Origin of the sequence: Brucella tritici, assembly GCF_008932285.1 — a bacterium.
Taxonomy (GTDB): domain Bacteria; phylum Pseudomonadota; class Alphaproteobacteria; order Rhizobiales; family Rhizobiaceae; genus Brucella; species Brucella tritici.
Genome location: NZ_WBVY01000002.1, coordinates 226,094 through 283,764 on the forward strand (window position 1 = coordinate 226,094; position 57,671 = coordinate 283,764).

Sequence of the window (57,671 nt, forward strand, 5' to 3'; positions counted from 1 at the left end):
ATTGCGCAGGTTCTCAAGCCGGCCCGTCGAAAAGTTATCGACGCAGATGACGAAGTTTCCTTCGTTCAAAAGACGTTCGCAAAGATGAGAGCCAAGAAATCCGGCGCCGCCTGCTACCAGAATGCGCCGTGTTGACATGCGCTCTGCAGATATACCCGATGATCTGAAGTTTATACTCACGAGAATCTCCAACGCTACTATTTCGCTTGCGTCATCTGGTAAAAAATCAAAGAAATTCCTTCAACGCGCTCGAATAGAGGCGCGCCGGACGGTATTTTCCGATTGCTTTACTAGATGATTGAAGATAGCCGGGCTGAAGTCATGAGTCGTTAGCGTAGAATCCGGAAACTTATCCTTGCGTCCATTTTTGAAGCCTGGACGGTTTCTTTTATCCGGAGCTTTTGCGCTGTCGTGAATGCACCGTTTCGCGCCATGTTCCAAAGCATAATCCGACCGGAGTGAAACGAAGATCGATAGATCATGCCTGAAATAGAAGAGTTAGAGCGCAGATCTGATTCAATCAGATCGAAACGCGCTCTAACGCAGAATATCCGAAAGACGCTTCTGTTCTTTTTCGACGCGCTCGAGATTGAGACCCGCCAGAAGGTCGAGAATATGGGTCTTCATCAAGGCTGCGGCATCGTCGCTTCTGTGCTGTTCGATGGCATCGACCAGCGCGTGATGCGCGTCGCTCTGGCAGGTCGTCTCGCGCCGCTCCCAATAGAGCGAAATGATGAGCGAGGAACGCGGCAGCAGATCGCCGACGAAACCCGCCAGGATCGAGTGTCCCGAAATCTCGGCCAGATGCGTGTGAAAAAGCGCTGACAGCATGATCGCCTCGCTGTCGCGCCCGGCATGAAGGGCCTCATGCTCGTCGTGGAGATGCTGCCGCAACTGTTTGACCTGCTGGGGCTCGATGACCTTTGCTGCGAGAGCCGCCACCTGCGGCTCGATCAGCAAGCGTGCCTCGAACACTTCGCGCGCTTCCTCGCGTGACGGCTCGGCCACGAAGGCACCGCGATTGGGTTCCAGCCGCACGAGCCTGTCATGGGCCAGCGCCTGCAGGGCAGAGCGCACGAAGGCGCGGCTGACGGAATAGATTGTCGCCAGCTCGTCCTCCGGCAGCTTGGTGCCCGGAAGCAGACGATGGCTTACAACCGCTTCGCGCAAGCCGTTATAGACCGGAAGCCAGCGCGCATTTCCGCCGTTTTGGTCTGTCGTGTTGGTCGCAGCCAGGTTCATCGTCATCCAATAGAAGCTGTTCAAAGGGTGAATGCGATCAGGCGATACAGCATCCGCAAATCCGCTATTTATTCTCTTACATATCGAACACAGGTCCGGCGAGTGTCAACAATGTCGCGAGTTCTGATACACAAACCCGATTGAAATCACCCGGACATCAGTTTTCCCGCCCAATTCCTGCGTGAATAGTCAGTTTCGGGGCGAAAAAGGTTCAAAAATACCTTGAAAGCCCTTCATTCGCGGTGACTGATAGCCTCCCAGTTTGGATGTCCGTAAGCCGAGCCCCACAAGGCTTTCGCACAGCTTCACCGCACAGGTTACGCCGTCGATGACCGGCAATCCGTGCTCCCTTGAAAGGGAAGCGGCAAGGTCGGCCATGCCCGCGCAACCAAGCACGATGGCTTCGGCATGGTCTTCCCGGATGGCTTTTGCGATCTCGCTTGACACCTTGTTGTGTGCATCCGATCCCGGAATTTCGAGGTCGAGCACGGCCACGTCGCTGGCCCGCACACGGGCGCAGCGCGATATGAGACCATAGCGCGAAAGATTGTGTTCGATGGCAGGCACCGAACGCGACAATGTGGTGACGACGCTGAATTTTCCGGCAATCAGGCTTGCCATGTGAAAGGCCGCCTCACCGATACCGATCACCGGCATGGTTCCGGCGCAGCGTGCAGCATCAAGGCCGGTATCGTCGAAACAGGCGATGACGCAGGCATCGGCGGTCGGGCGCTTCTGCATTTCCCCGATCATGCCGGGAATGGCAAAGACCTCATCGAAATAGCCTTCGATGCTTGGCGGTCCGTCAAGCGGATTGGTCGCGATGATTGTCGTACCGGCACCAGCCACGCTGCGCGCGGCTTCACCGATCTTATGCGTCATCGATGCAGTCGTATTGGGGTTGATGACAAGTATTTCCATTTTCCTCGAACCATCGAAATATTTGTTTTCGTTCTGGATGGTCCAGAGCGTCTTTTCAAACGCTCTGCCTAATCATTCACAAGACACTGGTGTCAAATCTCCCCGCCCAGATAGAGTTTCTTGACCCGATCGTCTGTCGCCAGTTCTTCCGAATTGCCGGACAGGACGATCTTGCCGGTTGTCAGTGCATAGGCGCGCTGCGAAATGCGGAGCGCCATGCGGGAATTCTGCTCGACCAGAAGAACACTTACCTTTTCATCGCGATTGATCGCGACGATGGAGCGGGCGATATCCTGCACCAGCTTTGGCGCGACCCCGAGAGAGGGTTCGTCCAGCAGCAGAAGCTTCGGCTTGGCCATGAGCGCGCGCCCAATGACCAGCATCTGCTGCTCGCCGCCGCTCATCGTGCCTGCGGCCTGCGAATAGCGCTCCTTCAGGCGCGGAAACCGCCCCAGAACCATCTCCAGCGTATTGGCGATATCCGCTTTGCTGGAGCGGGTGAACGCTCCCATCATCAAATTGTCGCGCACGCTCATATAGGGAAAGACACGGCGGCCTTCCGGCACCATTGCAATCCCCATCTTGACGATCTCATCCGACCGCGTGCCGTCGATGCGGCGACCCTCATAATGGATTTCACCCTTGCGGATTTTTTTCAGCCCCGTGATCGCTCGCAGGATCGAGGATTTGCCCGCACCATTGGCACCGATCAGCGCGACCGTTTCCCCCTCCTGAACGCTCAGCGAAACGCCTTTCAGCGCATAGACGTGATCGTAATAGAGTTCGGCATCGGAAACTTTGAGAAGCTCTGCCATGGTCAATATCCAATCGTTTCGTCTTCTGCACCGAGATAGGCTTCAATCACCTTCTCGTTTTCCTGGATCTGCTTTGGCGTGCCTTCGGCAATCTTCTGCCCGAAATTGATGACGACGATCCGATCGGAAATATTCATAACCGCCGGCATGTCGTGTTCCACCAACAGCACCGTGACACCCCGGTCGCGGACCGCACGCACCATTTCCACCGCCTTGACGGTTTCGTCATGGTTCATCCCGGCAAAAGGTTCGTCCAGAAGCAGGATCTTCGGTTCCGTGGCGAGACCGATGGCAATGCCGAGCGCACGCAGATGGCCATGCGGCAGGTTCTGTGCAACTTCATCCCGCTGCTTCCACAGGCCCAGAAACTGCAGGATTTCATCGGCGGAACGCCCGAATTCCTCCTGATCCCGACGGGCAAGGCTTGAACCCACATAGCAACCAAGGAAACTTGCCTTGGCGCGCAGGTGGTGACCGACAATCACATTGTCGCGCACTGTCATGCCCTTGAAGATGGTGGTTTCCTGAAAGGTACGCACCACACCCTTTCGTGCCACGATATGCGGCGCCAGCCCCGATATGCGTTCGCCCTTGAACCGGACCTCGCCGGTCGTAGGATTGAGGAATGAGGCGATCAGCTTGAACAGCGTGGACTTGCCCGCGCCGTTCGGCCCGATAACCGACAGGATTTCCTTTTCGCGCACTGAAAAAGAGACATCGTTGACCGCAACAAGACCACCGAAGCGTTTGGTCAGGTTCTTGACTTCCAGAAGATCGCTCATGATCCAGCTCCCTTCTTTCCGGTCAGTCTGAGGCTGAGAAGTCCGTTCGGCAGAAACAGCATCAGGATAATGAGAACGCTCGAGAAGATGAGAAGCTGGAACTTGCCGGTCTGGAACAGGAAGTCCCAGCCGAAATAGAGCACGAAGGTTCCGACGATCGGGCCGAAGACATAGCCAAGCCCGCCCAGGAAACAGTTGAGCATGAAATTGACCGAGTCCGTGACCGTGAAGCTCGACGGATAGATCGACTGCGAGATCGCAATGAACATCGCACCGCCAAGCCCGCCGAGAAATGACGAGATCGCATAGGCCAGCACACGCAGATTGGTGATGTTGACACCAATTGACGAAGCAAGTTCCTCATTTTGCTGCAGCGACTGGCAAAGACCGCCGATGCGCGAATTGATAAGACGGTAGAGCCCGGCAAAGCACAGCACCATCAGCACGATGGACACGAAATAGAAGGCCGCGCGCGGGTTCTGCAATGTTGCGAAATCCGGCAGGATGGTCAGGCCGAACAGCGATATGCCGCCCGGCATCGGAATGCTGACCATGCCCTTGGCGCCATTGGTGATGGGCAGCGCCATTGCCAGAAGGCGGGCAACTTCGGTCAGAACCAGCGTGACCATGGCGAAATAAACGCCGCGAAGCCGCAGGATCGGAATGCCGATCAGGATACTGGCAAAGGCGCAGAACAGCCCGGCAATAGGCAGCGTCAGCCAGAAGGAGACGCCATATTTCACCATCAGAATTGCCGAGACATATCCACCCATGAGGGCATAGGCGCCCTGACCGATATTGATGCGACCGATATAGAAGGTGAGCCACACGCCGCCGCTGACGATGGAGAGAAGCGCCACAGAAGTCAGCGTGTAATAGAGGTCGTGCCGTCCGGTGGTTTCGATCAGGACCGGAATACCGATGAAGATCAGGGCCAGAAAGGCAGCGACGCCGATAAGCTTTGTTGTCTTTGTCATGATTGCCCCCTCAACCCCACGGCTTACCCATGAGCCCGTTCGGACGGATGCTCAGGAACACCATCAATGCAGCGAAGATGACGAGATAAGTGATGTCGCCATAGGAGCGCAGCACCGTCAGGCCGACGGATTCCATCATGCCGAGGATGAAGCCACCGGCAATGGCGCCGCTGACGACGCCTGCACCGCCGATCATCACCATCATGAAAGCCTTGATGGATATGGCACCGCCGATACCGGAATTGACACCGGTAATGGCGACCAGCAATCCACCGACCAGCCCAGCAAGCATTGCCCCCAGCGCGAAGCCTATCATGGAATAACGGTCGACATTCACGCCCATCAACTGCGCGGCCACGCGGTCCTGGGCGAGCGCGCGCATCGCGCGACCGGGTTTTGTGTACTGCATAAAAAGAACAAAGGCTGCGATGAAAACCACGGCGAGCACGCCGATCAGGATGCGGTCATATGGCATTATCAACCAGTCGGACACGAAGACCCCATTGACGATCTTCGGCACGCCGCGCTGCTTTTCACCGAACAGAAGCAGGATCACCGCATCAAGGAAAAAAGCGACTGCGGCAGCAAGAAGCATTGTGCTTTCGTCGCGCAGACTTCGCTTGATGACGGGTCTGAAGAGAAATTTTTCGATCAGCGCACCGACGATCATCAATGTGACGGCGGAGGCCAGAAGAGCAACAACAAACGGCAGGCCGAGCTGCCCGTAAACCGTATAGGTGACGAAACCGCCCAGCACATACATCTGGCCGTGCGCAAAGTTGAGGACGTTCATGAGCGCGAAGATCAGCGTCAGTCCCAACGCGATCAGTGCATATTGCGCACCCAGATATAGCCCATTGGCTATCACTTGTTCCATGAAAGCAGACTCCCTCGTGCGAAGCACCGGGCATGCTGCAAGGCAGGCCCAGGACTTCGTGACATTCCTGACAATTGGGAGGCCCGAAGCAGAAGTCCCCCTCCTCCGCTTCGGGCTGATTAATGGTCTGGAAATTAATCGACCTGGCCGACGAAAAGCGTTTCAAACTTGCCGTCTTTATATTCCGTCACAACCATCGGAATGCCGATCTGCCGCTTCTGCGTGAAGGACGAGGTGCCAACGTAGGTCAGCTTGGAACCGTCGCCGTCACCCTTGACGAAAGGATTGGGCGCAGAGAACGTGTCCATCGTCTTCTTGAATTCCTCGACATTATCGACCGCCGCCGGATTGGCCTTCAGCGTTTCCACGATATATTCCAGTGCATAGACCTTGGTGTTGGACTCGTCGTTATATTCGCCGTAAGCCTTGGTATAGCGATCGACGAATTCCTTCATCACGTCGGATGCAATTTCCGGCGTGGATGCACCGCCCACCGAGATGAAGCCGTTGGCGAGTTCGCCCGCACCTTCTTCCAGAACCTTGGCGTCCTGTGCAGTTTCAGTGGAAATGAAGCCCTGATAGCCAAGCTCGCGCGCGGCGCGGATCAAAAGCGGCGCATTGCCCGGTGCAACGCCCGAGAGAACCAGCAAGTCCGGCTTCTGCATGACGATCGGCGTCAGGACCGGCGTGAAGTCACGCGTGTCGTTCTGATAGGCATCGTTGGTCGATACGACTTCAAGACCGAGCGCCTTGGCAGCCTCAATACCGCTATCGCGCTGGCTGAGCGGATCGGATTCATTGGCCGCCACGAAGGCAACTGTCTTGATCCCCTTGTTTTCTTTCAGATATTTATAGATCGCTGGGCCGGACTGGTAATTGGCGATCATGCCAAGAACAGCGTTGGATGCTGGCGGCGTATAAAGTTCTTTCGGGAAGGAATAAGGAAAATAGATGATGCCCTTGGCTTCCGCGACCGGGCGGACGGCGGCGGCACCGTCATCGACATTCGGGCCGACCACGTAATGGACGCCTTCCTGGGCCATCTTTTCCATGCCAGCGATGGCGCGCTTCGGGTCTTTCTGGTCGTCGAAGGTGACGACTTTGATCTTGTAGGTATCGTCGCCGATCTTTACGCCGCCCTGCTCGTTGAGCCAATCGGCACGAACCTGCATCGAACGAACATTGGATGTGCCCCAGGATGCAGCAGGGCCGCTGGTGACACCGACGAAACCGATCTTCAGCTCCTTGTCCGCAGCCTGGGAGGCCGATGCAGACATGAGCGCAAATATAGAAACGGCGCCTAGCGCCGCAGTCTTAACAACTGCGCGTCTATTGATCATTTTAGTTCCCCTTACTTAGCTTTACCTTTCCCTCATTTGGCGGGGAAAGAATATATTAAGCTAAACACGCAACTGAAATATTGTCAACAATCTGAATATTTTTAATAAACGATCTTGAAACGATGCGTCATCAATTCCGAGGCACTTCTGAATAGAAAAAAGCGCGCCGGAAACCGACGCGCCTTTTGAGCTGACAAACTGAGAACAGGCTAGTTTCGCGCCTGCAATTGCGCAAAATGGGCGAGCATCCGGTCCGGATCAGCCTTGATACCACTGAAGAGTTCGAACGCGCCGACCGCCTGAAACACGGCCATACCGCCCCCGTCAAGCACGCGACAGCCGCGTTCCCCGGCAAGCCGTACGAGCGCCGTCTGCAAGGGAAAATAGACGATATCCGAAACCCAGAGATGCGGCTGAACCAGTTGAGGCGCAAGCGGCAGACCCGGATGCGCATCCATTCCCGTCGGCGTTGCGTGGACCAGCCCGGACGCGCCTGCCAGTGTTTCCGCCAGATCAACCCCGGCAATGAAACTGCATTGCGGCTGCACCGAGACAAGCTTGCCGATTACCGCATCGACCTTTGCGGCATCGAGGTCGAAGATATGGACCTCTCGCGCGCCCATTTCCGCCAGCGCATAGGCGACGGCCACACCTGCCCCGCCTGCACCGAGCAGCACGACACGTTCTAATGATACTCCCGGCAAGCCGCGGCGAAATCCTTCCGCATAGCCCCACCAGTCGGTGTTGTGACCAATGCGTCTTCCATCGGAGAACACCACCGTGTTGATCGATTGCAGGGCCAAGGCATGGGGCGAAAGTTCATCGACCAGCGCCACCGCAGCCTGCTTGCATGGGTGCGTGATATTGAGCCCCGCAAATCCTTCAGCTTCGGCCTCTGCGACAAGAGCCGGCAGATCGCTGGCTGAACGCCCGTTCTCGGCAATGTCGATAATGTCGTAGCGATAGGCGAGCCCTGCGGCTTCGCCTTCCCGCATATGCATAGCAGGCGAGAGTGAACGCTGAATATTTGCGCCGATCAGACCCACATGCACACGACGTTTGGTCACTTCACTTATCAATTCTCATCTCCGCAAGATCGGACGACACGCCGGTCCTCGTTATTCCGGGCTTTTCAAAAGGGCTATGATCGTGTCGCTGATCAGGCGGCGATGCCGCGCCTTCACGTCGGATGCCATCAGGTCGGTGCCGAAGATCGCGCCGAACGTATGTCTGTTGGACACACGAAAAAAGCACTGCGCGCTAATCAGCATATGGAGGTCCAGCGCGGAAATGCGCCGTTGAAAGATGCCCTGCTCGCGCCCGCGCTCCAGAATTTTCTCAATCGTCTCCAGAATGGTTACATTCTGGCGCGACAGAACATCGGAGCGCTCCATATGTTCGGCGCGGTGAATATTTTCCACAGCGACGAGCCGCACGAAATCCGGATTGGCATCGTCATGGTCGAAAGTGCTTTCCACCAGACTGCGCATGGCGGATTCCGGGTCCTGATCGTCAAGAGACAGCGAGCTTTCAAGCGTGCGTATCTTGCCGTAGGCCCGTTCCAGCACGGCAAGATAAAGCCCGTCCTTGCTGCCGAAATAGTAGTAGATCATGCGCTTGGACGTGCGGGTCTGCGCCGCGATTTCATCCACGCGCGCGCCGGAAAACCCCGATGCCACGAACTCCCGCGCCGCAATGTCGAGAATGTTCTCGCGCGTTGCGTCAGGATCGTTCTTGCGCGACTGCGCCTTGGCGAGTGCCTTTGCCATAGTCCTCCCCCTTCAGCGTTCAGAGTGCTGCGGCACTTTTTGGCATGCCCGCCGGACGCATGTAGCGTCGCAGCGCCGCAATGCGGAAGATCGCATTGGCTGCCCCATATCCCTTGTAGCCTCGCCTCTGCACGACTTCGAAAAAGAAGCCCTGATCGTCGGTCGGGCTGTAGAGCTGGAAATATTCTCCGCTCTCGTCGCGATCATAAAGCACGTTCGCGGCCTTGAGCCGGTCGGTGAATTCCGGATCGAGACCAAGTCGCGCTTCCAGATCGTCATAATAATTCGGCGAGATTTCCAGCGTGTGGAACCCGTTGTCGCGCAAGGCCGCAGCCGTCGCAAAGATATCGTCCGTCGCAAAAGCCAGATGCTGGATGCCCGACCCGAAGGTTTCAGCAATGAAGCGACCCGCCAGCGTCCGGCGATTTTCCGCTCCGTTGAGCGTGATGCGCAGCGTTCCCTCGTCGTTTTCCACCACCTGACTGCGCACGACGCCGCCCGGATCGACGATATCGACCATGGGCGATTTCCGCGATTCCGTGAGCGAGGTATAGAAGAGCAGCCAGGTCAGAAGCTCATCGAACTTCATCGTCTGGGCAACATGATCGATATGGGTGAGGCCGACACTGGCACCGGTTTCATTGCCTGCAACCGGCTCGAACTCGATATCAAAGATACGGCCGAGATCGGTCTTCTCATCGAGGAAATAGACCAGCCCGCCGCCGACACCACGAATGGCAGGCATACCGATTTCGCCCGGATCGAGCGGTTGCTCAAAACTTTCCGCGCCCATGGCAAGCGCGCGGGCATGGGCTTCAGCCGCATCGTCCACGACAAGCCCCATGGCATAGGCAGCAGTGCCATGAACGGCATAGGCCGAGCTGGCAAAGCCACGCGTATCCGTATTGATGACGAGGTTGATGTCGCCCTGCCGGTAGAGCGCCACGTCTTTCGTGCGATGCCTGCCAGCGAGCTTGAAGCCCAGCGCGCCGACAGCGGAAACCAGCCGTTCGGCATCATCGGCATGGGTGGCGAACTCGACAAAGCCCACACGATGCGCCTTTGCGCGGGGCGGCATGGCAGCAACCGTCAGCTTGTTGTCCGGCTCGACCCGGCGAACCTGATCGCCAAGATAGACCAGCGAACGGCGTCCGTCGGCAGCGATGGTGGCTGGTGATCCGCCACGGAACTGATCGTTGAAGATTTCGAGCGAGAAATAGCCGTCATAACCGGTCGCAGCCACCGCACGCATGAAATCCAGCACCGGCAGGTCGCCCTCGCCCGGCATGTTGCGATAATGGCGGCTCCAGTAAAGCAGATCCATGTCGATCAGCGGCGCATCGGCCATCTGGATGATGAAAAGCTTGTCCTTCGGAATGGAACGGATCGAATTCACGTCGATCTTGCGCGCCAGCGTATGAAAACTGTCGAGGATAAGGCCCACATTGGGATGATCGGCGCGGCGCACGATCTCCCATGCATCGCGGTGGTCGCTGATATGGCGACCCCAGGCGAGCGCCTCATAACCAACACGCAGATTGCGCCGCGCCGCCCTTTCGCCAAGCTCGCGGAAATCATCCGCCGCGCGGTCGATGCCGCCAATGGCGGCTGGCGACACGTTGGAGCAGACCAGAACGAGATCGGTGCCCAGTTCCTGCATCAGGTCGAACTTGCGTTCCGCCCGGTCGAAAGTGCGGCTGCGCAACGGTTCCGGCATGCCTTCAAAATCACGGAATGGCTGGAAAAGCGTGATCTCCAGACCAAGGTCGCGCGCCATCTGGCCCACCTGACGCGGGCTTTCGTCAAAGGTGAGAAAATCGTTTTCGAAAATCTCCACCCCGTCGAAACCGGCTTTGGCGATGGCCCCCAGTTTCTGCTGGAGATCGCCGCTGATGGAGACGGTTGCTATCGAAGTCTTCATGTCACGCTCCTTCCTCCGGCCGGGCCGGAGTTTTCCGCTCAGAACCGGGCAGACCTGCCCGGAACCATCTTCTTTGGTCTCGGCCCGGATATAGAGCCATACCGGCTTAATTCCCGCCGCGCACCTTCTTCAATTCGGCAAAGAGTTCATCAACCGTTTCCGCACCGATTTCGGCGGTAAACTTTTCGATGATCGGCTTTACCGCATCGCGCAGGCGCGCGGTTTCTTCCGGCGTCAGTTCGGTAACCTGCATTCCGGTCTTCTTGATCTCGTCGAGCGCCGTCGCGTCCTGCTCACGCGAAACCTTGCGCTGATAGTCCCGCGCCTCGACCGCTGCCTGTTCGATCACCGCCTTTTCCTCATCGTTGAGGCGGTCCCAGAACTTCTTGCTGATCATGACGATCTGCGGATTGTACTGGTGGCGGGTCAGCGTCAGATATTTCTGCACTTCATAGAATTTGGCATTGATAATGTTGGCGTTGGGATTTTCCTGCCCGTCGACCGTGCCGGTTTCAAGCGCCGTATAAAGTTCGGTATAGGGCAGCGGCACCGCATTGGCGCCGAGCGCATTGAACAGGGCAACGGGAACCGGCGATTGCAGGGTGCGGATCTTCAGTCCGGCAATATCCTCCAGTTTCGCAACCGGATGGCGATTATTGGTCAGGTTGCGGAAACCCAGCTCCCAATAGGCAAGCCCGACCAGCCCCGTATCGGGCAGGCGCTTCATCAGATTGGTGCCGAAGGGGCCATCCATGACCTTGTCGGCTTCCTCGCCGCTATTGAACAGGAATGGCAGATCGACCGCTTCGAATGCCTTGACGGTGCTGGACAGGATGCCCGCATTCATCACCGTCATTTCCACGACGCCACCCTGCAAGCCGGAAAGCGTCTGCGGATCACTGCCCAGAACACCACCGGGGAACAGTTTCACATTGATCTGCCCGCCGCTCTTTTCCTTCACCAGCTCGGCAAATTTCTCCATGCCCGTGACCTGCGGATGGCCCTTGCTGTTGGCGGCCGCAAACTTGATCGTCTGCGAACGGATTTCAGCCATGGCCGTGGTGGTCATCAGGGCCAGCGGCAGCACCATTCCCAGCGCCATCGTCTTCAATAATTTCTTCATGTCTTCCTCCCACTCAAAAATTCTGTCTTTGTTTTACGCATGTCTCGATCCCGAAACCGGTTTCCACTTTCGGGAGACATGCTCCAATTTAATAGAACCAGTTCATCGGCACCGTCACCAGTTGCGGGAACAGTACCATCAGGAAAAGCACCACCAGCTGCGCGATCAGGAACGGCATCACGCCCGTCATCACTTTTTCGAACGGCAGGCGCGCGACGCCGCACACCACATTCAGCACCGTGCCGACAGGCGGGGTGATGAGGCCGATGGAATTATTGATGATGAACAGCACGCCGAAATAGACCGGATCAATACCCGCTTCCTTGATGATCGGCATCAGCACCGGCGTCAGGATCAGGATCGTCGGGGTCATGTCCATGGCCATGCCGACGAGCACAACCATGAGCATGATGGCAAGCAGCAACAGCGTCTGGTTGTCCATCAAAGGCCGCACCAGTTCAGCCAGTTCACCCGGCACATCGGCAACCGTAATCATCCAGGCCGAAACGCTGGCGCTGGCAACGAGGAACATCACGACAGCCGTCGTCTTCGCCGCATCGACCATGGCCGGATAGAGCCTTGAAAGCGGTAATTCCCGATAGATCACGGTTGCGACAAACAGCGAATAGACAGCGGCAACCACGCCCGCTTCCGTCGGCGTGAAAACACCGAAGCGAAGGCCGACAATGATGATGACCGGCAGCATCAGGGCCCAGATACTGTCGAGGAAAGCCCGCATCTTTGCACCGGGTTCGGCCTTTTTCGGCAGTTCGAACTGTTCGCGACGCGCAAGGATGAACCAGGTCACGCACAGCGCGACGGCAATCATCAGGCCGGGGAAAATCCCCGCCAGAAACAGCTTGGTGATCGAAACGCCGCCGACCACGCCAAACAGGATGAAACCGATGGATGGCGGGATGATCGGTGCGATGATCGATGCCGAGGCGATCAGCCCGGCAGCGCGGCCCGGCTCGTGCCCGGCATTGCGCATCATCGGAAACAGCAATGCGCCGAGCGCTGCCGCATCGGCGACCGCCGAACCCGAAAGGCTTGCAATCACACAGGCCGCAAAAATGGCGACGAAACCGAGACCGCCGCGCACATGCCCCACCATGACCAGCGCCAGATTGACGATGCGACGCGACAGGCCGCCCGCATTCATGATTTCCCCGGCAAGCAGGAAAAAGGGAACGGCCATCAGCGGAAAACTGTCGGCGCCGTTCAGCACGTTCTGCGCCACGATCTGGGCGTCGAACAGATCCATATACATCATCAGCGCCGCACCGCTGATGATGAGCGCAAAAGCAACCGGGACGCCGAGCGCCATTGGAACCAGAAGGGCGGCAAGAAAGATGAGCAAGGTCATGGTCGGCGCGCCCTATTTACGATCTTCATCGGTCGGGACGGGCGTGACATGCTCCTCGCTGTCCGTCACGAAATGCGTTTTGGCAACGTCGATCCGACCGGTTGCGATGCCGAAGCCGTTCCACGCAATGATCAGGAGTGCAGGGACGGCAAAGGCCAGTCCTGCGCCGTAAAACCAGCCCATCGACATACCCGTCGCCGGGGCCAGAGTCGGAATATTGATAAGCGTCTGCGTCCAGCTTCCCGAAAGAACGAGCCATGTCGCGCCAAACATCATGATATGGCCAGCGACCAGCGCAATGCGCGCGCCCGCAGGTGACAGGCGGCGCACCAGAGAATCCACGCCCAGATGCGCATGGTCGCGCATGGCAACCACTGCGCCAAGAAAGGTGAGCCAGATGAAGAAGATGCGCGACAGCTCTTCTGAAACGGTTATGCCCTGATTGAAGGCATAGCGCAGCACCACATTGCCGAACACGAGCACCACCATGCAGCCCAGAAGGCAGGCAATGGCGAACCGCGCCGCGGTAAAATAGAAATCGACTAGACCTTTCACGGTTCCTCCTCCCGGCCTCCTCGGCGCATCGCTTGCAGACTGCTGCCCCTTTTCGGGTTTCGGGTGAAAGCGATGCCGCATCACCGATAGGATGCGCCCTGCATCCGAAGTGAAACTTCGCTTTCCCCACAGTCTTTGACCGTTTCCGGGCCGACCATCGCAATGAAAGGCGCGTCAGAAAACCATTCCGGCTCTCCGCAATGCCTCATCGCGAGCTGCAATCCGTTCCTCCTCAGTCCATCCCACTTTAGAACTGAATCGCATCGGTCGGCTGCGCCATCCCCCTAAAATGTACTAACTGGTTAGGAAGTCAATCGCTTCTGTTCAAACAGGCGCATGAAAGGCTTTCATTCCATCAATATCAGGAATGTTCCATCTGGTTCAAAATAGCAGGTTTCTGTGCGGAGCGCAGGCTATTGGAGAAAATCAGCCGCCGTTCACCAGTGCCAGAACAAGCTGCTGGACATTGCCGCCATTGCCCATCTCGACCTTGTCGAAGGCGCGGCCCTGAGCACGCTGGACGTCCACCATATCGGTGATTTCCTTGATGAGCACCTTGCGGATTTTCTGGCATTTCGGGTCGTTTGGAACCGACAGGCCAACGGTCCGGCGCACGATCTCGCGTGTCATGTCCTTGGCATGGTCGCCATGCACAAGCTCGTGCTTGCGGATGCCTTCTGAGAAGGTCTCCCAATGCTCTTTCACCGGGGAGGCCAATTTCTGCGAGGGCTTCGGCAGCGTATAGGTGATCTTCAGCTTCGGCGTGGCCGACAGGATCGTGCAGGCATTGTTGGAGCGGTCAAACTGCCGGTCCCAGGTCAGCACATAACTGGTATGGGCGATGACGCGGGTTTTGCCGCCGCCGATCTTCGGGCCGCGCTCGCCGATGGATTCATAAAGTTCGGGACCGGTTTTCCCGGTAATGGCGTAGGTCTTGATTTCCTCGACAGCTTTCCAGTTGTCTTCTGCAAGTGCAGGTGCCGCCACCAGAATTCCAAGGAATGCGAATACTGCCGCTTTTCTCACGCTTGCCCCGTTCCATCGATTTGCCCGGATGATTTGCGGGCAAGCTACAATATCGGCAGGCAATGCGTAAGCGGCTTTCCGGCAAAAGCGTGAAACGTCGATGCGTCGGATAATGCGATGAAGCCAATAGTTGGCGCAGATCCCACGTTTCTGTAAAATAAGATCCGTACCAACCGCATTCCACGCAACAGACTTGCTTTGTCCACAGCGGGCAAAAAGTTTGGCGATTGACTCACACACGCCGTCAGCGTTTGATCGCTCTTCAGGTATGGGGGGTTCTGTGGGCGGAGGCAAATTATCCAAAGCAGAAAATCCATCTCTATAACGCTACAGTATTGGAGTTCTGTTGTGATCAAATCCACCAGACGGGGAATAATCCACCTGGCCTTTGCCCTTGCCGCATCGACGGCGATGGGCACATTCGCCACCACGGCGGCGCAGGCCCAGGACAAGATCCTGCTCATCATCAATGGCGCGCTCGGCGACAAGTCGTTCTTCGACAGCGCCGCCAAGGGCATGAAGATGATCAAGGACAAGTATGGCGACGACGTCGAGACCAAGATTCTCGAAATCGGCGACGATCCGACCAAATGGGAGCCGGTGTTCCTCGATGCGTCCGAACAGGACTGGGACCTCATCATCGGCGGCACCTACCAGATGTCGGAAACCGTCGGTTCGGTTGCCCAGCAATATCCCGACAAGAAATATGTCCTCTACGATGCGAGCGTGCCTTATGAAGAAGGCGGCTACGACAATGTCTATTCCATCCAGTACAAGCAGAACGAAGGTTCCTATCTCGGCGGCATGCTGGCGGCTTCGCTCCTGAAGGAAGGCAAGCTCGGCGATACCGGCAAAAATCTCGGCTTCCTCGGCGGCATGGACATTCCCGTCATCAACGACTTCCTCGTCGGCTATATTGCCGGTGCGCAGTCCGTGATGCCTGATGCCAAGATCGCGATTTCCTATGCCGGGTCCTTCATGGATGCCGCAAAGGGCAAGGAACTCGGTCTCGCGCAATATCGTTCCGACGTGTCGCTCGGCTTCGTCGTCGCCTCGCAGACCGGCCTCGGCCAGCTTTCGGCTGCCAAGGAAACCGGCAAATATGTTCTGGGCGTCGATTCCGATCAGGAAGCGATCTTCAAGGACAGCGATCCGGCCATTGCCAAGCAGGTTGTCAGCTCCGTTCTGAAGAATGTCGATGTCAGCCTTCTGCAAGCCTATGAACGCTTCAAGGCAGGCGACCTGCCGTTCGGCAAGGCGGAAGCACTCGGCCTTAAGGAAGGCGCTGTCGGCATCGTGCAGGATGGCAACATGGCTTCCATGGCTACCCAGGAAATGAAGGACGCCATCAAGAAGGCTTCCGACGAGATTTCCGAAGGCAAGATCACGGTTCCGACCGCATTCGGCATGAGCACCGAGGATCTCAATGCGATCCGCAACAAGGTTCGTCCCTGATCGTGGAAAAACAAGCTGAAAATATCGAAGGCGGCGATGCTATCGTCGCCTTCCGCCCAATCGTTGCCTTCCGCGATGTGAGCAAGGTCTATCCGAACGGCACGCAGGCGCTTCGCGACGTGTCATTTTCGATCCGCGCAGGCTCCATCCACGCCATTTGCGGCGAAAACGGTGCGGGCAAATCAACGCTCATGAAAATCCTGTTCGGCATCGAAAATGCCACGGCAGGCGAAATCATTGTCGATGGACAGCATATTGCATCCTGGTCGCCGGAAGATGCCGCGGCACAAGGCATCGGCATGGTGCACCAGCATTTCTCGCTGGTGCCTACCCTGACGGTCACTGAAAATATCATTCTTGGTCATGAACCGGTGAAGGCCGGGCTGATCGACCGTGTGAGCGCGCGCAAAATGGTCGAAGCGCTGATGCAGCAATATGATCTGCACGCCGACCCCGAAGCGATCACAGGCGCGCTTTCCGTCGCCGCCCAGCAGAAGGTTGAAATCCTCAAAGCGCTGGCGCGCCGCACGAGGCTCCTGATCCTCGATGAGCCGACCGCCGTTCTCTCTCCGCCGGAGATCGAGGAACTCATGCGCAAGCTGAAGTCGCTGCGCGATGAAGGCATTACCATCCTCTTCATTTCCCACAAGCTGAACGAAGTGCGCGAACTGGCCGAAAGCGTGACCGTATTGCGCGCCGGTGCTGTTGCTGGCACGGAAAAGCTTGCCGACGTGCCGGACGATGCCATCATGCAGATGGTCATGGGCCATGCGGTCGACATTCCGCAACGCGCCCACAAGCATGACGCGATGAAAACCGTTCTCGACATGAAGGGTGTCACGACCAAAGCAGCCGATCCGGCAGACCGCATCAAGGATGTGAACCTGACCGTTGGCGCAGGCGAAATCGTCGGCGTCGCCGGTGTCGATGGCAGCGGCCAGCGCGGCCTCGTATCGGTGCTTTCCGGTCTTGCTGAAGCGGCCAGCGGCACGATCAGCCTCAACGGTGAGGATATGCTGCGCGCTGACACGGCGAGCTGGCGCAGACAAGGTCTTGGCTATCTGCCAGCCGACCGCTTTTCGCAAGGTGGCGCACCCGGCCTGTCTCTCGCCGAAAACGCGATAGCCGGAACTGGATCGATTACCGCCGACAAGCAGATTTTCTGGGGACCATTCCTGCGCTGGAGCGCGATCAAGGCCCGTGTCAGCGGAATGATAAAGCAATATTCGGTGCGCGCAGGCGCAATCACCGAACGGCTCGATTCCCTTTCCGGCGGCAATGCGCAAAAGCTCATCGCGGCACGCGAACTTGCCACCAATCCGAAATTCCTGATCGCCGACCAGCCAACACGCGGCATCGACGTTTCGGCGGCAGCCTTCCTGCACCGCCGCATCGACGAAGTGGCGCAGGGCGGCTGCGCCGTACTGCTGGTCAGCGCCGATCTCGATGAATTGCTGCGCCTCAGCGACCGCATCGTCGTTCTCTTCAATGGACGCATCGTCGCCGTTCTGGAAAACGGACCAGACATCACACCGGCTGTCCTTGGACCTTATATGCTGGGGACACGAGCATGATCCCAAAAAGTGTAACGCAGTTTTTGGATGAGATCATGCTCAAGCAGAGAGTTGCAGCGTAATGCGCAGACTGATTTCCTATCTCATTCCATTCTTGCTGACCGTGCTTGTCATCGCAGTCATCATGGCCGTGCTTCTGGTGCCGCTGGCGCTGATGCAGGACAATCCCGCCGGGGTTCTCAAGACTTTTTTCCTCGGACCATTCGGCAGCATTCGCCATATGGGCAATGTGGTGGAAGCGGCAACGCCCATCATGCTGACCGGCCTTGCGATCACCATCATGTTCCGCTCCGGCCTGTTCAATCTGGGCGCGGAAAGCGGCTTCTTCCTCGGCGCGCTCGGCGCTGTGGCGGGTGCTGTCCTGCTCCCTTCGCTCGGTTGGTTTTCGCTGCCGGTAGCGATCCTCTGCGGCGCGGTTGCGGGCAGTTTCGCCTGCACCATCCCGGCAGCGCTGCGGCTGCGTTTCGGCGCATCGGAAATGGTGACGTCGCTCGTCCTGAACTATGCCTTCCTGTTTCTTGGCCTGTTCGTCCTCAACTATGTCATCCGTGACCCGGCTGCGGGCGGGATGATGTCGCTCAAGATTCCGACGGATGCCAAACTTGACCGTCTGCTCGCCGGCACGCGTCTCAACAGCGGTTCGATCATCGCCATTCTGGCCTGTATCGCTGGCGGCATCTGGCTTTACTGGACGCGGTCTGGTCTCAATATCCGTATCGCAGGCTCCAGTCCGGGCTTTGCCAATCATCTCGGCCTGCCGCTGAAAGGCATCATCATGCGTGCCCAGATTGTCGGCGGGCTGGTGGCAGGCATGGCCGGTGCGCTGGAAGTGCTCGGCCTTCATGCCCGCTTTGCCTGGCTCGATCTGCCCGGCTATGGCTGGACTGGCCTCGTCGTCGCCATCCTGGCGCGCGAAAATCCGTTCCTGCTTATTCCCTCGGCTCTCTTCCTTGGCTTCGTGCAGATCGGCGGCGATCTACTGGCGCGCAACATGAACATCCCGACCGAAGTGGTGGGGCTTGTGACCGCCGCCATCATGGTGGGTGCGACGGCAAGCGTCATTCACAATCATCCGACCGTATTGCGGCTAATCCGCAACCTTCGCAATCGCGAAGGAGAACAAGCGGTAGTGCAGGCCGGAGTACAACCATGAGCATGGTTCTCGCGCAAATCCTCGATCCATCCTTCATCGGCACCATACTGCGCGTGGCGACACCGTTGTTGCTGGCAGCACTCGGCGTGATGATTTCCGACCGCGCAGGCGTCCTCAACATCGGCATGGAAGGCATGATGCTGTCGGCAGCACTCATTGCCGTTCTGGCGAGCGCCGCCACCGGAAGTCCGGCTGTCGGCCTGCTAGCGGCGCTCATCACAGGTGCGGCTCTCGGCTGGCTGATGTCGCTTTCGGTCAACCGGCTGGGCACCGATCTCATCATGACCGGCATCGCGCTCAACATCGCCGCTGCGGCAGCAACGACGCTCGGGCTTTTTCTTGCAACGGGCGACAAGGGGATGTCGGGCGCGTTGAAAAGCGGCGCGCTACCAAGCCTCCCCGTGCCTTTCATCGGCAATATCCACATATTGACCTTTGCAGCCCTTCTCGCCGTCCCGGCAGTCAGCCTTCTGATGATGCGTACGCGCTTCGGCCTGCATCTGCGCGCCACCGGCGTTGATCCCAAATCGGCGCGTGCCGCCGGTATCCATACAGGCCGGGTGCAGATGATGGCGCTCGTCCTGTCCGGTCTCTTCGGCGGTGCTGCCGGTGCCTATCTGTCGCTCGGTTATGTTACCTGGTTCGCCCAGAACATGACTGCGGGTCGCGGTTTCATTGCCATTGCAGCGGAAGTCATGGGACAGGGCACAGCATGGGGCACGCTTGTGGCGAGCCTGGTTCTTGCGGCGGCGGAATCTTTCGCCATCACGCTTCAGAGCCTCGGATTGCCGTTCGAACTGATGCAGATGATCCCTTATCTCGTCCCGGTCGTCGTGCTGACGATCCACGCGGCGCGCCGTCAGCGGCGCGCAAAGCAACTGAAAAACTCCTGAAATGCATATCCGAAATTTGACCAGAATCTTGACCAGAATCTTGAAATGAGCATGAAATGAAAGCTTGGGAATTGACCCGCGATCTGCTGCGCGACACGAAACCGGTGGTGCGCACAGCGGAAGAACAGACCTGGGATGCAAGCGCCGTCATGAAGGCGCAGGACGATCTCATGGCCATGTTCTGGAAAAGCAATGTGCCGGGATCGGCAGCACCCGAATGCCTGATGGCCGGTGCGCTGCAATCGCTGGAAAACAAGGGCTTCGTTCTTGCCCCTTATGAGGAACTTCTTCGCGACGGGCTGACCGCACTTGAGCGCGGTGACTTTGAAACACTGTATCGCATCGACATGCGCCTGCGTGTCCTGATGCGCGCGGCACAACCCGATCCGAACCATCCGTCGCAAAAGACTGTGCGTTACGGATCGTGGGACGAATTCGACGCCGCCGTTCAATGGCCTGACGATGTGCTCTATGCCGTCCAGTCCGATGATTTCCGCGACCGCACCGCTGCCGCCTGGATGGCGCAGCTTGTCGGAGCTGCGGCTGGCACGGCGCTTGAAGGCTACACGGCGGAAAACATCAGGCAAGTTTTCGGACCGATCCGTGATTATGTGCGCGAGCCCAACACCTATAATGATGACATCACCTTCGAGATCGCATTTCTCGAAGCCTTTGGCGACAAGGGGTCTGCTGTGACCAGCGCCGACATTGCCGAGCGCTGGACGTCGCTGATCCCCCTTGGCTGGTCGGCAGAGGCAATCGCGCTTTCGAATATCCGGCGCGGCCTCACCGCGCCCGAAACCGGCACGTCCGACAATCCGTTCGATGAATGGATCGGCGCGCAGATGCGTGGCACAATCTGCGGCATGGTTGTGCCGGGGCGCGCCCGCGAAGCTGCCCGCCTCGCATGGATGGACGCGGAAATCTCCCATGCCGGAAACGGCATTTTGGGCGAAGTCTTCAATGCTGTCATGGCAGCGCGCGCCTTTGCTGTCAGCGACACGCGCGAATTGCTGGTCTCGACGGCAGCGCTTTTCCCGACCGAAACCGAATATGGTGCGGTTCTGGACTTCGCACTCGATGCCTGCCGTTCTGTCGGCAACTGGCAGGACGCATGGGCGAAATGCGATGCGGAATATGCCGAATATAACTGGATTCACGTCTATCCGAACGCAGCCGCACAGGTGATTGCGCTGTGGTTCGGCGAAGGCGACTTCGACCACACGCTTGAAATCGTCTGCGGCATCGGCCACGACGTGGACTGCAATGCCGCGCAGATTCTGAGCATGATCGCCATCCAGCGCGGCTCCGGCATCATCGCTGAACGGTGGTCGAAGCCGCTTCTTGCCGACGACATCGTCACCTATATGCGCCGTCCGGCGAAAATCTCCTTCGACGCACTTGTCGACCAGACGGTCAGTGCAGCGCGCAACGCAGTTTAATTTGTAGAAAGACCCCATTATGGCCCGTAAAATCATTATCGATACCGATCCCGGTCAGGACGATGCCGTCGCCATTCTTCTGGCCCTGGCAAGCCCGGAGCTCGACATTCTCGGCATCACCGCCGTTGCAGGCAACGGCCCGCTGGCGCGCACCGAAATCAACGCGCGCACGGTCTGCGAAGTAGCGAAAAAGCCCGGCACAAAAGTATTCGCCGGTTCCATTCGTCCTCTGGTGCGCCCGCTCGTGACGGCCGAAAACGTCCATGGCAAAACCGGTCTCGATGGCTACGACCTGCCTACCCCGACTATGCCGCTTCAGACGCAACATGGCGTTGATTTCATCATCGAAACGCTGATGAAGGAAGAGCCCGGCACGGTCACGCTCTGCCCGCTCGGACCGCTGACCAACATCGCATCCGCACTGATCCGCGAGCCGAAGATCGCCGAACGCATCAAGGAAATCGTGCTGATGGGTGGCGGCTATTTCGAGGGTGGCAACATCACGCCATCGGCGGAATTCAACATCTATGTCGATCCGCACGCCGCTGCGGTCGTGTTCAAATCCGGCATCAAGATCACCATGATGCCGCTCGATGTGACACACAAGGTTCTCACCACCGAGAAGCGCATCGCCGCCATTCGCGGCATCGGCACCCATGTTGGCGAAGTAGTCGCCGCATGGCTCGAATTCTTCGAGCGCTATGACGAAGCCAAGTACGGCACCGATGGCGGCCCGCTGCACGACCCGAACGTCATCGCCTATCTCATCAAGCCGGAACTCTATTCCGGACGCGAATGCAATGTGGAAATCGAGATCAATTCGGAACTGACGATCGGCGAAACAGTCGTCGACTGGTGGGAAGTGACCGACCGATCGAAGAACGCGCTCTTCATCAAGGATGTGGATGCAGACGGCTTCTTCAGCCTGCTGACCGAACGTCTCGCAACGCTCTGATTTTTTCTGAGCATGATCTTATCCGATCGTAGCGGGAATAAGAAATCAGTCCAGTGAACTGATTTCTCCGCACAGACGGAGTCCACTTTTCGGGATCATGCGATAAACCACATTTTTGCCACAAAAAAGCCGCGATCGTCTTATTCTCGCGGCTTCTTGGCCATGTTTGACAAGAGGTTTTTGCGCAGTTTTCTGCTCACAATGAGCGAAACTGGCGCAAAATGCCCCGGATCTTCATTCTGCCTTAATTTGCAGAAGTGCCGCCACTTCCTCGGCGGTCGGTGCAGCCGCTCCCGCACCCGCTCTTGTGACCGCGATCGCGCCTGCTGCCGAACCATACCGCACGCAATCATGCAAGGACTGGCCCTGTGAGAACGCGACCGCGAAACCACCATTGAAACTGTCACCAGCGGCAACCGTATCCACCACCTGAACCTTGAACGGCGCGAAGTGCTTCACCTCGTCTGCCGTCACCAGCAATGCACCACGGCTCCCAAGCTTGACGATGACCGTCTTCGGCCCGCGCTCCAGAAGATTGCGCGCGGCGGCTTCCGCCGAAGCAAGATCGGTCGGCTCGATACCGGTAATTTCAGCAGCCTCAGTCTCGTTGGGAGAGATGATGTCGCTGAGCGCAATCAGGTCCGCCATGCGGCTTGCATCGCCGACCGGCGCCGGATCAAGCAACACACTGCCACCTGCCGCACGCGCTGCTTTTGCGACGGCCAGATTGGCTTCATGCGGAACTTCGCGCTGCAACAGCGTAATCTTCGCCTTGGCAATGTCTGCGGCATAGGCATCGATGTCGGCAGCCGACCAGCGCGCATTGGCGCCAGCACAGACTGCAATCGTGTTCTGTCCGGCTTCCTCAACCTGAATGATCGCGATGCCCGTATCGACGCCGTCAATCACGCGCACGCTTCCGGTGTTGAGGCCAAATTCCTGCATCTGCTTCAAGGCCAGTTCGCCGAAGGCATCGTTGCCGACGGCTCCGACGAAGCGAATGTCACCGCCCAGCTTGGCGACCGCAACCGCCTGATTGGCACCCTTGCCACCGAGGCCAATACCATAGCCCGATGCATTCACGGTCTGCCCCGGCCGCGGCAGCGTGGCCATCCGGGCGCTGACATCCACATTCACACTGCCGAAAATAAAAATCTTCAACGGTTTTCTCCATCGCTTTGCTGCCGCACCATAGCTGCGCCGAAGCAAAACTTCCACGCCGGGCTTGTCACCATGCACAGAGAGAAAAAAGCCGCGGATTTCGCCGCGGCTATGCCCCCTTCAGGGCGCTTTCCGAAAACGGGCTGGTGCACCCAAAACTGCGTTCGTCAATGCGGCTCCCCCTTTAAATGCAGTTCCCGCTTCAGCAGTTTTTCAAGCCAGTCGGCAAAGACCTGAAGACGACGGGAAAGATGCTGGCGGTGTGAATATAGAAACGTCATTCGCATCGGCTCGGCGCGCATATTGGTCATTACCTCAATCAGTTCGCCAGCTTCCAGGTGGCGTTTGACATCATAGGCTGGAATCTGAATGAGGCCGAGGCCAGCAAGGCAACAGGCGATATAGGCTTCGGCACTGTTGACGGTGACGCGACTGCGCACTGGAACGGATCGCATTACGTCGGCTTCAACCCATTCCCAAGGCTCGACGCGCCCACTCGACGGCGAGGCATAGTTGACGGCCCAATGCGCGGAAAGATCATAAGGCGTTTCAGGAATACCGTACCGCTCCAGATATGCCGGGCTCGCAACGTTAATCAACGGAAGCTCTCCAAGCGATCGGGCGATCAGCCCGGAATCGGTCAATGGTCCTACGCGCAGAACGCAATCGACACTCTCTTCGACAAGATTGACGGCGCGATCAGCCACCCCGAGATGTATATCGATTTCCGGGTAGGCATCCAGAAACTCGGGCAAGGCTGGCGCAATGATCAGGCGTCCGATGCGACCGGGAACATCGATCCGCAACGTGCCGGAGGGCGTAGCGGTACTCCGAAACAGGTTTTCGGCTTCTTCCATATCAGCAATCAGACTCAGGCAGCGTTCATAGAAGGCAGCGCCATCCTGCGTCGTCGACACGCTTCTGGTGGTCCGGTGGAGGAGCCTCGCCCCGAGGCGTCCCTCCAGCTCGATAACAGCCGCCGAAACGGAGGAGCGCGGCACGCCGAGCGTATCGGCAGCGCGTGTAAAACTCGAACATTCGACGACACGGGCGAAGACACGAAAGAGGTCGATGCGATCCAAGGTAATCCTGCTTCCATTGTCCATCAAATCTGACAGGTGTTGTCAGAATGACCGTCTTTATAATGCCATTCTAGACGATACTCTTCCGACTTGAAAGCGGCTGCATGGCGCAGTCGCGTCGGAAAAGAAGGTGGAAGCCATGACAGACCACAGCATCAAGGGCAGAACCGTTATCATCGCCGGTGGCGCCAAGAATCTCGGCGGACTGATCGCGCGCGATCTTGCGGAACACGGGGCAAAGGCAATCGCAATTCATTATAACAGCGCATCGTCCAAAGCGGATGCGGACGCCACAGTAGCTGCCGTGAGGGCCGCCGGCGCAGAAGCGGTTTCCTTCCAGGCCGATCTCACCACTGCCGGTGCGATGGAGAAACTGTTCGCAGATACGAATGCCGCTATTGGGCGTCCCGATATTGCCATCAACACGGTGGGCAAGGTCTTGAAGAAGCCGATCATTGAAGTTTCGGAAGCCGAATATGACGAAATGACTGCTGTGAATTCCAAGTCAGCCTTCTTCTTCCTGAAAGAAGCAGGGAAACATGTCAACGACAACGGCAAGATTTGTACACTGGTAACCTCGCTGCTCGGCGCCTACACGCCGTTCTATGCAGCCTATGCAGGCACCAAGGCCCCGGTAGAGCATTTCACGCGCGCGGCTTCCAAGGAATTCGGCGAACGCGGCATCTCGGTAACCGCAATCGGTCCCGGCCCGATGGACACGTCATTCTTCTATCCGGCAGAAGGCGAGGACGCGGTGGCCTATCACCGGACTGCAGCAGCACTCTCGAAGTTTTCCAAAACCGGCCTTACCGATATCGAGGACATTGTTCCCTATATCCGCTTCATGGTTTCGGACGGCTGGTGGATGACTGGGCAGACCGTTCTCGTCAATGGTGGCTATACGACCAAGTAAGATCAATGGCGGCCTGCCGATGCAAGGGCAAGCCGCCAACCTGTCACGTCAAACGCCCGATATCCAGGGCTTTCTCCGCGTCTTCATTGAAGACGGCTTATTCGGCCTTCAGGAACTCACCCACTTCCAGCAGGACGAATTCATTGTCATCGACCTTGTCGATGAAACGGCCAGCCGAGAAGGGCAGATTGTTGTCGTTGCCGACCACGATATGCGTGTCGTCCACCCGATCCACATTCTCGATGGTCAGGAACGGCATATCGTAAATGCCTTCATGTCCACCCTGACGGCGCTTGTTTTTCGGGTCGGCAATGGCGAGCAGGTCGATATAGCCGATCTTGCGCACTTCCTTGCCGACATTGCTGTCGTCGAAAGCGATCTTGTAGATACGCTTCACCTTCGACGGCACATCAAAGCAATCGGCCTGCGGCTTCTTCGGATCGGCGCAGGCCTTGTCTGCCGTGCCGACGCCGTTGTCACGCTCGATGACCAGCGCCGTGGTTTCATCCAGCATGTTGAAATCACCAATGGCTTCACCACCTTCCGCCAGCGGATAGAGCCAGGAACGGCCCGTCCACTTCTTGTCGGCAACGCTGAATTCGATAATGCGCAAGCCCGTCTTGCCGCTTTCGGTCTTTTCCGGCGCACCATCGACGAAAAGCGGTCCTTCCAGAAGACCATAAAGCTTCGAGCCGTCCTTCGACATGGCCAGCCCCTCGAAGCCCCCCGAGCGCTTCAGATTGTAGGACGGCAGCTTGAGGCTCGGATTGGCGGGCAGAGCGAGTTTCGGATTATCAGGCGACACCACTTCCGTCTCACCGACAACCGTCGGAATAACGTCGGTCAGCTTGCCGTCCATGTCGAATTTCAACAGGAAGGGCCCGAATTCCTCGCCGACCCAGAAGCCATCCGCAACCGGCTGGATGGATTCCACATCGAAGTCGGCGCCAGTCAGATAGCGCTTTTCAGCGCCTTCCATAACGATGGGAAACGGAGCCTTCTTGTCCGGATCGCTGAGGAACACGGTCTTCACGCGCTCGACCGTTCCCTTGTCCCAGTCGAACTTGACATTGTGCAGCATCAGCATGGCATCCGGCGAATTGAGCTTGGAGCCGAAGCCATTGTCGGACAGTGACCAGAAACTGCCGTCTTCCATGGTCTTGATGCCGGAAAAGCCCTGCACCGGCTGGCCGTCGAACGGCACAGACAGGCCGGTCTTGCGCACGCCGTCCTTGCCTTCAACAGTGCCGATGCCCTCAGCACGCTTGCGGTCGGCGGTGGTGAACTTGCCCGATGTCTTCAGATGTTCAGCCGCATCGTCCGGCGCAGCGATGATGGTGTTCGCGGGCAGGATGGCATGGGCTTTGAGTGTAGCGAGAAAAGCTTTTTCTTCTGCGGAAGCAGGAAAAGCCAATGCGACGGCACCGGCAAGCATGGTCGAGGCGACGAGACGCGATATCATGATAAGTCCCCGTTGGATTTGAAATACAGGGACGGAATTAGGCTGACTTTGTATCGCTGGCTTGACGCTTCCATGAAGCTTTGGCGAAGGCCCCCAGCTTTCACCGGGGGTCAACTGTCTCATCAAGTCATTATACCAGGACGCTGAGATGCTAACGCATCACGCCCTGAAAATGCTCAGTCGCCGCACGGGCTTAACCAAAACTCGATGAGTCAAACTCATCTAGTTTTGGTATTACACCGCGATCTTGCCGCCACCCTGCTTCGTGATTGCCACCACGGCAGGCCGAACCGGCATATCGTCCTTGAAATCCGGCCAGCGGGTGGACAGGTCCTCGTAATAGGACGGACGACCGTGACCGTCCCAATCTTCGCCGCCATCGCCCGGATGCTGCACGGCAACGAAAGCCGTCTCATCATCGGGTGCAAACAGCGGACCGCACATTTCCGCACCCACCGGCACGCGATAGAACAGTTTCGAGGTCGCGCGCGCATCACCTTCCGTATCGACCGCCCAAAGTCCGTCGGTGCGGCCTGTATCCTTGTTGCTGTTGCCATCGGTTGCGACCCAAAGCCGACCGGCACTGTCGACGGCGGCGTTGTCCGGCATACCGAACCAGCCATTGCGTGTCGTGTCGGTGGAGAAGCTGGCACCGACTTCTGCCACGGATGGATCGCCGCATTTCAGCAGCACCTCCCACTTGCCTGTCGTGGCGGCAAAATCCTGACCATCTTCCTCGATCTCGATGATATGGCCAAAGGCATTCTTGGCGCGCGGATTGGCGGCATCCACCTGATCGTCCTTGCGCTTGGTATTGTTGGTGAGCATGACATAAACACGGCCATTGACCGGGTTCGGCTGCACGTCTTCCGGGCGGTCCATCTTGGTCGCGCCGAGAAGATCGCCCGCGCGGCGGGTTTCGATCAGCACATCGGCCTGACTTTTGAAGCCGTTCTGCTCGGTCAGCGGACCCTGACCGAATACCAGCGGCATCCAATCGACCTTGCCATCTTCATGGAATTTGGCCACGTGAAGCGTGCCTTCATCCAGCAGGTCCATATTGGCAGCGCGATCATCCGGGTTGAACTTGCCCGCCGTCACAAACTTGTAGACATAGTCGAAGCGTTCGTCGTCGCCCAGATAGAAGACCACGCGCCCGTCCTTGTTGACGATGGATTCGGCACCCTCATGCTTGAAACGGCCAAGCGCGGTCCGCTTCTTCGGCACGGCGTTCGGATCGGACACATCGACCTCGACGATCCAGCCAAAGCGGTTCGGTTCGTTCGGCTCCTTGGAAACATCGAAACGGTCGTAGAAACGTCCCCATTCGTATGAGCCTTCGGGAATGCCCATGCGCTTGTAATTGGCCGTTTCCGCGTGACCTTCCGGCAGTTCGCCAATGAAATAGCCATGGATGTTTTCCTCGGCCATGATGTAGGTGCCCCAGGGCGTGACGCCGCCTGCACAATTGTTGACCGTGCCGAAAACCTTGGTGCCGGAAGGATCGGCATTGGTCTTGACGCGATCATGACCGGCGGCGGGACCGCTCAGCGCCATCTCGGTATTGGAGGTGATGCGGCGATTGTTTGCACCGTCGAGCACCGGTTGCCACTTGCCGTCCTGCTTGCGGATTTCGACAATCGTGCCGCCATGGGCGGCCATTTCGATATCCACCTGTTCCTTCGAAAGCGGAGCCTGCTCCACCTTGCCGTCAACGATCTTGACGAGGCCGGGGAACATCAGGTGCGGATTGGTATATTCGTGATTGACCACGAGGAAGCCATGTTCCGGCGATTCCTCGATGGCGATATAGCCGACATAATCATTGTTGTAGCCGAACTGACGCGCCTGCGCCTCGGCAGACTGTTTGGTCGGATCGAACTCCGGCGCATCGGCAAAAAGCCTGTCGCCCCAGCGCAAAAGCACATCGGCGTCATAGCCTTCCGCGACATGGTGATGGGCATCCACACCGGCTTCGACTTCCTTGAAGGAAAAGGCCGAACCGGATGCAGCGCGCGCATCACCGGCGCTCAACAGGGCGAGCGGGCTGACCGTTGCCGCAATGGCCGAGACAGCAAGCGATCCACGCAGAAAGCCACGGCGGGAAAAGCGCCGGCTGATGATTTCGCCCATGGTTGGATTATCGGACGGATTGCGCGGATCGGCATCTGCTTCTTCCAACTGGCTGGTCTTGAACAGACTTTGCTGGGAAAGATTCTCTGACATTGCTAGCTCCCTATCGAATTGTGGAGTTGCAAATTAGAAGCACTAGATGACAGCCGGACGACATCGGGCTGTCCAAATTGGATTCCCACATACATCGCGGGCCTGCATGGTTGCGTCTCTGTTGTCCGCTCAGGTTTTGTATGAGGGAAGACGCGCATCGCTGATGCGATAATTATTCAAACTGACAGACCAGCAGCCCAACTCTGCCTACTCTGTCAGTATAATTTCATTCCAGATTTGAGATATATTCGCTCTTCAACAAGTATATAGGTGAAGAATGGCTATTGAAATCTCGTTGAAACCCGGATTCTTGGTCATGAATGGCGATGATCACGAGTATGTTTTGGTGACACTAACCAATAACGGACAAGGTTTTTCCGGAGAGGTAAATATATATTCCGATAGTTCGACAGAGCTTTTAACTGCGCAGTTCGGTATTGACGAAAGCACTGTAGTTACAAAGCCGGATGGCACATATGAAGCTGGCTTCTCATCAGATTATGTTGGGCGATCAAAACCGCCACATAGCGGCCCTCTGCCCACGATGAATGGTACAATTTACTTTCAATACGCTGACGATCATGGCGTCAATACCGCCTGCAATGTCTCTATCGGAGCACTGGACGAATAATATTATGGGTTAATTGCCAAATATCCTCCCAAACCCGGATGTGTCGTCACATCCATCTCATCGTTTGAAACGGAATAGCTGACCCAGTCAAAAAATGTTCTAACCAGCTGTAGAATAATTTTGCCGGTAAATGCGCTTTCCGATAAAACCATCCCGGTTTATCGATTGAGGGGTTGGTTATGACCGACGCGACGGCTGCACGACGCAATATTGTTATCCTGACGATTGCACAGGCACTGGGCGCTTCCAGCCCGCCTATCGTGATTTCGCTTGGCGGTCTGGTAGGCCAGAAACTGTCTTCCGATCCGGCACTCGTCACACTGCCCGTCAGCCTGTTCAATCTCGGCCTTGCGCTTGGCACACTGCCTGCCGCTTTCTTCATGCGCCAGTTCGGACGCCGCAATGCCTATATGCTGGGTGCGCTTGTCGGCGCTGCGGCGGGTGTGATCGCAGCCGCAGGTATTTTTGCCGCCTCCTTCCTCATCTTCTGTCTCGGAACGCTGACTGCCGGTTTCTACGCCTCTTATGTCCAGAGCTATCGCTTTGCCGCGACCGATGCGGCAACGGGCGACATGAAGGCGCGCGCCATCTCATGGGTCATGGTGGGTGGGCTCGTTGCGGCAATCGTCGGGCCACAGCTTGTCATCTGGACACGCGATACCATTCCGGATGCGATGTTTGCAGGCAGTTTCCTCAGTCAGGCTGTTCTCGGGCTTCTCGCCCTCCCCGTCCTTTTCATGCTGCGCGCACCGAAGGTCCGGAAATATCCGAACACCATCCATGATACAGGCCGCCCTCTCGGCGAAATTCTCCGTTCACCGCGCTTCATCCTTTCCGTGGCTGCTGGCGTCTGTTCCTATGCGCTGATGACATTTGTGATGACGGCAGCGCCCATCGCCATGGTCGGCCATGGCCATTCCGTCGATCATGCAGCCCTCGGCATCCAGTGGCATGTGCTCGCCATGTTCGCGCCAAGCTTCTTCACCGGAAAGCTCATCACCCGTTTCGGCAAGGAAAAGATCACCGCACTCGGTCTGGTTTTGATCGCGTTCTCCGCCATCATTGCATTGGGCGGCTTTGATGTGGGCCATTTCTGGGGTGCGCTGATCTTCCTCGGCATCGGCTGGAATTTCGGCTTTATCGGCGCGACCGCCATGGTGACCGACTGCCACACACCGGCGGAACGCGGCAAGGCACAGGGCGCCAATGATTTCATCATGTTCGGCACTGTGGCCTGCGCTTCGTTCTTTGCAGGGTCGCTCTTGCATTCATCGGGCTGGGAAACCATCAACTGGCTGGTCTTCCCGATCGTCGCCCTTGTTCTGGTACCGCTTATTCTGCGCCTGAAGCCGAAAGGGGCTACAGCCGAGGCCTGATCGGCCCGAAACCCTGCTCTTTCATCCAGAGCCTGCCGCCTTCGGACATTGCATCATAAACCGCGCCACCGAGGGCGGCTCCTATATTCGTATGCAAGCCCGCATATGATGCTGCCTCCTCCACCTGTCCGTGCGGAGCGGAAACGGCGATGCAGTCTGTTCCGGTCCCTGTTGCCGCTTTGCCGCCGACATCGAGGCCGAGTTCGATAATAGCGGCGGTGCGGGCCTCGGAAGCAATGGAAATAGCCTCTATATGGGCTGCGACCGACAATGGCTTATCGATGTGAACCAGAAGATTGATCGTTCCAATGGGCATCTTCATCTGCGTGAGTTCCCCCACCCTCCCCGCGTTTGACAGGCCGACAGTGGCAAGGCAGGCAGCATGGGCTTCGCCGGAGCGTGATATTGCAACATGGTGTTTCTGTACTCTGCGCGATGTCATCATCTGGACCGCTTCACCATACCCGGCTTCTGCCAGTCTCTCCTGCAACAAAAGCACCGGGTCCACATCCAGCGTCAGGTCGTCATTGCGTACCTCCAGCCAGGCGACGGAACACGCCGAAACGAACCCCGGACGCGTCAGAGACCAGCTCAGGATGTTTTGCCGGTCTGGAAATTCAGCCGCGAGCACCCGGCCGGAACAATGGATCGTGAAAGGCAGCATGAACCATCTATCGCAGATCGCTGCGGAGTTCGCGACCAGCGCCTTACAGTCGTCCACAGAACTGCCGTGTGCCTTGGCGAGGCGATAAAGCACGGCTTCGTGACTTGGCCACAGTTTCGCAAGAAGATACTTATCTCGGAAAATTGTTTCGCGTGTCACGGAAACGGACAAGCGGTTTGCTCTGGATTGCGACATGATCAACGATCTCACCGATGAGATATTCTGGATATTCACCATCGGGTGCTGCATCCTTTTCATCATGCGCCTTCTTTCGCCTCCCCCGCGTCATAAGGTCGATCAGGCGCAAGACCTGAACACATTACGCTCTCGCCGCCGTTCACGCCGTCGCCGCTTTCAGGCACTGGACTGACACCAGGACCTGGCGGCCGCATCAAGCTTCAAAGCGCTAATCTTTCGCAAGTCCTATAGCCTTAGCCTCAATCGCCGTTGTGAAGCGTCAATGTTAGTGGCCATGTAATCAGTGACATCCCTTAAAAGGGCTGGGGAGCAATCCGCTCTGGTCTGGTTTTCGGAGCATTTTCCGACATAAACTGGATGGCTTGATCTCCTTGAACTTCATGAACGATACGAAACCTAAACAGCCGTTTGGTTTTGTCATGCTGACTGGGCTTTATGGTTAACGATTGTGCCCATTCAGAGCAGCCATAAGCATCGGTCTGATCGAGAATGAGCCATTGGCAGCCTTTTCCGTCAGAATTCGCAAATAACCGCCAGCGGACTGAATTTGCTCATAGCGCTGCAGGATATAAGCGATCACGATGGATGCATTATGCGTTCCCAGCGTCTTCTTTGCGAGATCGTAGAGCTTTCCATCAATGCCGAGGAAGGTGCGTACTTTCTCTGCTGTATTGGCCAAATCCTGCCAATGTCGGATGGAGGATAGGGCATAGGCTGTGATCTCCGGACAGGAGCGAAGCACCATGTCGAGCGAAACTGTGGGTTCAACTGGAGCATTGGCGATTTCATTTACGCGCTGGTCGATAAATTCAGGCGTTGCCCTTTCAAGATGGGAATCTGGATTCGATTCAATTTGCTGCCGCTCATTTTGAGATTCATTGGCGCGCAAATTTTGAACATTTTCATGAAGTTTCAATGCGTTATCGATCTCCGCACGAATGCGCTGCATGGATTCGACCAGAGATGTCAGTTCTTCATGCTCTGCACGACGCGGAATGCTGTCGACGATCAGACGAAAACGATGATGGATGTCCTGCCAGTTACCGGCAAGTTTCTCCTGAGCGGCAAATTCAACAAGCTTGGTGATATCCCGGCGCAACAAGGTCAGGCGTTCGCGCATTTCACGCAAGGCCGTCTTTTCCGCCCTCACCTGCTCTGCAGCCGCTTCCAGTTCACAGGCACGTGCCAGCAGCGGCGTCAGTGAAAAGCCGAATGCAATCTGCACGTCTCCACCCTTGGCGCGACGGGCATAGCGCTTGCCATTCGGGCTGTCCTGTCGAAGGATGAAACCGGCATCGACCAGCGCTGCCAGATGACGGCGCAAGGTTGCATCGGCCATGCCATGGGCGCGCAATGCCAGTTGCTTGTTGGACGGGAACACAATCAGGCTGCTCTGCGCATTCAGTTCCGTTTCCGGATAGAATGACAAAAGCGCCGAAAGAACCGCCAGAGAACGATCATTCAAGCCGAAATGCGTCTTCGCTTCACACAGCCAGCGATGCAGTTGCCATTTATCGGCAACCGCTCCCGGTGCGATCTGCTGTGTGTTCTGTTGACTTGCCAACAAGGCGAGCGTCATCCTTCGACTGCCAAACGGCGTCGAGGCCAATTGAATCTCCATTTTCTTTCACCTTCCACAAGGCAAAAGAAATCCACCCGCCGAAATGACGCTAATTACACTTGACAGTGATTCGTGGATTTGCGATTCTCTAGCTGCTAAACCAATGAGAAGGGCTTCCACACGGCGACGTTTGGGGGCCTTTTTCTTTTGCTGTCTCGTTCCTCTTCCTGAACAGTTTCGACGCAAACACACTTACTATTGAACGCTAGAGCATTTCCTGTTTGTTTGAACGCATCGGAAATGCTCCTTTTCTTTGTCTTGCGCATGTCTTTACCCCGAAACCGGTTCCCAATTTCGAGAGACATGCTCTACACAATCGAACCGCAGCAACCGCCGCTATTCGTTACGCTTACTTACTTCTCCTCGCTCTGGAACGACGCATAAAGCTCATCCAGATTACGAGAAAGCCAATCGGCAAAACGAGGCCCGTTGGCTGCACTGAGCGCCAATGTAGCCGATTTGCCATTCTGTTTGATAACTGCGCTGACGGATTTATCTGAAGCCGTCCAGCTGGTGCCGGGACGCAGAGCCGCCTTGGTAACAGGCTTCTTCTGCTTGCCGCCTTTCAGATAGCCGTATAGCTGCTCGAAACGATCAACGGACGACGCATTTTCAAATGCCGATGTCACCAGGAGCTCTTCCGCAGCGTCCTTTTTGCCCGGAATTTCGATCAGCTTGCGCAGTTCCAGCCAGCGGTCACGACCAATGCCTTTTGCCGGACCGACAGCAAGAAGAATATGCTCCGGAATAGCCTTCGGAATGGTCAGCATCTTTGACAGGGTCTGGTAATCAACCGTCAATGCAGCCTGTATGGCTTCGCGCTCAAAGCCAAGTGCTTCCAGACGCGCGGCAAAGAAAACACGCTCAATGAAGCTCAGATTGGCACGTGCGGAGTTTTCCTGACCCTGGCTCAGGATATGTTCCAGATCGGCGAAGGGCTTGATAACCGCCTTGACCTTAATGCCAAGTTCCCGAGCCACCCGAGCGCGCCGATGACCGAAAACGATCATATAGCGGTCGCTGGTTTCAGGATGCGGACGCACGAGAATAGGGCTGTCCTGACCACGCTCGCGAATGGCTTCCAGAAGCTCCCGATATTCGTCGTCATTGGTTTCAGGCAGACGATCCGCAACAAACGAAACATCCAGATTGCCGGGATCGAGCTCAACAATGGCTTCGCCATCGAGCTTCTGTGCAGCCTGCTTTGCCAGTTCGTCAATCGAAGCTGACAGAGACTTGGCGGCACCGAACCGGCGCGATACGTTTTCAACCGGCTGTGAGGCCTGCTCAGCCGCCGGTTCGTCCCGCATAACGCTTTCGAAGATGTTCTTTCTAGCCATTCTCATGTCCTCAAACCGGTCAGAGACCTGATTTTATTCAATATTCGCCGCTTTAGACGGCAGTCTAACGCCCCCATGCCTCGTGAATGAGGCCGCGAATCTCGGCATTGACCGCTTCCATGGCTTCCATGGCGCGATCATAGGTGCCGCGGTTCATTGATGAACGCTCAACCTCGTAAAGCGTCTGCTTGGTCAGGCCAGCATCCGAAATCGCTGTCGATTTCAGCATCTGGTGCTTCAGCATGTGCGAGGCGAGCATGCTCTGCATGAAGCCGACCATCTGTGCCTGGGGAACGTCGGTCGGCTCGTAACGGGTGATCAGATAGCGGAACCAGTCAAGCTGCACCGCGCCACCTGCCTGACGAACGGTCTTCAGAATGTCGCCGAGCATCAGGAGGAATTGCGACATCGACATGAGATCGAGCATCTGCGGATGAACGGTAATCAGAACGGAAGTTGCTGCAGAGAGTGCCGTCAGCGTCAGATAGCCAAGCTGGGGAGGGCAGTCGATGACGACCACATCATAGTCACCATCCACGTCCGAGAGAGCCTGCGCGATACGGTTCCAGAAAGTCTTGCCCTCGCCGCCATTCTGCATGGCAAGCGGCGTATCATATTCGTACTCCTGAAGCTCCAGCATCGCCGGTATAATATCAAGGCCGGGGAAATTCGTCCGCCGAATGACTTCGCGGATAGACTTCCTTTCGGCATCGTAACGAATGGCTTCGTAGAGTGACGGAAATTCATCGAGTTCCGGCTGAATGCCGTGCAAGGCCGAGAGCGAAGCCTGCGGATCGAGATCGATTGCAAGCACGCGGTGACCGGTCAAGGCCATATGCTGCGCCAGATGCGCAGCCGTGGTGGTCTTGCCGGAGCCGCCCTTGAAGTTGACGACGCCGATGACCTGAAGTTTTTCATTGCCGCGACGGTGCGGAACGTAACGCTTCACCTCGGCGCGACCATTCTGGTCAAGCCACTGACGAAGTTCCTGAATCTGTTCGACGCTATAAGCGCGACGGCCGCCTGTCAGAATGGTCGGCTCGACACCTTTGCCTTCCAGGTGCAATTTCTTGAGATTGCTGGGAGAGACGCCAAGGAAATATGCAGCCTCGGCCATCGAAAACTGGCGCAGCATATTTTTGCGTGCATCCGGCGGAAAGTTTTCGTGACGCAGCAGATTGAGCTTGCGAGAAATCTCGCGCCCTTGCGATAGTATCATGTCGTCAAACGACAAAGCTGCTGCTGGATTTGCGATATTCATTTACTTGAGGTCCCTAGTGACGGCATTGGAACTGATACCGCCTAAATACCGTCATTATGTCCGATTCTTATTCTATCGCAAGAGGCAGCCGAATTAACAAAGAGTTAGCGCCGGGATTGAAATTAAACAAAATTTTATCGATTCGGCTGAAGTGTCTTTATCTAATTGTTTTTTTATGGGTTTTATCGATTTTAGACGGCAGTCTATAAAACAATGATGCCGTCTTTCTCTAAATCTCAACCCGGAAGAGTCTGTTTCCACACGAGAATATAGCCGTTTTATCTGTGAAAGAAGCGTTTAACCGATTCTCTGATGGTGCCGTATCGCGGGCTTCATTCCGAAGCCGAAATGATGGCTGCCGCTGCCTGCATTTGAAACGGTGAGTCTCCGGATTTCTCACCAGTGGTTTGATGGCTAGATTGGCCGGGCGCTGGTCCGCCGAATGCGTGTCCGGCTCTGGCTGGATAAGGGGTCAAGTTCCCGGCCGCTATCATCTGCGTTATGATGCGGGGCTGATATCCGCTTCGGGTCGCCCGATAAGCCGGTTGGCACGGAAGGCGACATGATTTCAGCAAAACTTCGGCAGAGCCAGAATTGAAGTACTTCTTTCATCCAATTGATTGCCGGAAAGAGTTGTGAGGGGCTTCGTACGACCGACGGCGCCAGAAATTATTCTCGTGACCAAACGGAAGGAGTTTGGAAAGAGTGCCAGGAAGTGGGCACATTTTCTCTTTGGGGATAAAAAGAGGAGAGGGTCGTCCGGCGCGGTTCCGTTTCGGCTGCGGAGCTCTTTTGCTTTGCGGTAATTATCCTTAAGGCTTGGATAAATGCACGGCGAGCCTGATTGATTTTCACGGTGATGTCTTTCCGAGGGTAGATTTCTTAACCAAATCAGGGTAGCGTTAGGACATGGAAAAGGTGTGGCCCGCATCTTCAGGGCAGATCGAACACCGACGCCATACACTCCTCCCAGAATTAGAATTTCGACCGTCACCATGACGAAATCTAAAGTCGATTTGACTTTAGTATGCTGGGCATGAAGCATATTTTTCAATATAATAGCTGAGCCGGAATCTATGGACGTCGGGAACTTGCTGCTCTCGATTGAATGCCGGGTTCCCCATATGGACGCTTTGCAGTTTGTGCCCGGAGGCGCTCCGTGGCGTCGGCCCAAAAATCAGAGTCGAGTTCGGGAAAGCACGATGCGGAGATTCAATAAGTTGAAGCGACTTTTGTGCGTCCAGTTGGACGCATGGCGCTCTGGTGGTCTGATTCCGATATTTGCATCCCCCGGATATGAGCGCTGAGCAAATGTCGGAATCAAAGAGACCACTAGTAATCCGATTGAGCCATTGTGCCGATAAATCGCGAGAACAATTCTCCTTGCGAATTGATATGGAGCTTGCCGTATATGTTGCGCCGATGGATGCGCACGGTTCCGCATGATATTCCCAAAGCACGTGCCGTCGCTTCGGCTGAATAGCCCTTCAGAATGTATTCTGTTACCTCCACCTCACGGGCGGTTAAAATCTGACGTCCCAGATCGCAAAATGCATGCTGGATGATCTTTGAAAGATTATCTGTTTCCGCTGGCTGCGGGGCCTGGGTGAATTGCTTTGGCAAATCTGCCCAATTGTGCCGTCCGACCGCACCGATGAACGGAACCAGTTCCCCAAGCTTGCGAAATTCATGTGCCGAAAATGGCTTCGAGGTTCGCATGGCGGAAATGACGATACCGACGTTTGGCTCAATATTGAGCATGAACCCGATCTCTTCGGCCAGTTCCGTCTGGACATAGTAGTTGCGGAAATATTCTCCCTGATAGAAACGGTCGGGTGCCATATCCCGCAGTCGCACGAGGCGGGGATCACCGGTCTGGGACGATTGCAGGTAAAATGGATCGAGGAGATAAGGCCCCTCCTGATAGTCCTCGACCATGACCTTGTGTTTCCATACGGGGAATTCTGAATGCAGGGCGATGGGACGCCGGTTGCCACAATAGGCAAAGGTCACCGTGTGCTCGAAAGGTACTACGTTGCGGATCGCCTCAATCAGCGTTGCTGGAAAATGTGGCTGGTGTAACGCATCGATGACCCGTGCAGATGCCTGCGCCCAGTTCATTGGGAATCTCCGTCTCTATGCCTTTTGTGATATATACAGGTATTGACTAGTTTTATATGTTTTTCCCAAAATAAGGGATATGCCGCTTTAGGCAAAGCTCTCTAGGGGAATATATTTTGATGGTATACGCTACCGAGGCTTCCGCCGGTCGAAGCAGCGACACTGTTGCGGAATTTGTCGGCACCACGAAACGCTATGGTGCCGTACTTGCGGCCAGTCAGCTGAACCTGCAAATCCGGCGAGGGGAGTTTCTTTCCTTTCTCGGACCATCGGGCTGCGGCAAGACAACAGCACTGAGAATGTTAGCCGGATTCGAGCAGCCAAGCGAAGGTGAAATATTGATCGATGGGTCAAAGGTAGGGACCACACCTGCCTACAAACGCCCCGTCAATATGGTATTTCAAAGCTACGCTCTTTTTCCGCACATGACCGTCGCCCAGAATGTGGCTTATGGATTAAGGCAGCGTCGCCCGAGATTGGCAAAATCCGACATCGAGCTTCGGGTCGCAAAAGCGTTGGAAACCGTTCGCCTTGCTGATTTCGGCGGACGACGGATCTGGGAGATGTCGGGTGGCCAGCAACAGCGTGTGGCGCTGGCTCGCGCGATCGTAAACGAGCCCAAAATACTGCTGCTCGACGAACCCATGGCAGCACTTGATGCCAAGCTCCGGACCGAGATGCAGCTCGAGCTTTTGTCGCTGCAACGCAAGCTGGGCATCACTTTCGTTCTCGTCACCCATGATCAGCAGGAAGCATTGTCGATGTCCGACCGCATCTGCATCATGGGGCATGGCCGTATCGCCCAGATAGGGACGCCGCGTGAACTCTATGACCGTCCCGCCAATCGCTATGTTGCCAACTTCGTTGGACGCGCCAACATTCTCGCCGGGAAGGTCGAACATACCGACGGTGACGATGTGGCGGTGAGCCTGGCTTCGGGCCACAAGGTGGTGGTTGAGACAGCTTTTGCTGTGGCACCCGGCGATGTTGTCGACGTCATGATCCGACCTGAAGCGCTGCGCCTGACTATCTCCCCGACGGAGGGGGAGCAGACGATTGAAGTACAGGTTGCCAACAAGATTTTCCTCGGCGAGCACATCGAATTCCTGCTGACGCACCCGGTTCTGGGCCAGTTGCAGGTTCTGGTTCCGAGGCAGGCGGAAAGAGCATTGCCAGGTGTCGAAGTGGGCTCGACCGCGCATCTTGTCTGGGATCGTGGAACAGGCCTGATCCTTGAGCGTGACGAATGAGTTTTGCGAGTTTGGCGTCTGGCGGGCAGCCGTGAGGACAAACCTCAAGCGCCAAATTCGATCTGCTGACAATAAACGGGAGGGATGAAATGACGAAGAATGACAAGCCGGTTTCCCGGCAGACTTTCATGGAAGAACTGCGCCGTTACCAGAAAGGTTCGGTTACACGCCGCCATTTTCTGGGTGTGACCGGATTGGGTGCCGCAACGGCGGTTCTGGCGGGCGCAATACCGGGATTTTTGCCAACACGCTCCTGGGCAGGCGACATTGGTGACCGGGTTTCGATCGCAACATGGCCGAATTATCAGGACCCCGACAATTTGGCGGCCTTCCAGAAAGCGACCGGCGCAGCGGTGCAAGTGAATGTTTTCGGTTCAAACGAGGAAATGTTCGCCAAGCTGCAAGCCGGTGGGGCAGGCTGGGATATTGTGGTCGCTACGAACTACGCTATCAGTACCTATGCCGACAGCAAGATGATCGAGCCACTCGATCTGACAAAAATACCCAACTACAACGCCGAGTCCTTCGAGGCGCGTTTCGCAACGCCCGGCACTGTCGACGGCAAGCTCTACGGTATCCCAAAACTATGGGGCACAACGGGTATGGCCTGGGACAGCAACAAGGCGAAGACACCTTTCACCAGCTGGAAGGATTTTTTCGACCGGACCAAAACCGACTTTTCAGGTCGCACAATTATCCATGACTATCAGCTGACCGCTATCGGAAATGCCCTGAAATATTACGGCTACTCGTTCAATTCCGTCGATCCGAAGGAATTGGCCGATGCAGAGAAACTGCTGATCGAGGTGAAGCCGCATCTCTTTGCCATCACCTCCGACTATCAGCCCTCCATGCGCAACGGCGATGCCTGGCTGACGATGTGCTGGACCGGAGATGCGAAACAGATGAATCGCGATCTGCCGGAAATCCACTACACGCTCGGAAAGGAAGGCGGCGAAATCTGGTCCGATTTCTATACCATTCCGACCAGCGCGCCCAATCGCGAAGGCGCTTACGCCTTGCTGAACTTCCTGCTCGACCCTTCGGTCAATGCGCGCGAGGAACTTTTCCATGGTTATCCGGTGCCCGATGCGCGCGTCGAAGCTCTGGTGCCGGAAGAAATGCGTAATGATCCTATCCTTCATCCGGCGGCGGAACTTCTGTCGACACTGGAGTTCGGGGCGGCGGTCACCTTGACCGATCCAAACCGCGCGGAGCTTATTGCCCGCTTCAAATCGGCATAACGGACGGACACAATGGCACTGTCTCAGCGAAAAATGCGCTGGCTCCTGCTGGGGCCGGCGGGCCTATGGTACGCGGCGCTCCTTGTGCTGCCGCTGGCGGTCGTCCTCGTTTATTCCTTCGGGGAACGCGGGGCAGCTGGCGGTTACGAGCCGGCTTTCACCCTTGCGCAATACGCCAATCTGGGAAGTCGCTGGGCCGCATTCCGCAACACATTGACGCTGGCGCCCATCGGCACCGTCGCTGCGCTGCTGATCGCTTACCCGCTGGCCTATTATCTTGCCTTGCGGGTCGGCAAGCAGTGGCGAACATTGCTGCTTGTGTTGGTGATTGTGCCATTCTGGACCTCGATCCTGATCCGCTCCTATGCGTGGATATTTCTTCTCGGCGGCCGGGGCATTCCCCAATTGCTTTCGGCATTCGGGCTCGGTGAGTTTCGCCTGATCAATACGCCTTTCGCCGTTCTGGTGGGCATCGTCTACGGTTATCTGCCGCTGATGTTCTTCCCGATCTATGTGAGCCTCGAAAAGCTCGACCGGCGGCTGTTGGAAGCGGCAGACGATCTTGGAACGCCACCCTGGCGGCGCTTCCTGCAAATCACCCTGCCTTTGTCGCTCCCCGGCGTGGCAACCGGCTCGATGCTCGTCTTCATTCTGCTCATGGGTGAATATCTCATCCCGCAGATGCTGGGTGGAGGCAATGTCTTCTTCGTCGGAAATGCGCTGGTCGACCTTTTCCTGCAGTCGCGTAACTGGGCGTTCGGCTCCGCCGTATCGATGACGCTGGTCGCGATCATGTTGCTTGTCGTCTCTCTTTACATGCGTTTCCTGCGCCTGATGGGGACAGCGCGCGACGATGTCAGTTTGATGTGAGGAAGCCATGCGCATCTATGCTTTTGCAATTTATCTGTTCCTCTATCTTCCCATCGGGATTATTGCGCTGTTCAGCTTTTCCGCAGGCAGGTCGGCGAGCCAGCTTCAGGGTTTCTCGACGCAATGGTATTCCAAGGCGCTCGACAATCCGTTCGTTATCGATGCTCTCAAGACTTCGGCATCAGTGGCGCTGACTTCGGCGTTCCTGTCTTGCCTGCTTGGCACGATGGCTGCCATTGCATTGACAGGCCTGAAAGGAAAATTGCGGGTTCTCTTCGACGCGCTCATCTATATTGCAGTGATGATCCCAGGCATCGTCATCGGCATCGCAACGCTGATCGCGCTGGTAACCGTATTCAACACCGTCAATCCCTGGCTTCAGGCGGTAACGGGTTTGAAGCTCTCCTTGGGATATGGCTCGCTCATAGCGGCGCATGTGCTGTTCACCATGTCCCTCGTCATCATTCTGGTGCGTGCCCGTATCGACGGCATGGATCGTTCATTGCTGGAAGCTTCGTTCGATCTTGGTGCAGGGCCAATCGGTACCTTTCGGCAAGTGACCCTGCCAATGCTGACGCCTGCGATAATGGCTGGCTTTCTTCTGAGTTTCACCTTCAGTTTTGATGATTTCATCATTGCTTTCTTCGTTGCCGGGCCAGAAACGACCCTTCCGATCTACATCTTTTCGTCAATCCGTCGCGGAGTGACGCCGGAGATCAATGCCATCGGCACGATGGTAATGGTGTTCTCTCTGCTGCTGCTTGTCTTTGCACAAATCATTCTCCGGCGCGGGAAACCGGCAGGTCATTAGATGCCAAAAGCATTTCAAGCGCCTGCCTTCCTCCTGTTCTCCGCGATCATTCTAGGGAAAAAATCATGAAATCTTGTCTTGAGGGCCGGGTTGCCCTTGTCACTGGCGCCGGATCGGGTATCGGCCGCGCAGGCGCGATTGCCATGGCGGCAGAAGGTGCCACGCTTGTGGTTACGGATCTTCGCGCGGAACTTGCTGAAGCGACTGCGCAGGCGATCAGAGATGCCGGAGGGCAGGCGGAGAGCGCAGTGCTCGATGCCCGTGATGATGCCGCCATCACAGAAACAGTTTCCGGCGTTGCCGCGCGTTACGGACGACTTGATGTTGTGCATTCGCATGTCGGCATCCAGATTGCAGGCAAACTGGAGGATGTGACGCCTGCCCAGATGGATCTGGCGTGGGCGCTGAACGTGCGGTCGCATTTTGTTGTGGCGCAGGCCGCGCTTGCACCAATGCGGGCGCAGGGCGGGGGATCGGTGATTATTACTGCCTCCAATTCCGGATGCCAGTATGATCGCGGCATGATTTCCTATGCCACCACCAAGCATGCAGCCGTGGCGATGGTACGGCAGATGGCGGCTGACTATGCGCGGGAGAACATCCGGTTCAATGCGCTTTGTCCGGGATTTGTCGATACGCCTTTCAATGCTGGCTTCGAACAGCAGATGGGGGGGAGGGCAGCGCTTGAAAACTACGTTTCGGAAACAATACCGATGGGGCGCTGGGCGTCGCCTGAAGAAATTGCAGCCGGTATCGTATATCTTGCTTCGCCGCAGTCGGCTTTCGTAACGGGGCTCGCATTGGTTATAGACGGCGGCGAAGTTCTCTGAGATTGATCGTTACCGCCGTGGCACGGTCATTGGTTCTGCGGCGTGTCACGGGCCTTGCTCACCGGGCTTGCCCTTCAAGGCGGCTGCCTGGTGCAGCCTGCGCTTGGATGGTCGGAGAGATTCTCAACGCCCGGAGCGCATTGAGGATAACAGCGACATCGATCACTTCCTGGAGCAATGCACCCTGGACAGGTAACAGATAACCGAATGCTGCCGCGATCATGGCGATCACGGAAAGGCCGATGCCCACCACAACACTTTCCATCGCAATGCGCCTTGACCGCTTCGCAATCTCCATCCCGGTGCGAAGCCTGTCTATCCTGTCAACGAGAAGAACGACGTCGGCTGCCTCAGCCGACGCTGCCGCTCCCCTTGCACCCATCGCAACGCCGACATCAGCCGCGGCAAGTGCGGGCGCGTCGTTGACGCCGTCTCCGACCATCATCACGGCACCGTTCTTGCGCTCGCTGAGTACGGTCAGCACTTTTTGATCGGGTGAAAGTTCGGAGTAGATGGCGTCAAGCCCCAAACCCTTGGTTATGCGTCTGGCCACCGCGGCACGATCGCCTGTCGCCAGCACTATGCGCCTCACGCCGTCTTTGCGTATACCGCGTAACGTATCGGCGACATCGCTGCGCAACGGATCGGCCATGACGATATAGCCTGCAAGCCTGCCGTCTATTGCGACTGCAACCAAGACTGCTCCGGCTTCCGTATTGGGGATTTCGACCAGTTTTGCATTGGCTTGTCTCTCAACGAAGCTGCGTCCGCCGACAATGACGCTTTTGCCATCGACCCGGCCAGCCACTCCATCCCCTGCCAGTTCGCTGACGTCAGTCGGCAATACAAGATCTATACCGCGCCCCTGAGCGGCCAGTACAAGGGCCTGTGCCATAGGGTGTTTGGACACCTGGTCAAGGGAAGCAGCGAACCGCAATACCTCATTTTCACTGAATCCCGGCTCAAGGTGGATCGAGGTGATTTGCGGACGACCGTCGGTCAGCGTTCCGGTCTTGTCCAGCACCAGTGTATTGATACGGGCCATATTCTCCAATGGACGGGAGCCCTTCACCAACACCCCGAAATGAGCGGAACGCGACAGTCCCGCAACAAGAGCGACGGGCACCGCCAGGATGAGAGGACATGGTGTCGCCACGACGAGAACGGCGACCGACCTTATCGGGTCTCCCGTGAACCACCATGCTCCGAAGGCGATTATGACGGTCACGATCAGAAAGCCGACGGACCACTGGTCTGCCAGTCTCGACATTGGAGCCTTGGAATGCTGCGCCTCTTCCACGAGGCGAACGATGCCAGCGTAGGTGCTATCCTTCGCTTCGTGCTTGGCAACGATATCGAAAGCATCGCCGGCATTCATCGAACCGCTCAGCACATCCGCTCCCGACGCAAGCGAAACCGGAAGTGACTCTCCCGTGAGCGCAGACGTGTTTACGAAGGCCTTTGTAGAGGCGATACGCCCATCAACGGGAATGACATCCCCTTGACGGATCAGGAGGCGGTCACCCGGACGAACCGTATCAACGGCAATCTCTTCGAGATGGTCATCGATATAACGCGTTGTCGTTCGCGGCGCACGGGACAGCAAGGCATGCATCTCACGGCGTGCTCGCCCTTCGGCAAAGCTTTCAAGAAAGGCTCCCCCAGTATACATGAGGGCGACGATCGAAGCTGCCAGCATTTCCCCAAATGCCAGCGCGGCCGTCATCGACATCGCCGCGACGATATCCAGCCCGAACTCCTTTCGCCATAAACTCCGGAGAATTTCGACCAGCAAAGTCGCCAGCACAGGCAAAGTGGCAACAGTCCAGGCTAGCCGCGCGCCGTATGAGTAGCCGGAGACGTGCAGGCCGAGCCCGATCACAAGTCCGCAGAAGGCAAAAATCAAAAGGATTTTCTTTGATCGATCTTCACCCGAAAACCGCATCTTTAGCGTCTCCCCAGCGTACAGATTGAACGAACTATAAAGCGCATTGCCCCGCCTCACACTGACTAGGATCAATTATCTTCAGGGCGTTGCCGTTTTCTGAGACGGCCTACGCCCCGTCTCTCGAAAAATTTTCCATGAAAGCTGTGAAAGCAAGCCTCGCGAAGCACGCTTGAAAAAGCAAACATTATACATTATTATATATTGTATAATGATATATTGGAGGCAAAAATGCCCATCACTGCAATATCCGGGAAGCTGTCGGTATCTTCGCAACTAAGCCGGGACGAACTCGGTTCGCTGCATCGCAGCGGCTTCAAAACACTCATCAATAACCGTCCCGACGGCGAGGATGCAGACCAGCCCGGAAACAAGGCCGAATGCGATACCGCCCGTCAATACGATCTTTCCTACGCTTTCATTCCGGTCACTATGAGCGCGATCACTGAAGCTGATGTGTGTGCGTTTCAGATGGCGGTCGGAAAATCTGAAGGCCCCGTGCTTGCTCATTGCAAGACGGGTATGCGCTCGCTCAGCCTTCATCTGATCGGCGAAGTATTGGACGGGCGCATGTCCGTCGAGGAAGTCATACCTTTCGGGCACCGGCACGGCTTTGATACCAGTGCTGCCGCAGCATGGCTTGAACGCTTTGCTGACCTTCGCCCGCGGGTAAAAGGATTTTTCGACAAGCGAACCTCCAGCGTTCAGTACGTGGTGTCCGATCCGGCAACCGGTATGTGCGCAATAGTGGACCCCGTTCTCGATTTTGATGAAAAGTCGGGTTCAACGGCGACGATCAATGCCGATGTTATTCTCGATTACGTCCGCGATAACAGCCTGACTGTTGAATGGATTCTCGACACCCATCCACATGCAGATCATTTTTCTGCAGCCCTGTATCTGAAGGAGAGAACCGGTGCAAAAACAGCGATAGGTGAGCATGTAATCGACGTCCAGAAGCTGTGGAAGGGGATATATAACTGGCCCGGGCTTGCCACCGATGGCTCACAATGGGATCGGCTGTTTGCCGATGGCGAGACGTTCAAGATCGGTTCCATTGATGCCAGGGTTCTGTTCTCTCCAGGGCATACGCTCGCCTCCATCACTTACGTGGTTGGCGATGCCGCCTTTGTGCATGACACAATCTTCATGCCTGACGGCGGTACGGCGCGCGCCGATTTTCCCGGCGGCGATGCGAGAGCTTTGTGGAAGTCGATCCAGGACATCCTTGCACTTCCTGACGAGACGCGGATATTCACCGGGCATGATTATCAGCCGGGCGGCCGTATGCCACGCTGGGAAAGCACTGTGGCGGACCAGAAAAAGTTCAACCCGCATCTTGCTGGCGTGACGGAAGAGGCCTTCGTTACCTTACGAACCAGGCGGGACAATACGCTGCCAATGCCAAAGCTGATCCTGCATGCGCTACAGGTAAACATACGCGGCGGGCGACTGCCTGAGCCGGAAGCCAACGGCAAGCGCTACCTGAAATTTCCGCTGGATGCATTGGACGGATCTGTTTGGGAGTGACCAAGGAGATGCCGGAAATGATGAAGGCCGGCTACTGGCAGTAAGCCGGCTTTTTATCTCCAACCATGCTGCAGCCCCGCTTGATTTCGTCCCGGATCAAATCGCATGAATTGCTCGCATTACATGGCGGGTTCGTAGCAGGTGAAATGTCTTTACACTGGTTGACGAGAATGTTTGCCGCTTTCGCACCAATCTCCTGTTTGCAATCGACTGCCGTGCCGGCCTCGTCCTTCTGGCCGACCTTCTTCAGCCAACCCAATTGCTGGCTCAGGAGACCGATCCTCTGACGGGTCAGAGCTTCCTTGCAGTCGGCTTCTGAGACCATGATTGCGTAGTTTACTTGCTGATACCGGCACTCACTATCGCGATACTTGATCCAATTGCGCTGGCTTTCCTTGAGCTGCGTCTGATTTGAGGCAGGCAGAGAGTTAATGACCTGGCTATAGAGATCATTCAGTTTGCGGTCCGCCCCTTTCAGATCGGCATATGCGACCGAGGAAAGCATCACTGCAAATATAAGAAAGGCCGCCGACGTTAATCGTTTCATGTTCGCATCCCCACGTTTACTGTCAAACATCTACCAAAAATGCACGAGCGGCAACTACGCCGTTGCGATCTATTGACTTGGTCGTTTTACCATTTCACGCGGAAGCCCGCCTGACCTTTGATGGAATAGCTGTCGCCGAAGTTGTTGAGGCTGGTGTTGACAAGACCCTCTCCGTAAATCGAGTATTTGTCGTCATCCCAATTATAGGTTCCGCCAACGCCGACCCCGCCCCAAACACGATCATTGCGGCTGGCAAAGCTCGTGCCCGAGACATCGACTCTCGTTCCTTCAAGAAACTCGTAGTAGAGGTTGGCAATGCCATAGACGTGGGTGCGGTTAAGCGTACCGTTATCATTTTGCCATGAGTCTTCGTGATCGAGTGTCAGACCGAGACGACCTTGCAGGCTCTCACCGCGGTCGAGACTGACACGGGCACCGAATGCGTCGGTAAACGCATCGAAGTCGACGTTGGAATAGACCAGTTGGGCCTGTGGGGTTACGGACCAGGCGGGATCGATGGCAATGCGCTTGCCACCTTCCAAGGACAACGTATAGCCGAAGCCGTCATTGTTATCGGTGAGGCTCGTGCGGGCAAGGGCAGAGCTCAGGTCGCTCGTATACCAGGTCACCTCTCCCTGACCATCAAGATAAAAGCCGTTCTCGCCGTACCAGGTCAGTGTACCGCCGAGACCGTAGCCATCGGTGCTGATCTCGCCATCGCCGTAGATCGAGCTGGTTTCTGTTTTGCCATGGGCGTAATGGACTGTGATCCCGCCAATGAGCTTGCCCTGTTCGGTTTCGCTCAGCAAACCGTCGATACCAGCCTGAATCTTGAAAATATTCTGGTTATAATCGGTGGCCGACGTTGAGAAACGCGGTTCGATGCTGTTATGCGCGCCTTCGATCCGGCCCCATACGCCATTGCCTTCAATCGCAACGCCGGCTTCGTCGGGGGCAGCATAGGGTGATGTGCCGACCGGGTCGGCCCCCTGCACGACAACCTTGTTGCCGTTACCGGCCCAGAAGCGATTGCCGACACGTTGTTGCAGGGTCGGCACGCCGTTGAGGCCGAGCAATGCCTGTGGATAGGCTTCGTAGGACGGGACGCCAGCCTGATAAAGCGGCACGGTAGGCGTTGTTGAAGGCCCGGAGACAGGCTTCAGTTCTGAACGCAGATACCAGTTGCCGTCATTCGGTGTTGACGTGCCGCCCTTGTAAAGCTGATAGGCATAGGCGCCGCCAACGACGGCAGGCTTGCCGCCCACCGAGTAATCGCCAATAAGCGAGAACGAACCGTTGGAAGCACCGTTTACCTCGATGATGCGGATACCCTCATTGGTTGCCGCACCCGTTCCGCCGACATTGTTGACGCCTACATTCGTGGTGCCAGACGTATTGCCATTGATGACGGCCATATCTGTCTTTGAAGTATCGTCACCAAGAACCACGTCGAACAGTATTTGTCCGCCATTACCCACATAGTTGCCACCGATCAGCAACAGGTCGCCTGCCGCGTCGTCCGCCGTAGTGATCGTTCCGGCATTCGTTACATCGCCGCTGAAAGAATAAATGCCAGTGCTGGCACCAGTGCCAATGAACGCCGATGTGGGATCGATCGTCAAATTGCCGCTAAAGTCGAGCGACGCCATACCGTCCAGCGTCGATCCGTTCGTCAGGAACACGCCGGTCGTTTCTTCATCGGGCTCCCCGACATGCCACGCACCGTCATCTATCGACAGATTAGCCGCATCCAGAGTGACGACTTCCCAGTTTGTGACCTTGCCGCCATTGGTGGTCGCCGTCACTCCTTTGAGCGTCAGCATATCGATCATGCCATCGGCAATGGACGTATCATCGCCACCGTCAAGAATCTGAGACCCGTCATAGGTCGATGCACTCACCGTTGCGGTATCGGAACCGTCCTGGCCATAAAACCCGCCGATCAGCTTGCCGGCTGTCCAGTTGAACGTGACATTGCCCTCATGGTTGGCAATGCCATCGCTGCTTTGCGCATCATCCCGGTCGTCACCGTAAATATTACCGGTATAAATCCCGCCGCTCAAATTGAACACGTCGTCGCCGAGGCCCAGAATCGCATCGCCGGTAACAGTACCGGCACTGTTCACGACGACATTGCCTCCGATCGCGTCGGATGCGGTTGGGGCACCCACAACGCCCCCATCCCGGATAGCAACTCCAGACGATGCGGTAAGCGTAGCTGAAGACGCAATGTTGATCGTTGCACCGTTTACAGCCAACGTATGGATACCCGCACCGGCACCAGCGCTTACTTTTGTTGCAACGCTGACTAATGACGGGCCCGTACCGTTGTTTGAAAGCTGAATACCTGTCGCACCTGTAATAGAACCAGCCGTCTGTCTCACCATGACGCCGGTTGTATTTACATCGCCAATGGCTGCAACACCAGCGGCACCCGTACCGGTCACATCACCCGATACGGTTACGGTCGTTGCTCCCGTCCCTTGATTTGTTGCGTAGATACCATAGAACGCGCCCGTGATTGTACCGCCTGTCTGGTTCACAGACAGATCAGTGGCCCCGCTGCCATTATTGGAAAAGACGCCAAAGGCACCAGATGCCGTGACCGTGCCCGCCAAGGTAACGGTAGTCGAACCCGTTCCCCCATTATCGGCATAAACGCCGTAAGTGCCGCCCTGAATTTTTCCCGCAGCTTGATCTACAACAATATCCTTGGCTGTGCTGGCGTTGTAAGCCCGAATGCCTGCTTGTTCGATCGCTTTGACGTCGCCGGCACTGCGGATTGTCGTCGAGCCTGTCCCATAATTGTTGGCAAACATCCCGAACCAATTGCCGGAGATCGATCCTGCCGTTTGGATAAGGGTGATATTGGTCGCGGTCGCGGCATTATAGGCGTAAACGCCATAGGTATCGTAGTTGGCTGCTCCCGTCTGCGTTTGCACGATCGTGCCAGCGGTCGTAACCGTCGCCGCTCCATCACCATAATTATCTATGCGGATACCATGTGTATAACCGGTGATTGTGCTTCCGGCGGTCTGTGTAACCGATACATCTGTCGCGGGCGATTGGTTGACCGCCCAAACGGCCGCATCACCACTACCAATTACATCTCCCGAAATGAAAAGGTCTTGGGTGCCGGAAGTATTCGAAACGGAATAGATGCCCGATGAAGAGCCGGTGATCGTACTGCCGCTTTGTTGCGTGAAGTTGATCCCGCCATCGAATGCTTCGATCTGCACACTCGTTCCGCCCGGATTGTCGGCGTTGAATGTGCCGTCAGCAATAATCGTCAATGGACCGGAATCCAAGATAGTCTCGCCGGTGGAAACACCCGAGCAAAGGTAGCTGTTGTCCGGTTGGACGGTACATGCGGCCCATGCCGCATCAACAATGCCTGTCCACGAAGATGGAGCCAGAACCGGCGCAATTGCTCCAGCCGTCGCCAGAATTGCGACTGAGCTGTAAAGACCTGCGGCGGATGCAAACTTCCTTTGCCATTTGGTCAGGCATCCGCCAGGATGGCAGGCCGTTCCAGTGTGACTACCACTTCCAAAATCCAGCCGTCCTGACCTCAAGGATGTCCCCTTCCACCTTTGCCCCTCAACGCAAATCATAAATCCACAAGCCGCTGAATATTTATTTCATAGATGCTACAGTGATTTTAAGATGTACTATCAAGATATATCGGTGTTCCGTTGTTTTGAAAATATGTACCAAGAAAAATAATGTATGGATACCGGTATCAAGTATACCGCGCGATTTCATCATGCCTGTTATGAGTCCGACACCATCGCTACGCCTGTCGGGGCGATGCCACCCAGCCATCACCGCCTTCGGATTGGACAAGCTAAAATTCTGGGCCAGATAAATATCGCTCATAAGGATGGATAACAGACTTGGCGAAGTGCCAGGTTCTGACCACACCGTCAGCCTGCCCGTATCGGCATATTCGTGCACGGACAAAGCACTCGAAAACCCGTTTGACTTTCCAACAATAAATATATTTCTTTTATCGGAAAATTCCTTTTAACGAAGAAGAGATTGCAATGAAGCTTTTCATCGCGGGGCTGGATACCGAAACGAACACGTTTTCGCCGATGCAGACAGGTTTCCAAGCCTTCTCTGAAAACCTGATCGCCTATGGCGATGCCACGTCGAAACCGCTTAACTGCTGTTCATCGCAGCTTTCCGTCTGGCGTGATGCAGCGCAACAGAAGGGGTGGAGCGTCGTCGAAAGTCTTTGTGCCGTGGCTGAGCCCGGCGGCAAAACCACCCGCTCCGTTTATGAACATTTCCGTAAAACAATTCTTGATGATCTCGAGGCGGCAATGCCGGTCGATGCCGTCATGCTTGCGCTTCATGGTGCCTGCGTTGCGGACGGTTATGATGATGTTGAAGGAGACCTCATCTCCCGTATACGTGGTCTTGTTGGCGCTCATGTTCCGATAGCCGTCGAGCTGGACCTGCATTGCCATATCACCGAGTACATAACCGACAATGCAACGATGATCGTAACTTACAAGGAATATCCGCATACCGATATTGAGATTGTAGCCCGTCAGCTCTTTGCGATATTGGAGCGCACGCTCATGGGGGAAGTCGAGCCTGTCATGGCGGTCTATGATTGCCGTCTCATCGGCATTTTTCACCCGCACCGGGAACCGTTGCGCGGGATTGTGGACCGTATGAAAGCGATGGAAGGGAACGATGGCGTACTGGCTGTTTCCTTCGGCCACGGTTTTCCCTGGGGCGACGTTGCGGATGTCGGGGCAAAGATGCTCGTTGTCACCGACGCAGATCAGCAGAAGGCTGCTCGTATCGCCGAAAGCTTCGGTCGGGAGATATACGATGCACGTGAGCAAATGCGCGGCGCTTACCTGTCCGTCGACGAGGCGCTCGACCGTGCGCTTGAAGCGAAAAATGGTCCCGTTGTTTTGGCCGACGTTTCAGACAATGCCGGCGGCGGGGCTCCGGGCGATTCCACTTTTATTCTGCGGCGCATTATCGAGCGCGGAATTGAAGACGTTGCCTCATGTCTTTACTGGGACCCGATCGCCGTGCGGATGTGCCGGGAAGCGGGAGAAGGGGCCACCCTCGCGTTGAGGATTGGGGGCAAGGTCGGTGAGGTGTCGGGCGCGCCGCTGGATCTGACGGTTACAGTCCGGCGGATTGCTTCGGACATTACGCAACGATTTGGTCCGACGCCGCTTGGTATTGGCGATGCCGTCTGGGTCAGCGCGGGGAGTATCGATATTGTGCTGAATACGATCCGCACGCAGACATTTCACCCCGAATGCATGACAGGGCTCGGACTTGATCCCTCGAAAAAGAAGATTGTCGTGGTGAAATCCAGTAACCATTTCCGGGCTGGTTTCGAACCTATTGCGGGCGAGATACTCTATGTTGGCGCTCCCGGTGCGCTACAACCACGTTTCGAAGATTTGCCTTTCACAAAACTGGAAAAATCTTACTGGCCAAAAGTTGCCGATCCGCTGGCTCAGTAGGGCATCATGTTGCTTTATAGCGAGGTGTAAATTACGCGCTTGCGTTGGCGACGCAATTTCACCTCTTGAAACAGAGCTGATCCGGATGTCACAGGGTTTTGAGATCAAGCGAATGGGAGACGTCGACGATGAATGATGCGAAATCCAGCCTCGGCGATATCCTGAGAGACATCCGAAGCCGCAACCATTGGACCCTTGCGGAAGTAAGCGCGATGACCGGGCTTGCTGTATCGACCCTTTCCAAGGTTGAGAACAACCAGATGCAGCTCACATATGACCGGCTTATCCAGCTTGCTCAGGGCATCAGTGTCGATATTGCAGAGCTTTTTGGTGCCGTGGCTACCCCGGATGAACTTTCAAATGTGATGGGCCGGCGTACATTCACTAAGTCCGGCGAAGGCCGTTCGATCATCACGCAGAACTACGACTATCTCTATCTCTGCACGGAGATCTACAAGAAGGCGATGGTCCCGATCCTCGCTGTGGCGCACGCCCGAACACTTGAGGATTTTGGGCCGCTCATCCGGCACAAGGGCGAGGAATTCATCTATGTGCTTGAAGGTGAACTGGAACTTCATTCAGAAATTTATGCACCTCTTCGTCTCAAGAAAGGCGATTCCGCCTATTTTGATGCGATGACTGGTCACGGTTATCTAAGCGTGAGCGAAGAGCCCGCCCAAATCCTGTGCGTCTGTTCAACGCCCGAAACGGAACTGGTTTCCACGCTGGTCAATACGCAAACCATCAAATTCAAAGCGGATTGATGCCTTCAGCAAAGGCTGAATCCCTATCGGCATTTTAGGGAAATTATTTTCTTATAAGAAAATAATTTGATTGCCTGTCTCGGCTGTGCAAATCTGTTTCAACGACCTTCGGGTACAGTGGAACGAACTGGCGGGCATGATGCTTGCAGCCAGTCAGATTGCCGGAGATAACTTTGACTGAACCAGCGGTGGCAATTAACACATTCAACCGTCCGTCCCCGGCCGACATTCAGACACCTTACGTAGAAATCGACGAAGATCGGCTGCTACGTAACCTGAAGGAGATGCAGCAGAAGGCGGACAGAGCTGGGGTGTCGCTGCGGCCTCATATCAAGACGCACAAGAGCCTCACGATTGCCAAACACCAGCTTCAGCTTGGCGCAGTCGGCGTCACAGCGTCCAAGCCGGATGAGGCGCTGGTCTTTGTTGAGGGCGGCATTCCCTCGGTGACCCTCGCTTATCCTGTCGTCAGGCCGGATTCGGTCAGTCATCTGATACGGAGTGCGCAGATTCGCGATACCAGTCTGTCATTTATCGCCGCTCACGAGATCGGCATCCAGGCGATTGGTTCTGCCGCAAAAGCACGTGACGTAAAGCTTGGCGTTTTTCTGAAAGTTGATGTGGGCCTCGGGCGCGTCGGCGTCAAGCCGCAGGACCCTGCAGCCATTGTGCTGGCTCAAAAGATTGCACAACATCCTTATCTCGCATTTGCAGGTCTTTTTTCTCATGCTGGCCATGCCTATGGCAGCAAGTCCGCCGAAGAACTGGCAAATATTGCCAATGCGGAAGCACAAACCCTCCTCCACCTCGCGGAACAGTTAAAGGAGGCGGGCGTCGAAGTTCCCGCAATATCCGTGGGTTCCACACCGACTTGCCTCGGCGCGCCTATCCCGTCCGGGATAACAGAGATACGGCCTGGAAACTACGCTTTCCTTGACCGCACGGCGCTTCGCCTCGGCATAGCATCGGGCGATAACATCGCGCTCTCCATCATTGCCACCGTTGTCGCTCACAACGACCATCATTTTATTGTCGATGCAGGCTCCAAATCCCTCTCATCCGACCTTGGTGCACACGGCTCGGGCAGCGGCGGCTTTGGACTAGCCGTGAATGTAGGGGACGACACGTCAAAGATGTGGGAAATCGAACGTCTTTCTGAAGAACACGGGTTCGTTCGCTTCCGTGATACGCCGCCGCCTGTCGGCAGCCGCGTCCGTATCTTTCCCAATCATTCCTGCGCAGTTATCGCCCAATTCGATCAGGTCGCCCTGCGACAATCGGACGGACGAACACGAACTTTGTCGATCGAGGCCCGAGGCCATCAGACCTGAAGGTGGTGACGTCGGCGCTCAAACTTCATCTGGAATTATATGAAAGAGGACTGAACATGACGAAGGAAGTTGAATGGGCACGCATGACCGCGCCGGTCCTGCGTGAGATTGCTGGCAAGCCAGGCGCCCTTGCGGTTCTACCTGTCGGATCGCTTGAGCAGCATGGTCCCCACCTGCCGGTCATTACGGATACGGTGAGCGCTTCGGCGGCCGCCATTCGCGCCGCGCGTCTCGTGGCCGACGAGGTTCCCATCGCTGTCCTCCCTGGCCAATGGCTTGGTATGAGCGAACATCACCTGCCATTTGGCGGCACTATCACGCTTGACTATGATACATTCAGCCGTGTCATTCGATGCATAGCCAGATCATTGAAGACGCTCGGCTTTTCGCGTCTCCTGATTGTCAATGGTCATGGCGGCAATATCGATCCGCTTTCAGTCGCTGTCCGCGAACTGGCTGTTGAATTTGCGATGCCAATCGTCGCCACCACACCGTGGATGCTGGCAGGCGACGAAGCACGAGAAATTTTTGAGGTCGATAATGGACCCCATCATGCCTGTGAAGGGGAAGCTTCCGTCATGCTGGCGATTGCCGGTGATGCCGTAAAGACGGACAAGTTCGGACAAGCATTCGGCAACCAGCAGCATCCTGTCGATGTACCGGCAGACGTTTCGCGTTTCTATTCCTTTGCGGAGCGTGCGCCGGTTACCGGAACATGGGGAGATCCGCGTAGCGCCACGGCCGAAAAGGGAGAGCGGTTCCTTGATCTTCATGCAGGTGAACTCGTGAAACTGATCCGCAACGATGTGCTCTGGACCAGACCGGATTCCGTTTGGACACCTGGACGCGGCCTCGCAACAACAGAAGGTCGAGCTGACTAACTTGCCCGGCAAAATGCAACTCGAAAAGAAAACACGATTGTGGGAACAAAAATGACAATGAAGTCGAAAACAACGCGCAAAACTCTGCTGTCACTATTGGCGGCGGCAGCATTTTCCAGCGTAGCGCTTGTGCCGGCAATGGCAAAGACGCTGGTCTATTGTTCTGAGGGAGCACCGGAGGGCTTCGATGCAGCGCTCTACACGACAAACAGCACATGGGATGCTTCTGCCGAAACGATCTACGACCGGCTGACAGAGTTCGAAAGCGGCACGACCGACGTTGTTCCGGGCCTCGCAGAAAGCTGGACCATTTCTGACGACAACCTCGAATATACGTTGAAGTTGCGCCAGGGGGTGAAGTTCCATTCTACTGACAGCTTCACGCCCACCCGTGAATTCAACGCGGACGACGTCCTGTTCACCTATAATCGCCAGCTCGACAAGCAGCATCCATGGAACAATTATTTCGTCGGCGCAGGCTGGGAAATGTTCAACGCCATGGACATGCCGGTGATTATCAAGGAAGTCGTCAAAGTCGATGACCACACCGTCAAGTTCGTTCTCAACCAGCCGGATGCATCTCTTCTGGCGAAGCTCGCTCTTAACTTCGGCTCGATCATGTCGGCGGAATATGCCGAGCAATTAGCGAAGGCCGGGCAGCGCGAGGATCTCGACCGCAAGCCGGTAGGCACCGGTCCTTTTCGTTTCGTGGATTATCAGACCAATGCCGCAATCCGCTTTGCTGCAAATGCAGAATATTGGGGCGGTGCGCCCAAAATTGATAATCTGATCTTCGTAATCACGACGGACCCTGCCACCCGTATGCAGAAACTTCAGGCGGGTGAGTGTCATATCGCAGCTTATCCCGCTCCGGCAGACGTCGCGCGGCTGAAAGCCGATCCAAATCTTACTGTGATGGAACAGCCGGGACTGAACGTGGCCTATCTCGCCATGAACACGCTGGCAGCCCCATTCGACAAGGTGGAAGTACGGCGCGCCCTGAACATGGCCATTGATAGAAAGGCAATCGTGGAAGCTGTCTATCAGGGCATGGGCCAGGTCGCTCAAAGCGTTCTGCCACCCAGCATGTGGGGCTATAATGGCGATGTGAAGGGATATAGCTACGACCCTGATGGAGCAAAGAAGCTCCTCGACGATGCGGGTGTCAAAGACCTCAAGATGAAAATCTGGGCGATGCCGGTCAGCCGTCCCTACATGCCAAATGCACGACGTGCGGCTGAGCTTATGCAAGCGGACCTTGCCAAGATCGGCGTCGGTGTAGAGATCGTCTCCTATGAATGGGGCGAATATCTCAAGAAGGCTCGCGACAAGGATCGTGATGGGGCTGTCGTGCTTGGAGGCACCAGCGATAATGGCGATCCCGACAACCTGCTCAGCTATTTCTTCAGTTGCTCTGGCGTCGGCGGAAGCAACAATGCCAATTGGTGCTACAAGCCACTGGAAGATATTCTGCAGAAGGCGAGGGTGAGCTCGAACAAGGATGAGCGAACCAAGCTTTATCAGGAGGCACAGGCAATCGTCATCGATCAGGCTCCATGGGTTCCGCTTGCGCATTCGACAGTCGTGTTGCCGATGTCCAAGAACGTGAAGAATTACGTCATGGAGCCACTGGGGTCACATCGCTTCGAGAAAGTCGACATAGAGGAATAAGAGTTGGTGCTTGGCCGCATAAAAGCCGGTCACGAAAATAGATGATCGAACCCCCACTGCGATGGAACATGCTGCCCGCTGTCGTGCCACATGTTCCATCTGCATTGGGACGTCCCGAGAAGGACTAGAGCATGTCTTCCGAAAGCGGGAACCGTTTCGGGATAAAGACATCCGTAAAAACAAACAGATAGAGCATTCCCAACGGTTCAATCAAAACAGGAAATGCTCTAACAGGCCTTTCTCACGGTTTA

General features: G+C 56.2%; 48 protein-coding genes and 1 pseudogene (2 of these 49 running past the window's edge). 21 read left to right on the forward strand and 28 right to left on the reverse strand.

Annotated features, from left to right (window positions below; all coding sequences use genetic code 11):
- The 15 genes from F9K94_RS06590 to F9K94_RS06660 all read right to left on the reverse strand — a co-directional run.
- Window positions 1-138, reverse strand: partial view of a UDP-glucuronic acid decarboxylase family protein gene (locus tag F9K94_RS06590; protein WP_081104545.1) — the beginning only. The gene continues 831 nt to the left of window position 1, outside the view; only the first 138 of its 969 coding nucleotides appear in the window; it begins with the start codon at window positions 136-138; its stop codon lies beyond the left edge, outside the window.
- Between the two features lie 399 nt (window positions 139-537).
- Window positions 538-1,242, reverse strand: a complete 705-nt coding sequence (locus F9K94_RS06595) for a GntR family transcriptional regulator (RefSeq protein ID WP_061347690.1) — start codon at window positions 1,240-1,242, stop codon at window positions 538-540.
- A gap of 189 nt (window positions 1,243-1,431) precedes the next feature.
- The gene (locus tag F9K94_RS06600; protein ID WP_151644379.1) at window positions 1,432-2,163 is read right to left on the reverse strand and encodes an aspartate/glutamate racemase family protein; all 732 of its coding nucleotides are present in this window, start codon (window positions 2,161-2,163) and stop codon (window positions 1,432-1,434) included.
- Between the two features lie 92 nt (window positions 2,164-2,255).
- Window positions 2,256-2,978, reverse strand: coding sequence for an ABC transporter ATP-binding protein (locus F9K94_RS06605; RefSeq protein WP_061347539.1), 723 nt, complete (start codon window positions 2,976-2,978; stop codon window positions 2,256-2,258).
- Between the two features lie 2 nt (window positions 2,979-2,980).
- Window positions 2,981-3,760: an ABC transporter ATP-binding protein gene (locus F9K94_RS06610; RefSeq protein WP_061347538.1), complete on the reverse strand. Its 780-nt coding sequence runs from the start codon at window positions 3,758-3,760 to the stop codon at window positions 2,981-2,983.
- Window positions 3,757-4,737: a branched-chain amino acid ABC transporter permease gene (locus tag F9K94_RS06615; RefSeq protein WP_061347537.1), complete on the reverse strand. Its 981-nt coding sequence runs from the start codon at window positions 4,735-4,737 to the stop codon at window positions 3,757-3,759. Before F9K94_RS06615 ends, F9K94_RS06610 begins: the two co-directional genes overlap by 4 nt.
- A 10-nt stretch (window positions 4,738-4,747) precedes the next feature.
- Window positions 4,748-5,614 (reverse strand): branched-chain amino acid ABC transporter permease, encoded by an 867-nt coding sequence (locus F9K94_RS06620; protein WP_061347536.1) that lies wholly within the window; start codon window positions 5,612-5,614, stop codon window positions 4,748-4,750.
- Window positions 5,615-5,748: 134 nt separating this feature from the next.
- Window positions 5,749-6,954, reverse strand: coding sequence for an ABC transporter substrate-binding protein (locus F9K94_RS06625; protein WP_151644381.1), 1,206 nt, complete (start codon window positions 6,952-6,954; stop codon window positions 5,749-5,751).
- A gap of 209 nt (window positions 6,955-7,163) precedes the next feature.
- Complete coding sequence (locus tag F9K94_RS06630; protein ID WP_407922038.1) at window positions 7,164-8,030, reverse strand: shikimate dehydrogenase; 867 nt, start codon at window positions 8,028-8,030, stop codon at window positions 7,164-7,166.
- Window positions 8,031-8,072: 42 nt separating this feature from the next.
- Window positions 8,073-8,723, reverse strand: a complete 651-nt coding sequence (locus F9K94_RS06635; protein ID WP_151644385.1) for a TetR/AcrR family transcriptional regulator — start codon at window positions 8,721-8,723, stop codon at window positions 8,073-8,075.
- Window positions 8,724-8,742: 19 nt separating this feature from the next.
- Window positions 8,743-10,644 (reverse strand): bifunctional sugar phosphate isomerase/epimerase/4-hydroxyphenylpyruvate dioxygenase family protein, encoded by a 1,902-nt coding sequence (locus tag F9K94_RS06640; protein WP_151644387.1) that lies wholly within the window; start codon window positions 10,642-10,644, stop codon window positions 8,743-8,745.
- 106 nt (window positions 10,645-10,750) lie between these two features.
- Entirely contained in the window at window positions 10,751-11,767 is a 1,017-nt protein-coding gene (locus tag F9K94_RS06645) for a TRAP transporter substrate-binding protein (RefSeq protein WP_109988244.1), read from the reverse strand.
- Window positions 11,768-11,855: 88 nt separating this feature from the next.
- On the reverse strand, window positions 11,856-13,133 hold the full coding sequence (locus F9K94_RS06650) for a TRAP transporter large permease subunit (RefSeq protein WP_151644389.1): 1,278 nt from the start codon (window positions 13,131-13,133) through the stop codon (window positions 11,856-11,858).
- Window positions 13,134-13,145: 12 nt separating this feature from the next.
- Window positions 13,146-13,688: a TRAP transporter small permease gene (locus tag F9K94_RS06655; protein ID WP_061347529.1), complete on the reverse strand. Its 543-nt coding sequence runs from the start codon at window positions 13,686-13,688 to the stop codon at window positions 13,146-13,148.
- A gap of 426 nt (window positions 13,689-14,114) precedes the next feature.
- Window positions 14,115-14,714: a DUF922 domain-containing Zn-dependent protease gene (locus F9K94_RS06660; protein WP_151644391.1), complete on the reverse strand. Its 600-nt coding sequence runs from the start codon at window positions 14,712-14,714 to the stop codon at window positions 14,115-14,117.
- A 348-nt stretch (window positions 14,715-15,062) separates the two neighbouring features.
- Here F9K94_RS06660 and F9K94_RS06665 point away from each other — a divergent pair, with 348 nt between their 5' ends.
- From F9K94_RS06665 to F9K94_RS06690, 6 genes are all read left to right on the forward strand, one after another.
- A complete protein-coding gene (locus F9K94_RS06665) occupies window positions 15,063-16,169 on the forward strand; it encodes a BMP family ABC transporter substrate-binding protein (RefSeq protein WP_061347527.1) in 1,107 nt (368 codons plus the stop codon).
- Window positions 16,170-16,171: 2 nt separating this feature from the next.
- Window positions 16,172-17,743 (forward strand): ABC transporter ATP-binding protein, encoded by a 1,572-nt coding sequence (locus F9K94_RS06670; RefSeq protein ID WP_061347526.1) that lies wholly within the window; start codon window positions 16,172-16,174, stop codon window positions 17,741-17,743.
- Window positions 17,744-17,804: 61 nt separating this feature from the next.
- On the forward strand, window positions 17,805-18,896 hold the full coding sequence (locus F9K94_RS06675) for an ABC transporter permease (protein WP_061347525.1): 1,092 nt from the start codon (window positions 17,805-17,807) through the stop codon (window positions 18,894-18,896).
- Window positions 18,893-19,789 (forward strand): ABC transporter permease, encoded by an 897-nt coding sequence (locus F9K94_RS06680; RefSeq protein WP_012093707.1) that lies wholly within the window; start codon window positions 18,893-18,895, stop codon window positions 19,787-19,789. The genes F9K94_RS06675 and F9K94_RS06680 overlap by 4 nt, the downstream gene beginning before the upstream one ends.
- 56 nt (window positions 19,790-19,845) lie before the next feature.
- The gene (locus tag F9K94_RS06685; RefSeq protein ID WP_151644393.1) at window positions 19,846-21,231 is read left to right on the forward strand and encodes an ADP-ribosylglycohydrolase family protein; all 1,386 of its coding nucleotides are present in this window, start codon (window positions 19,846-19,848) and stop codon (window positions 21,229-21,231) included.
- Window positions 21,232-21,250: 19 nt separating this feature from the next.
- A complete protein-coding gene (locus tag F9K94_RS06690) occupies window positions 21,251-22,186 on the forward strand; it encodes a nucleoside hydrolase (protein ID WP_151644395.1) in 936 nt (311 codons plus the stop codon).
- 234 nt (window positions 22,187-22,420) lie between these two features.
- Here F9K94_RS06690 and rbsK read toward each other — a convergent pair whose 3' ends face one another.
- A complete protein-coding gene (gene rbsK, locus F9K94_RS06695; protein ID WP_235920605.1) occupies window positions 22,421-23,299 on the reverse strand; it encodes a ribokinase in 879 nt (292 codons plus the stop codon).
- A gap of 215 nt (window positions 23,300-23,514) precedes the next feature.
- Window positions 23,515-24,429, reverse strand: coding sequence for a LysR family transcriptional regulator (locus tag F9K94_RS06700; RefSeq protein WP_151644399.1), 915 nt, complete (start codon window positions 24,427-24,429; stop codon window positions 23,515-23,517).
- 139 nt (window positions 24,430-24,568) lie between these two features.
- Between F9K94_RS06700 and F9K94_RS06705 the strand changes: the two genes are divergently transcribed.
- Complete coding sequence (locus tag F9K94_RS06705) at window positions 24,569-25,342, forward strand: SDR family oxidoreductase (protein WP_151644401.1); 774 nt, start codon at window positions 24,569-24,571, stop codon at window positions 25,340-25,342.
- Between the two features lie 97 nt (window positions 25,343-25,439).
- Here F9K94_RS06705 and F9K94_RS06710 read toward each other — a convergent pair whose 3' ends face one another.
- Together F9K94_RS06710 and F9K94_RS06715 are read right to left on the reverse strand one after the other, a co-directional pair.
- Window positions 25,440-26,804 (reverse strand): esterase-like activity of phytase family protein, encoded by a 1,365-nt coding sequence (locus F9K94_RS06710; protein WP_151644403.1) that lies wholly within the window; start codon window positions 26,802-26,804, stop codon window positions 25,440-25,442.
- A gap of 234 nt (window positions 26,805-27,038) precedes the next feature.
- Window positions 27,039-29,030 (reverse strand): PhoX family protein, encoded by a 1,992-nt coding sequence (locus tag F9K94_RS06715; protein ID WP_151644405.1) that lies wholly within the window; start codon window positions 29,028-29,030, stop codon window positions 27,039-27,041.
- Between the two features lie 277 nt (window positions 29,031-29,307).
- Here F9K94_RS06715 and F9K94_RS06720 point away from each other — a divergent pair, with 277 nt between their 5' ends.
- Window positions 29,308-29,661, forward strand: coding sequence for a hypothetical protein (locus F9K94_RS06720; protein ID WP_151644407.1), 354 nt, complete (start codon window positions 29,308-29,310; stop codon window positions 29,659-29,661).
- A 179-nt stretch (window positions 29,662-29,840) separates the two neighbouring features.
- Window positions 29,841-31,037, forward strand: a complete 1,197-nt coding sequence (locus F9K94_RS06725; protein ID WP_151644409.1) for an MFS transporter — start codon at window positions 29,841-29,843, stop codon at window positions 31,035-31,037.
- Here the strand turns inward: F9K94_RS06725 and F9K94_RS06730 are convergent.
- Window positions 31,021-31,896 (reverse strand): adenosylcobinamide amidohydrolase, encoded by an 876-nt coding sequence (locus F9K94_RS06730; protein ID WP_235920576.1) that lies wholly within the window; start codon window positions 31,894-31,896, stop codon window positions 31,021-31,023. The genes F9K94_RS06725 and F9K94_RS06730 overlap by 17 nt on opposite strands.
- Between F9K94_RS06730 and F9K94_RS24395 the strand changes: the two genes are divergently transcribed.
- Entirely contained in the window at window positions 31,895-32,071 is a 177-nt protein-coding gene (locus F9K94_RS24395; RefSeq protein ID WP_192799456.1) for a hypothetical protein, read from the forward strand. The genes F9K94_RS06730 and F9K94_RS24395 overlap by 2 nt on opposite strands.
- Before the next feature lie 267 nt (window positions 32,072-32,338).
- On the opposite strand, the gene repC is transcribed toward F9K94_RS24395, so the two are convergent.
- The 4 genes from repC to F9K94_RS06750 form a co-directional block, all read right to left on the reverse strand.
- Window positions 32,339-33,520 carry a plasmid replication protein RepC gene (gene repC / locus F9K94_RS06735; RefSeq protein ID WP_151644411.1) on the reverse strand — a complete coding sequence of 394 codons (1,182 nt, stop codon included), beginning with the start codon at window positions 33,518-33,520 and terminating at the stop codon, window positions 32,339-32,341.
- A 353-nt stretch (window positions 33,521-33,873) separates the two neighbouring features.
- On the reverse strand, window positions 33,874-34,860 hold the full coding sequence (gene repB, locus F9K94_RS06740; protein WP_151644412.1) for a plasmid partitioning protein RepB: 987 nt from the start codon (window positions 34,858-34,860) through the stop codon (window positions 33,874-33,876).
- Window positions 34,861-34,924: 64 nt separating this feature from the next.
- Window positions 34,925-36,121 carry a plasmid partitioning protein RepA gene (gene repA, locus F9K94_RS06745; RefSeq protein WP_061347513.1) on the reverse strand — a complete coding sequence of 399 codons (1,197 nt, stop codon included), beginning with the start codon at window positions 36,119-36,121 and terminating at the stop codon, window positions 34,925-34,927.
- 1,332 nt (window positions 36,122-37,453) lie between these two features.
- Window positions 37,454-38,242, reverse strand: coding sequence for a response regulator transcription factor (locus F9K94_RS06750; RefSeq protein WP_151644414.1), 789 nt, complete (start codon window positions 38,240-38,242; stop codon window positions 37,454-37,456).
- A gap of 119 nt (window positions 38,243-38,361) precedes the next feature.
- Here F9K94_RS06750 and F9K94_RS06755 point away from each other — a divergent pair, with 119 nt between their 5' ends.
- The 5 genes from F9K94_RS06755 to F9K94_RS06775 all read left to right on the forward strand — a co-directional run bounded on the left by F9K94_RS06755 (window position 38,362) and on the right by F9K94_RS06775 (window position 43,247).
- Entirely contained in the window at window positions 38,362-39,492 is a 1,131-nt protein-coding gene (locus tag F9K94_RS06755) for an ABC transporter ATP-binding protein (protein WP_151644416.1), read from the forward strand.
- A gap of 89 nt (window positions 39,493-39,581) precedes the next feature.
- Window positions 39,582-40,736: an ABC transporter substrate-binding protein gene (locus F9K94_RS06760; RefSeq protein WP_061347510.1), complete on the forward strand. Its 1,155-nt coding sequence runs from the start codon at window positions 39,582-39,584 to the stop codon at window positions 40,734-40,736.
- A gap of 12 nt (window positions 40,737-40,748) precedes the next feature.
- Window positions 40,749-41,606, forward strand: coding sequence for an ABC transporter permease (locus tag F9K94_RS06765; protein ID WP_151644418.1), 858 nt, complete (start codon window positions 40,749-40,751; stop codon window positions 41,604-41,606).
- 7 nt (window positions 41,607-41,613) lie between these two features.
- The gene (locus tag F9K94_RS06770) at window positions 41,614-42,417 is read left to right on the forward strand and encodes an ABC transporter permease (protein ID WP_151644420.1); all 804 of its coding nucleotides are present in this window, start codon (window positions 41,614-41,616) and stop codon (window positions 42,415-42,417) included.
- A gap of 65 nt (window positions 42,418-42,482) precedes the next feature.
- Complete coding sequence (locus tag F9K94_RS06775) at window positions 42,483-43,247, forward strand: SDR family NAD(P)-dependent oxidoreductase (protein WP_151644422.1); 765 nt, start codon at window positions 42,483-42,485, stop codon at window positions 43,245-43,247.
- A gap of 58 nt (window positions 43,248-43,305) precedes the next feature.
- On the opposite strand, the gene F9K94_RS06780 is transcribed toward F9K94_RS06775, so the two are convergent.
- Entirely contained in the window at window positions 43,306-45,192 is a 1,887-nt protein-coding gene (locus F9K94_RS06780) for a heavy metal translocating P-type ATPase (protein WP_151644424.1), read from the reverse strand.
- Between the two features lie 231 nt (window positions 45,193-45,423).
- Between F9K94_RS06780 and blh the strand changes: the two genes are divergently transcribed.
- Window positions 45,424-46,722, forward strand: coding sequence for a bifunctional sulfur transferase/dioxygenase Blh (gene blh, locus F9K94_RS06785; protein ID WP_151644425.1), 1,299 nt, complete (start codon window positions 45,424-45,426; stop codon window positions 46,720-46,722).
- 31 nt (window positions 46,723-46,753) lie between these two features.
- Here blh and F9K94_RS06790 read toward each other — a convergent pair whose 3' ends face one another.
- The gene (locus F9K94_RS06790; RefSeq protein ID WP_235913409.1) at window positions 46,754-47,269 is read right to left on the reverse strand and encodes a lysozyme inhibitor LprI family protein; all 516 of its coding nucleotides are present in this window, start codon (window positions 47,267-47,269) and stop codon (window positions 46,754-46,756) included.
- An 86-nt stretch (window positions 47,270-47,355) separates the two neighbouring features.
- Window positions 47,356-50,844: an autotransporter outer membrane beta-barrel domain-containing protein gene (locus tag F9K94_RS06795; protein WP_235920577.1), complete on the reverse strand. Its 3,489-nt coding sequence runs from the start codon at window positions 50,842-50,844 to the stop codon at window positions 47,356-47,358.
- Between the two features lie 471 nt (window positions 50,845-51,315).
- On the opposite strand from F9K94_RS06795, the gene F9K94_RS06800 reads away from it, so the two are divergent.
- From F9K94_RS06800 to F9K94_RS06820, 5 genes are all read left to right on the forward strand, one after another.
- Window positions 51,316-52,773, forward strand: coding sequence for a M81 family metallopeptidase (locus tag F9K94_RS06800; RefSeq protein WP_151644429.1), 1,458 nt, complete (start codon window positions 51,316-51,318; stop codon window positions 52,771-52,773).
- Window positions 52,774-52,901: 128 nt separating this feature from the next.
- Window positions 52,902-53,537, forward strand: coding sequence for a helix-turn-helix domain-containing protein (locus F9K94_RS06805; RefSeq protein WP_061347501.1), 636 nt, complete (start codon window positions 52,902-52,904; stop codon window positions 53,535-53,537).
- Window positions 53,538-53,710: 173 nt separating this feature from the next.
- A complete protein-coding gene (locus F9K94_RS06810) occupies window positions 53,711-54,868 on the forward strand; it encodes an alanine racemase (protein ID WP_235920578.1) in 1,158 nt (385 codons plus the stop codon).
- Window positions 54,869-54,924: 56 nt separating this feature from the next.
- Complete coding sequence (locus F9K94_RS06815) at window positions 54,925-55,749, forward strand: creatininase family protein (RefSeq protein ID WP_061347499.1); 825 nt, start codon at window positions 54,925-54,927, stop codon at window positions 55,747-55,749.
- Window positions 55,750-55,806: 57 nt separating this feature from the next.
- Complete coding sequence (locus tag F9K94_RS06820) at window positions 55,807-57,420, forward strand: ABC transporter substrate-binding protein (protein WP_061347688.1); 1,614 nt, start codon at window positions 55,807-55,809, stop codon at window positions 57,418-57,420.
- A 231-nt stretch (window positions 57,421-57,651) separates the two neighbouring features.
- Here the strand turns inward: F9K94_RS06820 and F9K94_RS06825 are convergent.
- Window positions 57,652-57,671 (reverse strand): annotated as a pseudogene (locus tag F9K94_RS06825) (IS3 family transposase); its annotated part runs 282 nt beyond the window's last position; the annotation flags it as partial.

What these genes read in the sequence shown, in the direction of transcription:
- F9K94_RS06800 (WP_151644429.1), top strand. Translation starts at nt 51,316, where the DNA reads ATGAAGCTTTTCATCGCGGGGCTGGATACCGAAACGAACACGTTTTCG.
- F9K94_RS06625 (WP_151644381.1), bottom strand. Translation starts at nt 6,954, where the DNA reads ATGATCAATAGACGCGCAGTTGTTAAGACTGCGGCGCTAGGCGCCGTT.
- F9K94_RS06790 (WP_235913409.1), bottom strand. Translation starts at nt 47,269, where the DNA reads ATGAAACGATTAACGTCGGCGGCCTTTCTTATATTTGCAGTGATGCTT.
- F9K94_RS06680 (WP_012093707.1), top strand. Translation starts at nt 18,893, where the DNA reads ATGAGCATGGTTCTCGCGCAAATCCTCGATCCATCCTTCATCGGCACC.
- repB (WP_151644412.1), bottom strand. Translation starts at nt 34,860, where the DNA reads ATGGCTAGAAAGAACATCTTCGAAAGCGTTATGCGGGACGAACCGGCG.
- F9K94_RS06690 (WP_151644395.1), top strand. Translation starts at nt 21,251, where the DNA reads ATGGCCCGTAAAATCATTATCGATACCGATCCCGGTCAGGACGATGCC.
- F9K94_RS06820 (WP_061347688.1), top strand. Translation starts at nt 55,807, where the DNA reads ATGAAGTCGAAAACAACGCGCAAAACTCTGCTGTCACTATTGGCGGCG.
- blh (WP_151644425.1), top strand. Translation starts at nt 45,424, where the DNA reads ATGCCCATCACTGCAATATCCGGGAAGCTGTCGGTATCTTCGCAACTA.
- F9K94_RS06760 (WP_061347510.1), top strand. Translation starts at nt 39,582, where the DNA reads ATGACGAAGAATGACAAGCCGGTTTCCCGGCAGACTTTCATGGAAGAA.
- F9K94_RS24395 (WP_192799456.1), top strand. Translation starts at nt 31,895, where the DNA reads ATGATCAACGATCTCACCGATGAGATATTCTGGATATTCACCATCGGG.
- F9K94_RS06685 (WP_151644393.1), top strand. Translation starts at nt 19,846, where the DNA reads ATGAAAGCTTGGGAATTGACCCGCGATCTGCTGCGCGACACGAAACCG.
- F9K94_RS06780 (WP_151644424.1), bottom strand. Translation starts at nt 45,192, where the DNA reads ATGCGGTTTTCGGGTGAAGATCGATCAAAGAAAATCCTTTTGATTTTT.
- F9K94_RS06675 (WP_061347525.1), top strand. Translation starts at nt 17,805, where the DNA reads ATGCGCAGACTGATTTCCTATCTCATTCCATTCTTGCTGACCGTGCTT.
- F9K94_RS06755 (WP_151644416.1), top strand. Translation starts at nt 38,362, where the DNA reads ATGGTATACGCTACCGAGGCTTCCGCCGGTCGAAGCAGCGACACTGTT.
- repC (WP_151644411.1), bottom strand. Translation starts at nt 33,520, where the DNA reads ATGGAGATTCAATTGGCCTCGACGCCGTTTGGCAGTCGAAGGATGACG.
- F9K94_RS06725 (WP_151644409.1), top strand. Translation starts at nt 29,841, where the DNA reads ATGACCGACGCGACGGCTGCACGACGCAATATTGTTATCCTGACGATT.
- rbsK (WP_235920605.1), bottom strand. Translation starts at nt 23,299, where the DNA reads ATGGCCACGCTGCCGCGGCCGGGGCAGACCGTGAATGCATCGGGCTAT.
- F9K94_RS06750 (WP_151644414.1), bottom strand. Translation starts at nt 38,242, where the DNA reads ATGAACTGGGCGCAGGCATCTGCACGGGTCATCGATGCGTTACACCAG.
- F9K94_RS06765 (WP_151644418.1), top strand. Translation starts at nt 40,749, where the DNA reads ATGGCACTGTCTCAGCGAAAAATGCGCTGGCTCCTGCTGGGGCCGGCG.
- F9K94_RS06595 (WP_061347690.1), bottom strand. Translation starts at nt 1,242, where the DNA reads ATGAACCTGGCTGCGACCAACACGACAGACCAAAACGGCGGAAATGCG.
- F9K94_RS06705 (WP_151644401.1), top strand. Translation starts at nt 24,569, where the DNA reads ATGACAGACCACAGCATCAAGGGCAGAACCGTTATCATCGCCGGTGGC.
- F9K94_RS06640 (WP_151644387.1), bottom strand. Translation starts at nt 10,644, where the DNA reads ATGAAGACTTCGATAGCAACCGTCTCCATCAGCGGCGATCTCCAGCAG.
- F9K94_RS06650 (WP_151644389.1), bottom strand. Translation starts at nt 13,133, where the DNA reads ATGACCTTGCTCATCTTTCTTGCCGCCCTTCTGGTTCCAATGGCGCTC.
- F9K94_RS06730 (WP_235920576.1), bottom strand. Translation starts at nt 31,896, where the DNA reads ATGTCGCAATCCAGAGCAAACCGCTTGTCCGTTTCCGTGACACGCGAA.
- repA (WP_061347513.1), bottom strand. Translation starts at nt 36,121, where the DNA reads ATGAATATCGCAAATCCAGCAGCAGCTTTGTCGTTTGACGACATGATA.
- F9K94_RS06720 (WP_151644407.1), top strand. Translation starts at nt 29,308, where the DNA reads ATGGCTATTGAAATCTCGTTGAAACCCGGATTCTTGGTCATGAATGGC.
- F9K94_RS06635 (WP_151644385.1), bottom strand. Translation starts at nt 8,723, where the DNA reads ATGGCAAAGGCACTCGCCAAGGCGCAGTCGCGCAAGAACGATCCTGAC.
- F9K94_RS06770 (WP_151644420.1), top strand. Translation starts at nt 41,614, where the DNA reads ATGCGCATCTATGCTTTTGCAATTTATCTGTTCCTCTATCTTCCCATC.
- F9K94_RS06620 (WP_061347536.1), bottom strand. Translation starts at nt 5,614, where the DNA reads ATGGAACAAGTGATAGCCAATGGGCTATATCTGGGTGCGCAATATGCA.
- F9K94_RS06715 (WP_151644405.1), bottom strand. Translation starts at nt 29,030, where the DNA reads ATGTCAGAGAATCTTTCCCAGCAAAGTCTGTTCAAGACCAGCCAGTTG.
- F9K94_RS06645 (WP_109988244.1), bottom strand. Translation starts at nt 11,767, where the DNA reads ATGAAGAAATTATTGAAGACGATGGCGCTGGGAATGGTGCTGCCGCTG.
- F9K94_RS06605 (WP_061347539.1), bottom strand. Translation starts at nt 2,978, where the DNA reads ATGGCAGAGCTTCTCAAAGTTTCCGATGCCGAACTCTATTACGATCAC.
- F9K94_RS06600 (WP_151644379.1), bottom strand. Translation starts at nt 2,163, where the DNA reads ATGGAAATACTTGTCATCAACCCCAATACGACTGCATCGATGACGCAT.
- F9K94_RS06775 (WP_151644422.1), top strand. Translation starts at nt 42,483, where the DNA reads ATGAAATCTTGTCTTGAGGGCCGGGTTGCCCTTGTCACTGGCGCCGGA.
- F9K94_RS06710 (WP_151644403.1), bottom strand. Translation starts at nt 26,804, where the DNA reads ATGATATCGCGTCTCGTCGCCTCGACCATGCTTGCCGGTGCCGTCGCA.
- F9K94_RS06615 (WP_061347537.1), bottom strand. Translation starts at nt 4,737, where the DNA reads ATGACAAAGACAACAAAGCTTATCGGCGTCGCTGCCTTTCTGGCCCTG.
- F9K94_RS06805 (WP_061347501.1), top strand. Translation starts at nt 52,902, where the DNA reads ATGAATGATGCGAAATCCAGCCTCGGCGATATCCTGAGAGACATCCGA.
- F9K94_RS06610 (WP_061347538.1), bottom strand. Translation starts at nt 3,760, where the DNA reads ATGAGCGATCTTCTGGAAGTCAAGAACCTGACCAAACGCTTCGGTGGT.
- F9K94_RS06815 (WP_061347499.1), top strand. Translation starts at nt 54,925, where the DNA reads ATGACGAAGGAAGTTGAATGGGCACGCATGACCGCGCCGGTCCTGCGT.